The organism is Peptoclostridium litorale DSM 5388 (assembly GCF_900141635.1).
GTDB classification, from domain to species: domain Bacteria; phylum Bacillota; class Clostridia; order Peptostreptococcales; family Peptostreptococcaceae; genus Peptoclostridium; species Peptoclostridium litorale.
Genome location: NZ_FSRH01000011.1, coordinates 1 through 57,671 on the forward strand (window position 1 = coordinate 1; position 57,671 = coordinate 57,671).

Annotated in this window: 54 protein-coding genes and 1 tRNA gene (1 of these 55 running past the window's edge); 36 read left to right on the plus strand and 19 right to left on the minus strand. The window is 41.5% G+C overall.

The features are described from left to right. Positions 1–277 (minus strand): transposase (locus tag BUQ87_RS10465; RefSeq protein ID WP_143182450.1); only part of this gene is annotated, 277 nt, incomplete at its 3' end. A gap of 140 nt (positions 278–417) precedes the next feature. Here BUQ87_RS10465 and BUQ87_RS10470 point away from each other — a divergent pair. Further along, positions 418–798, plus strand: a complete 381-nt coding sequence (locus BUQ87_RS10470; RefSeq protein ID WP_074210098.1) for a tetratricopeptide repeat protein — start codon at positions 418–420, stop codon at positions 796–798. A 227-nt stretch (positions 799–1,025) separates the two neighbouring features. Beyond that, positions 1,026–1,283: a hypothetical protein gene (locus BUQ87_RS10475; RefSeq protein ID WP_052636096.1), complete on the plus strand. Its 258-nt coding sequence runs from the start codon at positions 1,026–1,028 to the stop codon at positions 1,281–1,283. 127 nt (positions 1,284–1,410) lie between these two features. On the opposite strand, the gene BUQ87_RS10480 is transcribed toward BUQ87_RS10475, so the two are convergent. The 9 genes from BUQ87_RS10480 to BUQ87_RS10520 form a co-directional block, all read right to left on the minus strand. Beyond that, positions 1,411–3,429, minus strand: a complete 2,019-nt coding sequence (locus BUQ87_RS10480) for a DUF6449 domain-containing protein (protein WP_038264426.1) — start codon at positions 3,427–3,429, stop codon at positions 1,411–1,413. Further along, a complete protein-coding gene (locus BUQ87_RS10485) occupies positions 3,404–4,303 on the minus strand; it encodes an ABC transporter ATP-binding protein (protein WP_038264423.1) in 900 nt (299 codons plus the stop codon). The genes BUQ87_RS10480 and BUQ87_RS10485 overlap by 26 nt, the downstream gene beginning before the upstream one ends. Beyond that, entirely contained in the window at positions 4,290–4,685 is a 396-nt protein-coding gene (locus tag BUQ87_RS10490; protein ID WP_038264420.1) for a GntR family transcriptional regulator, read from the minus strand. The genes BUQ87_RS10485 and BUQ87_RS10490 overlap by 14 nt, the downstream gene beginning before the upstream one ends. Before the next feature lie 192 nt (positions 4,686–4,877). Beyond that, positions 4,878–5,978 carry an ABC transporter ATP-binding protein gene (locus BUQ87_RS10495; protein ID WP_038264417.1) on the minus strand — a complete coding sequence of 367 codons (1,101 nt, stop codon included), beginning with the start codon at positions 5,976–5,978 and terminating at the stop codon, positions 4,878–4,880. Then, on the minus strand, positions 5,959–7,737 hold the full coding sequence (locus tag BUQ87_RS10500; RefSeq protein WP_052636095.1) for a glycoside hydrolase domain-containing protein: 1,779 nt from the start codon (positions 7,735–7,737) through the stop codon (positions 5,959–5,961). Before BUQ87_RS10500 ends, BUQ87_RS10495 begins: the two co-directional genes overlap by 20 nt. Positions 7,738–7,762: 25 nt before the next feature. After that, positions 7,763–8,905: a GNAT family N-acetyltransferase gene (locus tag BUQ87_RS10505; RefSeq protein ID WP_159434323.1), complete on the minus strand. Its 1,143-nt coding sequence runs from the start codon at positions 8,903–8,905 to the stop codon at positions 7,763–7,765. 8 nt (positions 8,906–8,913) lie between these two features. Beyond that, positions 8,914–9,723: a carbohydrate ABC transporter permease gene (locus BUQ87_RS10510; protein WP_038264414.1), complete on the minus strand. Its 810-nt coding sequence runs from the start codon at positions 9,721–9,723 to the stop codon at positions 8,914–8,916. A 33-nt stretch (positions 9,724–9,756) separates the two neighbouring features. Next, positions 9,757–10,686 carry a carbohydrate ABC transporter permease gene (locus BUQ87_RS10515; RefSeq protein WP_242943835.1) on the minus strand — a complete coding sequence of 310 codons (930 nt, stop codon included), beginning with the start codon at positions 10,684–10,686 and terminating at the stop codon, positions 9,757–9,759. Between the two features lie 111 nt (positions 10,687–10,797). Further along, positions 10,798–12,087 carry an ABC transporter substrate-binding protein gene (locus BUQ87_RS10520; RefSeq protein ID WP_038264411.1) on the minus strand — a complete coding sequence of 430 codons (1,290 nt, stop codon included), beginning with the start codon at positions 12,085–12,087 and terminating at the stop codon, positions 10,798–10,800. Positions 12,088–12,521: 434 nt separating this feature from the next. On the opposite strand from BUQ87_RS10520, the gene BUQ87_RS10525 reads away from it, so the two are divergent. Continuing rightward, the gene (locus tag BUQ87_RS10525; RefSeq protein WP_074210099.1) at positions 12,522–14,462 is read left to right on the plus strand and encodes an aldehyde ferredoxin oxidoreductase family protein; all 1,941 of its coding nucleotides are present in this window, start codon (positions 12,522–12,524) and stop codon (positions 14,460–14,462) included. 664 nt (positions 14,463–15,126) lie between these two features. Next, the gene (locus BUQ87_RS10530) at positions 15,127–16,158 is read left to right on the plus strand and encodes a branched-chain amino acid aminotransferase (protein WP_038264715.1); all 1,032 of its coding nucleotides are present in this window, start codon (positions 15,127–15,129) and stop codon (positions 16,156–16,158) included. 166 nt (positions 16,159–16,324) lie between these two features. On the opposite strand, the gene kamA is transcribed toward BUQ87_RS10530, so the two are convergent. Both kamA and ablB read right to left on the minus strand, forming a co-directional pair. Further along, positions 16,325–17,638 carry a lysine 2,3-aminomutase gene (kamA, locus tag BUQ87_RS10535; RefSeq protein WP_074210100.1) on the minus strand — a complete coding sequence of 438 codons (1,314 nt, stop codon included), beginning with the start codon at positions 17,636–17,638 and terminating at the stop codon, positions 16,325–16,327. Between the two features lie 84 nt (positions 17,639–17,722). Beyond that, positions 17,723–18,592 (minus strand): putative beta-lysine N-acetyltransferase, encoded by an 870-nt coding sequence (gene ablB, locus BUQ87_RS10540; protein WP_038264408.1) that lies wholly within the window; start codon positions 18,590–18,592, stop codon positions 17,723–17,725. Positions 18,593–18,927: 335 nt separating this feature from the next. Between ablB and BUQ87_RS10545 the strand changes: the two genes are divergently transcribed. From BUQ87_RS10545 to BUQ87_RS10570, 6 genes are all read left to right on the plus strand, one after another. Further along, positions 18,928–19,551 (plus strand): GntR family transcriptional regulator, encoded by a 624-nt coding sequence (locus tag BUQ87_RS10545; protein WP_038264405.1) that lies wholly within the window; start codon positions 18,928–18,930, stop codon positions 19,549–19,551. 399 nt (positions 19,552–19,950) lie between these two features. Beyond that, positions 19,951–21,072 carry an ABC transporter ATP-binding protein gene (locus tag BUQ87_RS10550; RefSeq protein WP_038264403.1) on the plus strand — a complete coding sequence of 374 codons (1,122 nt, stop codon included), beginning with the start codon at positions 19,951–19,953 and terminating at the stop codon, positions 21,070–21,072. A 54-nt stretch (positions 21,073–21,126) separates the two neighbouring features. Then, positions 21,127–21,777 carry an ABC transporter permease gene (locus BUQ87_RS10555; protein WP_052636093.1) on the plus strand — a complete coding sequence of 217 codons (651 nt, stop codon included), beginning with the start codon at positions 21,127–21,129 and terminating at the stop codon, positions 21,775–21,777. Positions 21,778–21,832: 55 nt separating this feature from the next. After that, entirely contained in the window at positions 21,833–22,744 is a 912-nt protein-coding gene (locus BUQ87_RS10560) for an ABC transporter substrate-binding protein (RefSeq protein ID WP_052636092.1), read from the plus strand. A gap of 264 nt (positions 22,745–23,008) precedes the next feature. Next, the gene (locus tag BUQ87_RS10565; RefSeq protein WP_038264400.1) at positions 23,009–23,254 is read left to right on the plus strand and encodes a hypothetical protein; all 246 of its coding nucleotides are present in this window, start codon (positions 23,009–23,011) and stop codon (positions 23,252–23,254) included. A gap of 39 nt (positions 23,255–23,293) precedes the next feature. After that, a complete protein-coding gene (locus BUQ87_RS10570; protein ID WP_038264397.1) occupies positions 23,294–23,656 on the plus strand; it encodes a flagellar protein FlaG in 363 nt (120 codons plus the stop codon). Between the two features lie 140 nt (positions 23,657–23,796). Here BUQ87_RS10570 and BUQ87_RS10575 read toward each other — a convergent pair whose 3' ends face one another. Continuing rightward, positions 23,797–25,806: a methyl-accepting chemotaxis protein gene (locus BUQ87_RS10575; RefSeq protein WP_038264395.1), complete on the minus strand. Its 2,010-nt coding sequence runs from the start codon at positions 25,804–25,806 to the stop codon at positions 23,797–23,799. A gap of 596 nt (positions 25,807–26,402) precedes the next feature. On the opposite strand from BUQ87_RS10575, the gene BUQ87_RS10580 reads away from it, so the two are divergent. The 3 genes from BUQ87_RS10580 (at position 26,403) to BUQ87_RS10590 (ending at position 28,449) form a co-directional block, all read left to right on the plus strand. After that, on the plus strand, positions 26,403–26,915 hold the full coding sequence (locus BUQ87_RS10580; protein ID WP_052636091.1) for an ECF transporter S component: 513 nt from the start codon (positions 26,403–26,405) through the stop codon (positions 26,913–26,915). After that, complete coding sequence (locus BUQ87_RS10585) at positions 26,905–27,627, plus strand: hypothetical protein (protein WP_038264392.1); 723 nt, start codon at positions 26,905–26,907, stop codon at positions 27,625–27,627. Before BUQ87_RS10580 ends, BUQ87_RS10585 begins: the two co-directional genes overlap by 11 nt. A gap of 213 nt (positions 27,628–27,840) precedes the next feature. Next, positions 27,841–28,449 (plus strand): YdcF family protein, encoded by a 609-nt coding sequence (locus BUQ87_RS10590; protein WP_074210101.1) that lies wholly within the window; start codon positions 27,841–27,843, stop codon positions 28,447–28,449. A gap of 31 nt (positions 28,450–28,480) precedes the next feature. Here BUQ87_RS10590 and BUQ87_RS10595 read toward each other — a convergent pair whose 3' ends face one another. Continuing rightward, positions 28,481–29,191, minus strand: coding sequence for an FAD-dependent oxidoreductase (locus BUQ87_RS10595; protein ID WP_038264389.1), 711 nt, complete (start codon positions 29,189–29,191; stop codon positions 28,481–28,483). A gap of 725 nt (positions 29,192–29,916) precedes the next feature. On the opposite strand from BUQ87_RS10595, the gene BUQ87_RS10605 reads away from it, so the two are divergent. Next, on the plus strand, positions 29,917–30,675 hold the full coding sequence (locus BUQ87_RS10605) for an alpha/beta fold hydrolase (RefSeq protein WP_038264383.1): 759 nt from the start codon (positions 29,917–29,919) through the stop codon (positions 30,673–30,675). A gap of 376 nt (positions 30,676–31,051) precedes the next feature. On the opposite strand, the gene BUQ87_RS10615 is transcribed toward BUQ87_RS10605, so the two are convergent. The 3 genes from BUQ87_RS10615 to BUQ87_RS10625 all read right to left on the minus strand — a co-directional run bounded on the left by BUQ87_RS10615 (position 31,052) and on the right by BUQ87_RS10625 (position 33,547). Further along, complete coding sequence (locus BUQ87_RS10615) at positions 31,052–31,264, minus strand: hypothetical protein (RefSeq protein WP_038264380.1); 213 nt, start codon at positions 31,262–31,264, stop codon at positions 31,052–31,054. Positions 31,265–31,519: 255 nt separating this feature from the next. Then, the gene (locus BUQ87_RS10620; RefSeq protein WP_038264378.1) at positions 31,520–32,611 is read right to left on the minus strand and encodes a D-alanine--D-alanine ligase family protein; all 1,092 of its coding nucleotides are present in this window, start codon (positions 32,609–32,611) and stop codon (positions 31,520–31,522) included. A gap of 546 nt (positions 32,612–33,157) precedes the next feature. Then, positions 33,158–33,547 carry a DUF302 domain-containing protein gene (locus BUQ87_RS10625; RefSeq protein ID WP_038264375.1) on the minus strand — a complete coding sequence of 130 codons (390 nt, stop codon included), beginning with the start codon at positions 33,545–33,547 and terminating at the stop codon, positions 33,158–33,160. A 163-nt stretch (positions 33,548–33,710) separates the two neighbouring features. On the opposite strand from BUQ87_RS10625, the gene BUQ87_RS10630 reads away from it, so the two are divergent. From BUQ87_RS10630 to iadA, 12 genes are all read left to right on the plus strand, one after another. Beyond that, the gene (locus BUQ87_RS10630) at positions 33,711–34,424 is read left to right on the plus strand and encodes a hypothetical protein (RefSeq protein WP_052636089.1); all 714 of its coding nucleotides are present in this window, start codon (positions 33,711–33,713) and stop codon (positions 34,422–34,424) included. 18 nt (positions 34,425–34,442) lie between these two features. Then, positions 34,443–34,673: an SHOCT domain-containing protein gene (locus BUQ87_RS10635; RefSeq protein WP_052636088.1), complete on the plus strand. Its 231-nt coding sequence runs from the start codon at positions 34,443–34,445 to the stop codon at positions 34,671–34,673. Between the two features lie 28 nt (positions 34,674–34,701). Continuing rightward, positions 34,702–35,334, plus strand: a complete 633-nt coding sequence (locus BUQ87_RS15425) for an HAD family hydrolase (protein ID WP_200774461.1) — start codon at positions 34,702–34,704, stop codon at positions 35,332–35,334. After that, positions 35,324–36,541: a heavy metal translocating P-type ATPase gene (locus tag BUQ87_RS10640; RefSeq protein ID WP_200774462.1), complete on the plus strand. Its 1,218-nt coding sequence runs from the start codon at positions 35,324–35,326 to the stop codon at positions 36,539–36,541. The genes BUQ87_RS15425 and BUQ87_RS10640 overlap by 11 nt, the downstream gene beginning before the upstream one ends. Positions 36,542–36,591: 50 nt before the next feature. Then, positions 36,592–37,026, plus strand: a complete 435-nt coding sequence (locus tag BUQ87_RS10645; RefSeq protein WP_038264372.1) for a DUF2703 domain-containing protein — start codon at positions 36,592–36,594, stop codon at positions 37,024–37,026. Between the two features lie 274 nt (positions 37,027–37,300). Continuing rightward, positions 37,301–37,376, plus strand: a tRNA-Met gene (locus tag BUQ87_RS10650). Between the two features lie 236 nt (positions 37,377–37,612). Then, a complete protein-coding gene (locus tag BUQ87_RS10655; protein WP_038264369.1) occupies positions 37,613–37,840 on the plus strand; it encodes a hypothetical protein in 228 nt (75 codons plus the stop codon). A gap of 60 nt (positions 37,841–37,900) precedes the next feature. Further along, entirely contained in the window at positions 37,901–38,221 is a 321-nt protein-coding gene (locus tag BUQ87_RS10660; RefSeq protein WP_038264366.1) for a YbjQ family protein, read from the plus strand. Between the two features lie 316 nt (positions 38,222–38,537). Next, entirely contained in the window at positions 38,538–40,388 is a 1,851-nt protein-coding gene (locus BUQ87_RS10665) for a TolB-like translocation protein (protein WP_038264363.1), read from the plus strand. A gap of 221 nt (positions 40,389–40,609) precedes the next feature. After that, entirely contained in the window at positions 40,610–40,810 is a 201-nt protein-coding gene (locus BUQ87_RS10670; protein ID WP_038264360.1) for a cold-shock protein, read from the plus strand. A gap of 73 nt (positions 40,811–40,883) precedes the next feature. Next, positions 40,884–41,105, plus strand: coding sequence for a hypothetical protein (locus BUQ87_RS10675; RefSeq protein WP_038264358.1), 222 nt, complete (start codon positions 40,884–40,886; stop codon positions 41,103–41,105). A gap of 17 nt (positions 41,106–41,122) precedes the next feature. Further along, entirely contained in the window at positions 41,123–42,283 is a 1,161-nt protein-coding gene (gene iadA, locus BUQ87_RS10680; protein WP_143182459.1) for a beta-aspartyl-peptidase, read from the plus strand. An 85-nt stretch (positions 42,284–42,368) separates the two neighbouring features. Here iadA and cuyB read toward each other — a convergent pair whose 3' ends face one another. Then, positions 42,369–43,067, minus strand: a complete 699-nt coding sequence (gene cuyB, locus BUQ87_RS10685) for a cysteate racemase (protein ID WP_038264355.1) — start codon at positions 43,065–43,067, stop codon at positions 42,369–42,371. Between the two features lie 364 nt (positions 43,068–43,431). Here cuyB and BUQ87_RS10690 point away from each other — a divergent pair, with 364 nt between their 5' ends. The 9 genes from BUQ87_RS10690 (at position 43,432) to BUQ87_RS10730 (ending at position 55,359) form a co-directional block, all read left to right on the plus strand. Then, a complete protein-coding gene (locus tag BUQ87_RS10690) occupies positions 43,432–45,474 on the plus strand; it encodes a sigma 54-interacting transcriptional regulator (protein WP_038264352.1) in 2,043 nt (680 codons plus the stop codon). 74 nt (positions 45,475–45,548) lie between these two features. Further along, on the plus strand, positions 45,549–46,838 hold the full coding sequence (locus BUQ87_RS10695) for a sensor histidine kinase (protein WP_038264349.1): 1,290 nt from the start codon (positions 45,549–45,551) through the stop codon (positions 46,836–46,838). Next, positions 46,828–47,727, plus strand: a complete 900-nt coding sequence (locus BUQ87_RS10700) for a response regulator (protein WP_038264347.1) — start codon at positions 46,828–46,830, stop codon at positions 47,725–47,727. The genes BUQ87_RS10695 and BUQ87_RS10700 overlap by 11 nt, the downstream gene beginning before the upstream one ends. A 125-nt stretch (positions 47,728–47,852) precedes the next feature. After that, positions 47,853–48,479 carry a TetR/AcrR family transcriptional regulator gene (locus tag BUQ87_RS10705; protein WP_077216532.1) on the plus strand — a complete coding sequence of 209 codons (627 nt, stop codon included), beginning with the start codon at positions 47,853–47,855 and terminating at the stop codon, positions 48,477–48,479. Between the two features lie 130 nt (positions 48,480–48,609). Continuing rightward, on the plus strand, positions 48,610–49,704 hold the full coding sequence (locus tag BUQ87_RS10710; protein ID WP_038264341.1) for an efflux RND transporter periplasmic adaptor subunit: 1,095 nt from the start codon (positions 48,610–48,612) through the stop codon (positions 49,702–49,704). 3 nt (positions 49,705–49,707) lie between these two features. Next, positions 49,708–52,776 carry an efflux RND transporter permease subunit gene (locus BUQ87_RS10715; RefSeq protein WP_038264339.1) on the plus strand — a complete coding sequence of 1,023 codons (3,069 nt, stop codon included), beginning with the start codon at positions 49,708–49,710 and terminating at the stop codon, positions 52,774–52,776. A 37-nt stretch (positions 52,777–52,813) separates the two neighbouring features. Further along, a complete protein-coding gene (locus BUQ87_RS10720; RefSeq protein WP_038264337.1) occupies positions 52,814–53,164 on the plus strand; it encodes a hypothetical protein in 351 nt (116 codons plus the stop codon). 434 nt (positions 53,165–53,598) lie between these two features. Further along, positions 53,599–54,840 carry a dicarboxylate/amino acid:cation symporter gene (locus BUQ87_RS10725; RefSeq protein ID WP_330391339.1) on the plus strand — a complete coding sequence of 414 codons (1,242 nt, stop codon included), beginning with the start codon at positions 53,599–53,601 and terminating at the stop codon, positions 54,838–54,840. A 324-nt stretch (positions 54,841–55,164) separates the two neighbouring features. Beyond that, positions 55,165–55,359: a hypothetical protein gene (locus BUQ87_RS10730; RefSeq protein WP_038264334.1), complete on the plus strand. Its 195-nt coding sequence runs from the start codon at positions 55,165–55,167 to the stop codon at positions 55,357–55,359. 425 nt (positions 55,360–55,784) lie between these two features. Here the strand turns inward: BUQ87_RS10730 and BUQ87_RS10735 are convergent, their stop codons facing one another. Then, entirely contained in the window at positions 55,785–56,531 is a 747-nt protein-coding gene (locus BUQ87_RS10735; RefSeq protein ID WP_038264332.1) for a MerR family transcriptional regulator, read from the minus strand. Between the two features lie 165 nt (positions 56,532–56,696). Here BUQ87_RS10735 and BUQ87_RS10740 point away from each other — a divergent pair, with 165 nt between their 5' ends. Continuing rightward, positions 56,697–57,671, plus strand: partial view of a YfcC family protein gene (locus BUQ87_RS10740; RefSeq protein WP_052636086.1) — the 5' portion only. Its footprint extends 453 nt past the window's final position; 975 of the gene's 1,428 nt are visible here — the first part of the coding sequence; it begins with the start codon at positions 56,697–56,699; the stop codon falls past the right edge of the window.

Here is a 57,671-nt window from a genome sequence, read left to right on the forward strand (position 1 = left end):
AAACATTATATTTCCCACTTAGTTCTAGTCTGGAATGTTTCCCGGTTATGAACGCTTCGACAATCTCCAATTTAAATTCTTTAGTATATGACGCATTACTGTTGGAGTATTCAAACGCTCTAGCGCCATGATACATATACAACAAGTACCATTTTTTAATAGTAATGCTGCTTGCACCAATACTCTTTGCAAGACTTTTGTAACTTCCTTCTCCAGCTTTATAAGCTTCGCATACTTTTATTTTCTCTTCTTTGCTGAATTTCGGTTTTCTCCCCATAAAAATACCTCCAAGTAGTTTGTCTAATTTTAATTAATTAGACTGTCTACTTTGGAGGTATCATATCATTTCGAGACTCCCTTTAAAATTTCCACTATATCAACATTATTTTTAAACACAGCCATGAAATAAGTAAAAGAATGGGCAAGAGTTTAAAAGCATGGGTAGGTATAGGATTATGTTTTGTGAAAAAAGGCAGGCTAGATATAGCTGAAATATATTTCAAGGAAGCTTTGAAAATGGAACCCGCTTGTGCAGCTGCAAATTTTGAAATCGGAAAGTACAGGTTTGACAACAAAAAATATAAATATTCCATGGGATATTTTAAAAAGGTTTTAGATGTTCAACCGACGCATGAAATGGCTAATTACTATGCAGCCTATGCTTTGGTAAAACTAAATGAATTTGAGGAAGCATGGAAATATATAAATAAATCAATTGAATTGGGAGAAAATGAAGATAAAAAGTCATTGTTGGATAAAATCAATAAAAGCTTAAAAGTCAAGGTTTCCAGACTATAAATATTGACTAGAATAATATCTGAAAATATTTTGAGAGGATTGGTGCTAATGACATATGTATCAAGCTCTAAAGAGACTAAAGAAATTGCCATAACAATATACAACGAGGATGTGGAACTGTAAAGGAAAAAAGAAAAATCCATATTGATAAAAAGGAAAACACAGTTCAATTTCAAGATGTTGCCCAGAAGATAGAAACGGATTCTCCTCTTGTCGAAGGACTTGATGTGGAAGAGTTCAACTACGATTATGACTTGGTCAGCAGGGAGAAGTTTTTGGAAAAGTACCTGGATAGAAGTGTGTATGTATATGACAAGGATGAAAAGAAAAAAACTGAATGCAGGTTGCTAAGCACACAGGGTGGTATAGTACTGGAGAATGCTGAAACAAAGAAAATTCTCATGAATCCAGCCGGCGAAATTATTTTGCCAGAGCTTCCCGGAGGGCTCATAGTCAAATATGAAAATAAGACCTCAAAAGACTGATGAGGTCTTATTTTCATATTTGACTAAGGTTTTTTTTGGATTTCGAACTATGTTATTGAGCTAAAGGAAACTACTTTGAATAAATAACCTGCCATGCATCAAAATATAGGTGCATGGCAGGTTATTTCTACTTTTCAAAATACGAGTTGACAAATTCAGGAGTGCTTTTGTCGTCAAAAGACTTATAAAAAGAACTGCCATCTTTTGTGTATACGCCAATTATATACTTGTCATTGCCGCTGCTGTGAAGGGAAGCATATGTGTTTATGCAGGTCTGTATTTTGTCTGGCTCGTTAATTTCAAGCCTCTTTATGGATTTATTCTCGTCTATTGAGTAGGAATCGCCTTTTCTCTCTTCGACTACAATATATTTTATATTGCTTGGGGTTAATATCGCTTTTTCAGTATAACCCTTCTTGTCAAGCCAGCTCCTGACGTTTTTGAATTCAGGAGTGATTGAAAAGCCGCGGTAGTAAACCTTTCTATCACCTGAACCCGATTTGGCTATGTCTACATAAGAGCTGCAGCCGAGTTTGTTTTCCAGCTGCTCGTATGTAGATTCTGTTATGTCTTTTTTGGCAAGGGCTACGAAAGTAGATATCTCTTCTGGAGAAATCAATGAAAGCCCCTTCAAACCGACGTCATTTGGAGATATTTCTATTTCCTTGATTTTTGAAATATCCATGGTGAATACGTCATAGTTCATCTTCTTGTACTCAAATGATTCGTATATTGACTTGAAGTATGCATAATATTTTTCTTTGGGTATGTCATAGCATCTTATAAGCTTAGAGCCGTTTTCAAGCTCGTATATGAAGTTCATGCTTTCGTAATCCTCGCCCTTTGGGGAAAACGGGTTTGAAATTTCACCGTCTGAAATCAACTCTCTATGGAGGGCTGATATCCTTTCTATATTGGCACTTTCAGTGAAGAAATATCTTGATTCTTCAGGGGTACCTTCTGAATCGAGGTAATAGTAGGTTCCCCTTGCAAAATAAACCCTCTTGATATTTGAAGTATCGGGAATCCTGGATTCAAATCCAGTGACGTCCATGTGGATAAGCCCTGTGATAACTGCCATGGCTCCTACAAATGCGGCAAAGCCCCTCATGTTTTGAGCATTGAAAATATAAAATGATTTTTTAATGAGCATGAGCGATATTAGATATCCCAAAAGCGCTATAGCCGTGTATCCAAATATTGTCCAAGGAAGACTTGATGTCCTCTCGTAGAAATAAATCCCTCCAAGAAGCATTGTGCAGAATGTGACTCCGTATATGAATATGGGCTCAAGCAGCCTGAATGATATTATCTGGGTGTACGACTCTATATTCCTTATCCTGTATATCAAAAGAGCTCCCAAATAGAATAATGCACAAAGAACAATATATATAATTATTTCGTTCATGCTGATCAAAAAGTGCGAGCTTGAGGACGACAAATCAGCGATTTTAGTAAGCGGCGAAAATTTTATTATACTGTCTGAAATATAGTAGTCGGCATTGAACCCGCTTACAAATATCATCATATTGAATGACAAAAGTGCGCTAAGCCCCACGGGTATGAACAGGAATATATAAGTAAGCACACCTTGAGTTATAGAGCTTCCTGTTATCATGCCGAAAAACACTGCTCCCATGAATATTATGATGTTCATGAGTATGTTTATGTTCATCCAGTTCAGCACTGCGTTTATGCTGTAGAACTCATAAATCCCCAATGTCTGTCTCATGGCTATGCACATTGTGCCAGTTATAAGCAGCGGAACCGTAAGAAAAAGAATTCCCAAAATAATTTTTGAATTAAAAAGGGTGGATCTTTTTACGGGCAGAGAGTGGTACATGTCCCCGCTGTCCTTGGACTGCATGTATCTGAACAGGAATATTGCGGTTATCACTGGAACTGCATACATAAGCAGCTTGTCACCGGATTCAAACCTGAAAAGGTCTATTATAGGATTGTGGTCTTTTACTGGGTCGAATGAGCTGCCTGGAGTCATGTCCCTGTAAAACCTGTCTATTTTCATGAGTATTTCCAAGGGAAGCATGAATATGAGGGCTGCAAGGTATGACACCCATATCCATGAAAATCTTTTGAGATCGTTAAATAAAATCCCGGAGTTAAAAAATGATGTTTTTGATTTCATAGCCTATGTCCCCCATTTCATATATGAATATTTCTTCAAGAGTCAAAGGAAGCATGTCCATTATGACAGGATTATACTCATTGAGTTTTTGGGTGACATTGCTTTTTTCACCTCTAGCTATTATAACGTCTATGCTGCCTCGTTTTTCGTGGAATAATATGTCGATTTCGTCTCCGAGGGAATCGCCGGGACTTTTTTGGAATGCGGCCTGAATCTTATGTATGTCGGATTTCAAATCGTCAAGGTCCCTTTCCATTATGATCTCACCCTTGTGGAGTATCCCCACGTGGTCGCATATGTCCTCGAGTTCTCTCAAGTTGTGGGAGGATATGATGATTGTCATTTCCCTTTGTGCCACGTCCTGCATTATGAGGTTTTTGACCTTCTGCCTCATTACGGGATCGAGTCCGTCAAGAGGTTCGTCGAGTATCATCACATCCGGAGAAAGTGAAAGAGAAAGCCAGAAGGCTACCTGCCTTTGCATTCCTTTTGAAAGGGAATTTATTTTTCTGGAGGGGTCGATTCCAAAGGCCTCCTGTATTTTTTCATATCTTTCCATGCTGAAATTTGAATATACCTGCTTGTAAAAGCGGGCTATGCTTTTTACTGTATGCTGCGGGAAAAAATAAAGGCTGTCGGGTATGAATATGACCCTTTCCTTCAAATCCTTGTTTTCGAATATCTCTTCTCCGTCTATTCGTACGATTCCGCTGCTTTGCTTGTATATTCCTGAGAGTATTTTTAAAAGAGTGGTCTTGCCTGCACCATTTGACCCTATCAGCCCGTATATGCTGCCGCGGTTTACATTGAGGCTTACATTCTGTAGCGCGCATATGTCGGGATAGGATTTTGTAATGTCATTAACGCTGATCACTGTCTTTGCCCCCTTTCAGATTCTCTTCTATTTCATCTACCATGCTGAGTATGTCTTTTTTTCCAATGCCCATGAAAATGAGCTCTGAAATGATTTTCTCAAGATCTTTTTTTAAAGAATTCATTTTTTCAGTGTTCACCTCGTTTGAAAATTCGTTTACAAAGCTGCCTTTTCCCGGTATTGAACAGATATAGCCCTGTCTTTCAAGTTCTCTGTACGCTTTTTGTATTGTATTGGGATTTATTGTAAGGTCCTTTGAAAGGCTTCTAACCGAGGGAAGTTTTTCATATGGCTTTAGGACTTCGTTTATTATGAGGTTCTTGAATTTTTCAACAAGCTGCTCATATATTGGAAGCCTGCTTCTAAGGTCGAGTTCAAACATCTATGCACCTCCCTGCACACCAACTGTACTATTATAATTAGTACGCTTATTACAGTTAAATTATAGTACGGATACGTGGTTTTGTAAATATATTTATAAAAGATAAATTTTAAAATACGATTGGATATTTGTTCTGACAATTAAAAACGCCCCGTCAATTTCTGTGACGGGGCGTTCGATATATCTCAATTATTACAGTATCTTATTTTCGGTTTCGGGGTCAAAAATGTGTATTTTTTCTATGTCGAAATGGATACCGTGCTCATCGCCTATCAAGACTTTCACATCGGGTTTTGTCCTGAACACTATGCTTCCAGCCTTTGAATTTGCGTATACATATGTCTCAGAACCCAGATGCTCCGTTACTTCCACTGTCGCATCCATTATGGGGTTTTCGCCGTCACTGCATATTCTCATGTCCTCGGGTCTTATTCCTATCAGCACTTCCTTGCTGCAGCAGCCGTTTGACTTTAAAATATCCTGATTTTTTTTGCATGGGCTGAAAGACCCGCCATCGAATTCTATTTGGAGACTCCCTTTTGCAGTGCCCGAAACCCTTCCGCTTATGAAGTTCATTTGAGGAGAGCCTATGAACTTTGCAACGAAAACATTTGAAGGGTTGTCGTATATCTCCTGAGGGGATGCCACCTGCTGGACAAGCCCGCTGTTCATTACAACTATCCTATCTCCCATAGTCATAGCTTCTGTCTGGTCGTGTGTTACATATATGAAAGTGGTGTTCAGCTTTTTATGGAGCTTGCTTATCTCGGCTCTCATTTGAACTCTCAGCTTGGCGTCGAGGTTTGAAAGGGGCTCGTCCATAAGGAAGACCTTTGGATCTCTTACTATGGCTCTTCCAAGAGCGACCCTTTGCCTTTGGCCTCCAGAAAGCTGCTTGGGCTTTCTCTGTAGAAGTTCTTCTATTTCAAGTATTCTGGCGGCGGCTTCCACCCTTTCCGTTATCTCGGATTTAGGAGTCTTTCTAAGTTTCAGCCCGAATGCCATGTTGTCGAATACGCTCATGTGAGGGTAGAGGGCGTAGTTTTGGAAAACCATGGCTATGTCCCTGTCCTTGGGCTCGACGTCGTTCACCACAGTGTCTCCTATTGAAAGCTCCCCTGCTGATATGTCCTCAAGTCCAGCTATCATCCTAAGAGTAGTCGACTTTCCGCATCCTGAAGGGCCTACCAGAACCAGAAACTCCTTGTCGTGTATTTCGAGACTCAGTTTTTTTACAGCTTCGAATCCATTGTCGTATTTCTTGTCTATGTCTTTAAGACTTAGTCTTGCCAAATTTATCACCCCTGCTTATTTTGTCGATCAAAGCGGCCTTTGCCTTCTTGTACTTTGAATAGTCAAGGCTGTAGTCCATTCCAACCTTGTATTTGTAGTTTTCGAGAGTCTCTATTCTCATGTCTGATTTTTTACCAAGCGCAAAGCTCAATATGGAATGTATCTCGTCCTTTGAAACCCCATGTTTTTCAGCTTCTTTGAAAAGTTCAAAGTCCTGAATTCCGAATTTGAGGTTTTCCCACCTTATTGACCTTACGGGTTTTTTATCTTTTCCCGGGTAGACAAAGAACATGTCTCCAGCCCTCCACCTTGGGAATTTGTAGCTGGGCTCGTTCCACGGGTCGCTTGGCCATATTGCGTAGTCCCATCTCAAAAAGCCATCCATTTCGAAATAGTATGTCAGCCACCCCATGAGCATGTTTTCCACAAGGGGGGAGCCTATAAAATTGTTTGGCCTGTCCGGAAAGCAGCATACAAACCATGTGAGCTTTCCGCCTTTTCCGTTTATATTATGTTTTACATCTTGGAGTTTGTCAAAGCTTTTTATAGTAAGTTCGGCGTTGAATGACACGGAGTCTATGTGCGAGAGGCTCTCCTGCAAAAACTTCTCGTCGTGAAGAGCGCTTTTTAAAAGCACTTTTTTCCTGCCTGAACATGAGTTTAAGAATTCGACGCCTTTTGAGAATATGTCGGAGTTGTTGGGCTCGTCGCTCATTACAAAGGTCTTATCCCAAAGGCCTCTTTGGATGAAGTATTCAAACAATAGTCTAATATATTGTGAAAGTTCGTCAATGTTTCTTATGAAAGAGAAAGAGCCCTTGGCTTCGTCGTACACTGAAACCCTTATCGGGTCGTTGTACTCAGGCACGGGGTTTCCGAATGAAAAGGCGTCCCAGTTGCCCATGAGTCCGAATATGTTTATCTCGCTGTCTATGCCGCATTTGGCGCAAAGCCCTATATACCTGTCGACAACGGAAAAGTCGCACTCAATACGGCCATCAATGCTCCTCTTTACGCCCACCATGTTGTATTCAAACAGGTTGGAGGCGTTCTTGGGGAACTTGTAGCAGGTCTGTCCAGCCCAAGGGTAGTCCGAAGCTATTACGGTTACGACCTTTTCTCCAATTGAGGAGAGCTCTTTTAAGTTGTTTTCGATTATGTCCCAGTGAGTTTCTGACCACAAAGGAGCATTGTAAAGCCTGGCCCAGTTGCTTGGATGCTGCCAAAGGTCGAGGTGAAAGCTTGAATTTTGAAGAGGCTGTAGGCGTATGTCCGCCACACTTACTTCTATGTCATTATCTATTTCAAGGGATTCGTCTTCGTAGCCACTTTGGCAGTACACCTTTATTCCAATTTGGAGCTTGTCACCTGAAAAGTCATGGGGAACCATTCCCTCTATCCACACCATTCTTGGGACTCCCGCCTCGAAATCTTGGCACGGGTCTGGGAGTATGGGATCCGCAGTGAGGCTTCCGCAATCGTCCTTTACATAGCCTATGAAAAATGCGCTTATATCTGCACCATAGTCCGATGTGACCTCTACTCTGGCCCTGCCATTAAGGCCCTGCCAGCCTATGTATGGGTGCTTTCCTATTGACACGGTGCAGTCTGTATCAAAGCCCAGCATCATCTGGAATGCGAATTTTTCGCCCTTTAAAACTTTTATGTCGATTGACTTTGAAGAACTTACTTCGTGGGGAATCCTCTTATAGAGAATGTGCTTGTATGCGCAGTCGAGCAGTGAATATTCCGTATTCAAATCATATCACTCCTTGTCGGTTGATTTACTGGTAGTTGAGGTTCGCAGTCCATATGAAAGGCAGCGGGAACACCGTATCCAAAATCCTTATGATATTAGGTGAGGTCCACTTTTCAATAGGGGTTGATTCTGTGCCTTCAAAGATCAGCCTTGTCAGGTTTTCAAGAGATCCTATTTCAAGGCATTCGCCGTCAAGCCTTATTGAGTAACTGCCAGGTGTGAAGTCGAAATCCATTTTTTCAATAACGGATATATTAACATATTGTGAAAAATACGGATAAAGGCTTCGTATAAGCCCTTCGGGATTGAGCACTTTTAAAGTCCCGTGGAGCGAGCAGCTTTTCCCATTGCAGTATGAATCCATGTTGTTTATGAAGTCTCTCTTGTGGACATAGTGTTTTATGAACGAAAGAGACAGCTCATTTGCCAGCTTTGAAAGCGCGCTGTATATGACATCGGGATTTCCGAAGCACTCTATGACCTGGCCGTATTTTTGCTCTGAATCTATAACTCGAAGCACTATGTATCCAATGAAGCGGCCGCCATGTATGAGGGCATACTTTTCATATGTGAAATTTCCCCAGGGGATTGTGGCTGAATCCAGCAGAGTTTCGAATTCATCCCTTGTCCTTGAATACCTTGTTGAAATCTGGTGGTAAGAGCTTATAATGTCTTCAATGTGGCAGTGCTCAAGAGGCGATATTTCAAACTCCGGCTCCATGTCAAAAGGCTTTATCTCGTACTCTGTGAAGTTTTCAAGCTCCAGGCAGCCCCTTCTTTTGTAGAGGCTCCTTGTGCCGGATATAAGCACTACGTCAATCCCATCCCTTATCATCTTTTCCTCTGCGTGGTCCAGAAGGCTTGAAGAAAGCCCTGCCCCCCTGAAATCTTCACTGGTGCACACGGCACCTATTGATGCGGCGGTTATAAGGGAGTTTTGGACATGTATAGTCTCGGGAATAAAATTGACGCATGACACCACTTCTCCTTTGTACTTTACCACTATCATATTATTCAGGTTCTCCCTGCTTATGAGAAGGGGAAACTCGCTTTGCATTGTAGGCTTGTGCCCTCTTGAAGTCCTGAAAACCTTGTTTATAAGGTCCACGGCATTTTTGAACTGATCTGTTGATGCGGGGCCGATATTAATGTTTTTATTTGTATCCATATGGTTTATCATCCTTTCATTCCAGACAGGGTTACCCCTTCAACGAACTGCTTTTGGAGAAGCAGATAGAATATGAACGAAGGCAGGAACGTAAGCGTGGCTCCGGCCATTATTATCCCGTAGTTTACAGTATACTGGGCCCCAAGCGTTGAAAGTCCCACTGTGAGAGTTCTCACGGAGTCGTTTGTGGTCATTATGAGAGGCCACAAAAATTCATTCCAAGCCCCTATGAATGTGAATATGGAAAGTGTTATTATAGCTGGCCTTATAAGGGGCAGAATTATCTGCACGAATATCCTAAGGTCGCTGCATCCGTCTATTCTTGCTGAGTCCAAAAGGTCGTTTGGAATGTTCAGTATGGCCTGCCTCATAAGGAATATTCCAAATGCCGTTGGTATGGGGAGTATCAGTCCCTGGTAAGAGTTTATCCAGCCGAGAGTCCTCATTATTATGTAAAGAGGTATCATTGTAACCTGAGAGGGGATTATAAGAGTCATTACCATGTAGAAAAATAGCTTTTCATTTCCTGGAAACTCCTTCTTTGCGAACGCAAACCCTGCAAGGCTTGAAAACGTAACGCTAAGCATCACACCGCCCATTGAAATCACGAGGCTGTTGAAAAAATAGTGCATGAAGTTTTTTTCCCTGAATATCTGTATGTAGTTCGCTAGGGTTATGTCTGAAAGAGACAGGCTGAAATTGTAGGCAGTGTATGTAACCTTCAAAGAGGTTATTATCATGTATATGAATGGGACTACCATGCAGCACCCTATTATTAATAGGAGCGTGTCGCCGAGTATTCTTTTCATGCTTTTCATATGAAATCTCCTTTGCTTTTGTATCCGTTTGATTTAGAATGAGGACTGGTCTTTTCTAAGGAACTTCCTCTGCAGTATTGATATAAGCGCTATTATGAAAAACAGCACGTTTGCTACCGCCATGGCATATCCAGTGTTGAACTGCTTGAATGAAACGTTGTATATGTGAAGCACAAGCGTCATAGTCGCCATTCCCGGCCCCCCTCCAGTAAGTGTGTATACGAGGTCGAATATCTGGAATGACCATATGCAGCCCAAAAACACAACCAATATGGTCGAAGGCTTTAAAAGCGGAAGGGTTATATGCCAAAATTCGTGCCATTTGCTTGCGCCATCCACGTTTGCTGCTTCATAGTAGCTTCTTGGTATGTCCATTATCCCTGCTATGTATATCACCATGAAGTAGCCCACGTTCTTCCAAACAGCTATCATCATCATAGTGGGAAGCGCAAGATTTGTGCTTCCGAGCCAGCTTGGAGGAGTCATCCCGGCAAGTGTGAACAGGTAGTTCAGCGGAGAAAAATCCCCGTTTAGAAGAATCCTCCAGACTATCCCTATAAGCACCATTGAAGATATGACGGGTATGAACATCACGCCTTTTAAAATCTCCGCAATTTTGCTTTTTTTCCTTCCCGTAAGCCAAACTGCCATCATAAGGGAGAGAAACGTCTGGACTGGGACAACCACTGCGGTGAAAAGCAGGGTGTTTTTAAGGGAAGCCAGGAACATCCTGTCCTTTAAAAGGGATGTATAGTTTGAAAACCCGATGTATTTTGGGGAGGTCATTATATTGTATTTTGTAAAGCTTAATACAATAGACATTATTATGGGGATCACATAAAAAGATGTGAGAAGCAATCCTATGGGGAGTATGTATCCGTATGCGCCAAATTTCTTAAGCCATGCGCTCTTTTTGCAGGCGGGCTCTTTGGCGCATTTATTTTTGGATTTTGCAATTTCCAATTAAATTCTCCTTTCGAAATATGTCTTTTGAGAATACCAAAACAAAGCATCAAAAATAGGGTACCCTATTTTTGATGCTTTGACTGATTAAAAATTTTATGTGATCTTATATTACTGGTCTTGAGCCAGAAGGTCGTTTGAATATCTCGCAGCCTCGTCAAGAGCCTCTTTTGGAGTTGCCTCTCCAGCCATCATAGTCTGAAGCTGCTTCCAAAGGTATTCGTAAACCTCGACTCCGTGAGGTGCAACTACAAGAGGTCTGTATATTCCCTTGTCGTTTTCTATCATTTCCTTAAGTCTTGGATCTCCTTGGTAAGGCTCATCTTTTGATATAGGAGCCCTTGGGTGGTACTGGTGGAACGCTGTCATAGATTCCGCGCTCAGCATGTGCTGCATAAGTGAGAATGAAAGTTCCTTATCTTCAGCTGCTGACATAAGAGTAAGCTGGTCAACTGAAGCGAATGTTCCCATGTCCTTGTTTTCAAGCGAAGTTATGAATCCGTAGTTAAGGTCAGGGAATGAAGTATCAAGTATTTCAGCGGCTGCAGAAGAAAGCCATATTGTAAATGCCGCTTTTCCAGGACCGAATGTAGTCTGAAGCATTTCCTTGTTAGTCTTAGCCATTGCGTCGTCTGGAAGAACCTTGTCAGTGAACTTAAGATCGTAAAGGAACTGAGCAGCCTCTACTCCAGCCTCGTCGTTGAATCTTACAGTCTTAAGGTCGTCGCTGTAAAGCTCTCCGCCAGATTGCCACAGGAATCCGTACCAGTTCCAGTTAAGGTCTCCAAAGAATTTGGCTCCCCATCCCTGAGCGAATCCCCACTGGTCTATCTGTCCGTCTCCGTCAGTGTCCTGAGTTGCTTTTTTAGCTATTCTTCTGAAGTCTTCCCAAGTCTTAGGAGGCTCTTCTCCTATGCTCTCGAGTATGTCCTTGTTGTAGTAAAGAACAGCTGGGTTGGCAGCCTCTATTCCAAGTCCGTAAAGTCCGCCCATCATCTTGCCATCTTCTATGTATATGTAGTTGTCCATGTCTTCCTGAGTAAGGTAAGAAGTGAGGTCTTCAACAGCTCCCATTTCTATAAACTGAGGGAACATTTCAGCGTACATGTATCCAACGTCTGGACCTTCTCCTGCAGCTATTGCAGAAGCGTACTTCTCAGGATAGTTCTCCCAAGGTATTATTTCAAGTGTTACTTCGCAGTTGTTCTTTTCCTCGAATTCCTTAAGTATAGGTTCCCATACAGGAGCGTCATTTTCCCCTATAGGTGGAAGCCAAAGTGTTATTTGCTTCTTTTCAGACGATGAGTCAGCCTGCTCTTTTGATCCGCCACAGCCTGCAAGTGCAGTAACAGACATTATTACTACAAGCATGAGTGCGAATATCTTTTTAAATTTCTTCATTATAAACCTCCCAAATTGATAAATCGACAAATACTGTCAATTTTCCGAATCTTTTGAAATTAAAAGCCCGGACTTAACAATCCTACTAATCCGATTGGATTTGAAAGCCATCAATTCCAAATGCAAATGTACGCAATCAAAACAACAACACTGTTAAATCTGTTTCAATTCTGCGCCCCTTTAAAATAATACTAAAAAAGAAACATATTGTCTAATAGATAAAAACAATAATAGAAAGTAAAGCTATAAACTTTATCTATTACAGAAAAATAAAAACGTAAAACTCTTGAAGATCCTCGCCATAGTAATATCTCTGTTGATTTGTCAACAGTCTAGAGCCGGGGAAATCCCAGGCTTTTTTATTTTTTCTTTTATATAAAGTATATCGGTTTTAGGGTATAACTATCAAAAACAATACAGGGAGGAATATAGACATGGACCGACAAAAAAGTGTGAGCGGAGAAGCGGTGAAAGCTAATAAGGAAAGAGCGAGCGGTGTTTTCCCATACCCAGCGTCTATACTCGATATAGACCTTGGAAATATGAAAATAGAAAAGAAGACTATAAAAAACGATGTATACAGGCTCTATCCGGGGGGGTCCGCTCTTGGGGCTTATATTTTAAACAGGGATCTGCAGCCTGGCACAGATCCTCTTTCGCCGGATAACATAATGGCATTTTGCGTGTCTCCGCTTGTTGGGCTTCCTGTAGCCGGGGCAAACAGGATGAGCATAACCGCGAAGAGCCCGCTTACGGGTGCAATAGGTGACAGCCAGGCGGGGGGATTTTTCCCAATGCAGATAAAGGCCAACGGCTGGGATGCCGTAGTCATAAGGGGAAGGGCGAGCTTTCCTGTCTACATCCATATAGACGGGGACAAGGCCGAGATAAGGGATGCGTCAAAAATTTGGGGCATGGTGACGGGGGAGGCCCAAAAGGCAATAAAGGCTGAACTTGGAGAAGAAATTGAAATAGCCCAGATAGGTCCTGCGGGAGAAAACCTCGTGAGATTTGCCTGCGTGCTCAACATGTCAAATAGGGCAAACGGCAGAAGTGGAATGGGAGCCGTAATGGGGTCCAAGAATTTAAAGGCCATTGCGATTCGAAAAAAGAGGGCTTTAAAGCCTCATGACGAGAATGGCTTTCATAAATTTGCCAAAAAGATCTCAAGCGACATGGAAAACAGCAAGATGTACATGGCACTAAGGCAGGACGGGACCGACAGGGGGCTTTCATGGATAAACAGGCAGGGATATCTTCCGACCAGGAACTGGACGAGCGGATATATGGGCGAAGAGGCTGAAAACATAACCGGCAGGGAGCTTACAAAAAAGCTCCTTATAAGAAGGGACACCTGCTTTGCCTGTCCTGTAAGGTGCAAGAGGGTTGTGGAGGTGCCTGGAAAGGTGGATCCGATATACGGAGGGCCTGAATACGAATCAGTAGCGGCACTTGGGGCTTACTGCGGCGTCACGGACATGGAGGATATAGCCCGCGCGAACCAGCTTTGTAACATGTACGGCATGGATACAATATCCTGCGGAGCTACAATAGCATTTGCAATGGAATGCTATGAAAAGGGGATAATAGGAAGAGATGAGACGGGTGGAATGGAATTGGAATTTGGAGATTCGAACGTGCTCTTGCAGCTCATAGACATGATTGCAAATAGGGAAGGTTTTGGAGACCTGCTTGCAAAGGGAAGTAAAAGTATGTCAGAGGAGATTGGAAAAGGGAGCAAGCAGTTTCTTACAACTGTGAAGGGTCAGGAGATGCCCGCGCACATGCCCCAGTGGAAGGCCGCACTCGGACTCATATATGCCGTTAATCCATTTGGGGCGGATCACCAGTCCAGCAGCCACGACCACTCGCTTTGCGCGGATGAAGACAGCAGCATAAGGACAAACCTTGCCAAGATAGGTGTTCACAAGGGATATTGTGATTTCACATCTCTTGAATACGAAAAAGTGAGATTCGCATTCAACACCCAGTGCTTTGTGTCTGCGGTCGATGCGCTTTGCCTGTGCCAGTTCATAGCAGGGTGTTCGCATCAGATACTGGGACCGTCTGAAATAGCAGAGCTTTGCAGGCTGGGCATAGGCTGGGATACTTCCGTGTACGAGCTCATGCTGATAGGTGAAAGAAGGATAAACACAATGAGGCACTTCAACTCTAAAGAGGGATTTTCAAGAGCTGACGACAAGCTTCCGGGCAAGATATACAAGGGGCTTTCGGGCGGGCCAAGCGAGGGTGCAAAACTTGACGAGCATGAAATTGAAAGGGCAAAGGATTTTTACTATGAGCTTGCAGGCTGGGACATTGAGACCGGGAATCCTACAAAAGCTTCGCTCAGAAGGCTTTCTATAGAAAAATAAAAAAGAACATCAAAAAGGACTTTCACTTTTATTAAGGTGTGCTGAATGTTACATTTACCTTAAAAGCTTAAGTCCTCTTTGATGTTGCTAGACAAACTCCTCATCATCGGGGAATCTGCCTCCTTTCTTGATAAACTTCATTTTACTGAAATTTATCTTTCAACTAAATACTTTTCTTTCTTCTAATAGTCAAGCCGCTAGGATTTAACTGGTTCTTGGGCTTTTCTTTTATATTATCCCTTTTGATATAAATTCCTAAGCTTACTGACATTCTACAAATTGACAACTATTGAGATTGTTGTAAACAATCTCTAAATGTAGACTGTATCAGCAGTTTTTAAGAAATGTTGCTGTATCATTTAGGGGATAATGATAAAAGCTTCAGCCTTTTAAATCCATTGACTGTTATCTTGAAAGATAGTACTTAATTGTTATTATATATATACCCGCAGCATGTCAATTAAAACGTATTTTAAAATATTTATTTAATATCTTTTTGATATTTTTCGAAATATTACAATTTATTCCAAAAAACGCGAAATACAACTGGAATCTTTCGAAAATTCCAAAAATAACTGGAATTATACAAATGACCTGATATTATGGCGTGTAAATTAGGTATAAATAATCGTGTAGGAGTACGTATTTGAAAGGGGAGGATATTGTGAGCGCAAAAGAAAAAGTGAATATTGATTGGGAAAATTTAAGGTTTGACTATATCAAGACTGATTTCAGGTACATCTCTCGCTGGAAGGACGGCAAATGGGATGAAGGGGAGCTTTCAGAGGACAACATGCTTTCCATAAGCGAGGCTTCAACTGCCCTGCACTATGGACAGCAGTGTTTTGAGGGATTAAAGGCATACAGGACAAAAGATGGAGACATACAGCTTTTCAGGCCTGACGAGAATTCAAAGAGAATGGCCGTAAGCTGTAGGAGGCTCCTAATGCCCGAGGTGCCCGAGGACAAATTTATAGAGGCCTGCAAGAGGGTTGTAAAGGCAAATGAGCAATATGTTCCGCCATATGGAACAGGGGCGACTCTTTACCTTAGGCCTTTTGTGATAGGAGTAGGCCACAATGTGGGAGTAAAGCCTGCTCCAGAATATATATTCTGCATATTCTGCGTTCCCGTAGGCCCTTATTTCAAGGGAGGACTTGCACCTGTAAACTTCAATGTGGCTGAATATGACAGGGCGGCACCATATGGAACGGGCGGAGTAAAGGTTGGAGGAAACTACGCTGCAAGCCTTCTCCCTCATGAGAAGGCTGTAAAGGCTGGATTTGCCGACTGCATATACCTTGACCCTCTTACTCACACAAAGATTGAAGAGGTGGGTGCTGCAAACTTTTTCGGAATCACTAAGGACAACAAGTTCATAACTCCACAGTCGGAGTCCATACTTCCTAGCATAACCAAATATTCGCTTATGCACATAGCCAAGGAGTACCTTGGAATGGAAGTCGAGGAGAGGGATGTGCTGGTAGACAAGCTCGACGAGTTTGCGGAGGCCGGCGCATGTGGAACCGCCGCCGTCATTACCCCCATAGGAGGCATAGAATACAAGGGCAAAATGCACGTGTTTTTCAGCGAGACTGAAGTAGGGCCTGTTACACACAAGCTGTACGACACTCTTTGCGGAATACAAATAGGGGATATAGAGGCTCCAAAGGGTTGGATTGTCAAAGTAGGCTAGAGATTTTCAAGCGAACAAAAATATAGAGACATTCAAAAAACAAAAGTTGCAATGCGGTGTATACCGCATTGCAACTTTTGTTTTTCTGCTGGAACAGCCATATTACAAGCTGTTCCAGCAGCTTTCTAAGCGTTGACATGTTAAAACGTCAATTCATATCATACTATTAGTTTTTATTTCTTATGTTCCTTTTGAGTCCTGAAGGTTCAAGAGCTATCTTTTCTCCGTTTACGAGCCTTGAAAGGCCTATGGAACTTACTGGATTTTCGCCGGAACAAACGTCACATCCGCAGTCGGATGAGTAGTTTTCAGGTTCTGTATATGTGGTTATGACTCCTTCGAAGTTTCTCAGTATAACCTTGTTCTCAGCTCTTGACACGACATAATTCGGCATTACCGGAATCTTTCCGCCTCCGCCAGGCGCGTCAACTACGAATGTAGGAACTGCAAAGCCCGAAGTATGTCCCCTAAGAGCCTCTATTATCTCTATTCCCTTTGAAACGCTGGTTCTGAAATGCTCTATGCCCATTGAAAGGTCGCACTGGTATATATAGTAAGGCCTTACCCTTATTTTCACGAGCTCGTGCATGAGTTTTTTCATAACATGTATGCAGTCATTTACCCCTTTTAGGAGCACTGTCTGATTTCCAAGAGGTATACCTGCATTTGCAAGCATTTCACATGCCTTTTTTGACTGTGGGGTTATTTCGCTCGGGTGGTTGAAATGAGTATTTAGCCATATTGGATGGTATTTTTTTAGCATATCAACGAGACTTTGGGTTATCCTTTGAGGCATTACAACAGGCACCCTGCTGCCTATCCTTATTATTTCAACGTGGGGAATTCTCCTTAATTTTCTTATTATGTGCTCAAGCTTGTCGTCTGATATCAAAAGGGCGTCTCCTCCCGAAAGGAGTACGTCTCTTATTTTAGGAGTGTTTGATATATACTCTATGGCTTTTTCTATCTGATCCATGGGAAGAGAGCAGTCGTTTTGTCCTGCAAACCTTCTTCTGGTACAGTGCCTGCAGTACATTGAGCACTTGTCTGTTACAAGCAGAAGCGCCCTGTCCGGATACCTGTGCGTAAGGCCTGGGACTGGCGAGTCCTTGTCTTCGTGCAAAGGGTCTTCAAGGTCGGAATCAGAAGATATGAGCTCAAGCGAGGTTGGAATTGCCTGCTTTCTTATGGGATCGCCCGGTTTTTCGGGATCCATAAGTGACATGTAATATGGCGTTATTGCCATCCTGAGGGAGCCAAGGCACTTTCTTATTCCGTTTTCTTCCTCCTCGGTGAGACTTATGTGGGCCTTAAGGTCTTCTACAGTCTCTATTCTGTTTTTCATCTGCCATATCCAGCTGTTCCAATCCTTTGGAGAAACATCTTTAAAAAAACTATTATATCTGGCCGTGCCGGAATTTTTGTTTGAATGGTCATTTGAACATGATTTAGAATTGTTGTCTATTGAATCGCTAATCATAAAAACCTCCTGTGGGTCGTATTTACACTGTGAGAGTTTCAAGCCGCATTTTCTGCGGATAATATTCCTATTTCAGCGGGAGCGTTAAAGCTGCTTGTACCAAACATTCATATCTTCTATATTCCCGCCTATCTGGGTGTTTTTTACCAGCCTTCCGGCAAAAGCATATCCGCACTTTGAAAAAGTTATGTTCATTCCAAATGAATTTGCCCTGGCTATAGTATATGCGGTTTTAATGCCATTTTTCTTCATTTGGTTTTCCATTTGATAAAGCAGTGAAAGCGAAAGGCTTTTTCCCCTGCACTTTGGCAAGACTGCAAAATCAGTCATTTCGACATTGAGATTGTCAACATCCATTTCGCAGGATGAAACGGCTGCAAGCTCATCGCCTTTCCAAAGACAAAAATAGACTATGTTTTCGGCCATTGTGGATTTGATGTATTCGGGGTCGAATACGGGAAAAGGATATGAGTCGAATACGGCAGAGTATAAATCGGCCATTTGAAAAGCGTCTTCTGGAAGGGCTAATCTAAAAGAAAAATCTGTGCAGCTACTTGCCATAAATGAGGCGGCTTTGGAGTTTCTCTTTGAAATGGCAGTGCTTAAAACTCTGGAGTTGAGCTTTCTGTCAATTTCAAGGCCCCTTTTTGGATCAAAATACTTAGACATGAAGACACATTCTTCGAGTCCCCTGAAAAAACCTGGTATAATAGCTTCAGATACATAGCCTTTTTCCAAAAAGCTAGGGCACTCAGACCTTTGCACCTTTGCAAATATTTTAGAATAGTTTTGAACCTGAGACAGATTATCGAGCTCGTCTATAATATATGGAACATCAGATTTTTCAAGGTGCATAAGATATATCCTGTCATTTGACACTCCATGCTGAACTTTCGAATTCTTTATTTTAACAATTTTATCTTGTTTATCTTGGGTATTTTGGATGTAATCCATAATTACCTCCTTTTGTATTTTGGATACCGACACTAACAACTTAATTATAACACAAAAGTTGCCAGTTGTAAAATTTGGCATTGTTCCAGGCGTGTATTTTAACCGAATGGGAAATGATTTTTTGACTTGAGTAGCTGGCTAGTTTGAATGAATTGATACTGATAAAAAAATAAAGTTTATTTTTCTCAGTATTTTGCTATAATAGAATTTGTCAATGGACAATATGGAAATTTTTAATGTCAAAAGACGAGGAAGCTATGACTTTAAGTTTGGGGACTGTGTTTTTGTTTTTAAAAATTCTCATGACATATTAATCAAAGAGAGGTATATATAAATTGACGACACCAAAAAACAACACCCCGAGATATATCAAAATAGCAATAGACATTGCTCACAGGATATATGAAGGTGAATTCAAGGTAGGGGACAAGCTAAGAGGAAGATCCACTTTAGCGAGCGAATACAACGTATCACCGGAGACAATAAGAAGGGCTGCATCGCTTCTTCAGGATATGGGAGTTGTGAATGTAAGCCAAAAAAGCGGCATATTTGTCATATCTGCTGAAAGGGCTCATGACTTCATAGGAAAATTTTCTGAAAAGAACAACATAAAAAAAGTAAGGGCGAGGCTCAAAAGCCTCAGGGTTCAAAAGGAAGAAATAGACAAGAAAATCGAAGAGAGTATAGATACATTGCTTGAATACACTATGCAGCTTAAGAGGATAGACCTTGGATGCAATTATGAGTTGTCTGTTCCGGCAGATAGCAGGCTTATAGGAATGACAATAAATGAACTTCAGTTTTGGCACAATACAGGAGCTACTATAACTGCGGTAAAAAGAGATGGAGAGTTTTTTATATCACCGGGTCCATATTTTCAATTTGAAAAAGAAGACATGATATACTTCATATGCATAGAGGATAATCTTGTAAGGGTAAAGGATTTTGTGAACAGATAAGAATATACGGAATAATATGTTAAAATGGGAAACCCGCTTTTTAATTTTCAAAATTAAAAAGCGGGTTTTCTTATTAAAGATAATATGTGATGCTGAAAAGACTTTTTATAAAAGAGAAATGAGCAATAATAGTTAATTTCAACAAGAAGCTGAATTTAAAAAATTTTACAACTAAATTGAAATGTGATATACTAATTCAGGTTGAAACAGACAACCCGAAAAAAATATAAAGGTTGCTTGTTTCGGGCTTGAATAGACTTATGTCCACAAGCCCTTGTGAAATCAAAGATAAAAGGAGCTTGCTTTTAATTCGATAAATCAAACATGCGAATGGAAAAAGTGATAGCGGCTATTTTGGTTGTCTATAAAGAAATATAAAAAGTGAGGGGATAGTAACATATGATTAAGTTTGAAAATGTTTCGAAGGTCTATGAGGACGGATTCCAGGCCCTGAAAGACATAAACCTTGAAATCAAGGAGGGGGAGCTACTTGTGCTTATAGGCCCTTCAGGCTGTGGGAAGACCACGACAATGAAGATGATAAACAGGCTCATAGACTATACGAGCGGGAACATATATATAAAGGGAGAGGCGATAAAAAAGCAGGATCCGGTAACTCTCAGAAGGGATATAGGATATGTAATACAGCAGATAGGGCTTTTCCCGCACATGACAATAGCGCAAAACGTGGCGCTTGTGCCAAAGCTCAAAAAGGAAGACCCGGTAGGATACATGAAAAAGGTAGACGAACTTTTGGAAATGGTGGGGCTTGAGCCTGAGATTTACAAGGACAGGTATCCCAAGGAGCTTTCGGGAGGTCAGCAGCAAAGGGTTGGAGTAATAAGGGCGCTTGCGTCAGACCCGTCAATAATACTTATGGACGAGCCTTTCAGCGCGCTGGACCCTATAAGCAGAGAGCAGCTCCAGGAGGAACTTGTAAGGCTTCAGGAAGAGATAAAAAAGACAATAGTGTTCGTAACACACGACATGGACGAGGCGCTAAAGATAGCCGATAGGATATGCATAATGAAAAGCGGGGAGATAGTCCAAATAGACACACCTGAGAGGATACTGAGGCACCCTGCAAATGAATTCGTAAAAAACTTCATAGGCGAGGACAGGCTTGAAAATGCCAAATCAATGGACTTTCCGCCGGTAGAAGAGATACTTTCAAAGGCTGTGACGGTAAAGCCTGCAAAGGGGCTGGCAGAGTCCGTCAAAATACTCCACAAAAACAGGGTGGACAGCCTGATAGTGGTGGACAAGGACAATATATTCCTTGGGATAGCAAGCGCCTGGGACATATATAAGCACTACAAGAACGAAGAGCTCACAGTAAAAGACATAATGAAGACTCATCACAAGACGATGAAAATGGACAACAGCCTTGAAGATGCTCTCGTGCTTGTAAACGAGGCTGAAATGGGATATCTTACAGTCGTTGACGATGCGGACAGGGTGAGGGGGGTAATCACTAACGCCGACCTTGTGGAGCTTCTCGTGGAAGAGTTTGCGGACTAGTACAAACTTAAAATACAGCAAGAGTTTAACATATTGAATTGAAAGGAGATTTATATGAACGAAAACATACTAAGTGCTTTTGTGAACACTCTAATCCAAAGGAAGGAGATGGTGATAGACAGTCTTGTGGGCCACATGTGGCTTACAATGGTGGCGCTGCTATTCGCCGTTTTAATAGCCGTTCCGCTTGGGATATTCCTTACAAGGCACAGAAAATTTGCAGACCTTGTAATAGGCATAACATCGGTGTTCCAAACCATTCCAAGCCTTGCGCTGCTGGGCTTTATGATACCTCTGTTTGGAATAGGGGCAAAGCCTGCGATAATAGCGCTTACAATATACGGGCTTCTTCCGATACTCAGAAACACATACACTGGGATAATGGGAGTAGACCCTGGAGCGAGGGAGGCCGGAAGGGGGATGGGAATGACATCTGCCCAGATACTTTTCATGGTCGAAATACCACTTTCGCTAACTATAATAATGGCCGGAATAAGGACAGCGACAGTACTTATCATAGGGGTTACGACGCTTGCATCGCTTGTGGGAGCAGGAGGGCTTGGGGACCTTATATTCAGGGGTATATCATCTGTAAACCCCGGGCTGATACTTGCCGGTGCGGTTCCCGCGGCGCTTCTCGCGATACTGTTTGACATAATGCTTAAAATGTTTGAAAGGCAGGTCACTCCAAAGGGACTAAGGTAAACAAGTTAGAGGTAAACAATATAAAAATAAAAAGATAGAAAAGGAGAATGTTTATATGAAAATTAAGAGCATATTCAAAAAGGCTGCGTTAGCAGCATGTACAATGCTTGTAGCGACGTCGCTTGCAGCCTGCGGAGGAGAGGACTCTTCAGAAAAAATAATAGTCGGAGGTAAGGACTTCACGGAGCAAGACATACTCGTACACCTTGTATCAGAAGTTATAGAGGCCAAGACGGACATAGAGGTTGAAAGAAAGCCTTACCTTGGTGGATCAAGTGTTGTGGCAACTTCAATCCAAACTGGGGACATAGACGTAATGGTTGAATACACGGGAACAGGGCTGATAAGCGTTCTTGGTAAAGAATCCATGAATGATCCTCAGGAGGTATATGAAGCGGTAAAGAGCGAATATGACGAGCAGTTCGGAGTTAAATGGCTAAAGCCTCTTGGATTCAACAACACATTTGCAATAACAATGAGAAGAGAAATGGCTGAGGAGATGGGAATAAAGACTCTTTCAGACCTTGGAAAGCATGCAAAGGACTTCACATTCGCGTCAACTCAGGAATTTCTTGAAAGAAACGATGGTTACGAAGCAATAAAGCCTGTATATGGAATAGAGTTCAAAGATGCCAAGGGAATGGACCCGGGGCTTTGCTATACGGCCCTTAAAGAAGGCCAGGTTGACGTTAGCATATCATTTGCGACGGACGGAAGGATACCTGCATTTGACTTTGTGGTTCTTGAAGATGACAAGAACTTCTTCCCTCCATACGATGCGTCAGTGCTTGTGAGAAACGACGCTCTTGAAAAGCATCCAGAGCTTGAAGAGGCACTAAACTCTCTTGCAGGAAAGATAAACGATGAAGAGATGGCAAAGATGAACGCCCAGGTCGACATAGACCAAAAGGCCGCAGAGACGGTTGCTAAAGACTGGCTTGTTGAAAATGGAATAATAGAAGGTTAGCCCTGAAATATAAAGCAATGTAAAACAAGCAGTGTGCAATATAAAAGAGAGCCTCCGGCTCTCTTTTATATTGCACATATGCCCTTTCATAATACTACATATGCACACTATTGCGAGCAAGGGCTTAGATATGGGGAAATTTTCGACCATGGGGTTGAAAATTTTAATGTTTTTATAAGACAAAAAATAGTGCCAAAGTACCTTGTGATGTTATAATATAAAATAGTTCGACAGCAGAGCTTGAGAAGTTAAGGGGTTGAGAGTATGAGCAATGCAGATGATAGAATAGAAGATAATAATATGAGCACAAAGTCTGTAAAAGCAGCCATGGAAAGAGCTGCAACGGAATTTGAGGGCATATTGAAACTTATACCGGAAGATGAAAGGCGATATTCCATATTGAGGGCTCGAGGTAGAATCGAAAAGCTGTACAAAGAAACTCTGGAGGAACTTCAGAGTTTAAAGAACGTACTTGAAGAATTACAAATCGAAAAGTCCAAATACATATGATGAAGCCTTAAATTAGTACCTGTGGAGGAGATAAGTAGCATGAGACTAGGTGGGGCGGCAGTAAGCAGTAGCATGACTTCGAAAAAAAATGAAATTTATTATTCCAGAAACATTTCACCTGAAAAAACGGATGTGTTTAATCAAGCAAAAAGAAATAAAAATCAGGCGGCATATCCAGGTGAAAAAAAGCTTATAGAAGCTGTAGAAAAGGAAAATCCAGATATTATGGGCATTAGCACAAATCTTGAATTTTCAGTACATAAGAAGACAAAGCAGATAATGGTCAAGATAGTAGACTCGAATACAAAAGAGGTTTTAAAGGAGCTGCCGTCTGAAAAGATACTGGACATGGCGGCGCACATGATGGAGAAAGCTGGGATATTCATAGACAAAAAAGCTTGATGAGCGCTTTTGGACAAAGTGAGCAAAATTCAAAGGAATTGAATTTGCAGACAGAGATTTTTACAAAAAAATTGAGAAAAAGGGAAGCATCAATTATGCGGGGGATAATTGATGCTTTTGCTTTTCATGCATTCATGTGCTTATTTTATTTTGAACTTATCAACTGTATTTTGAAGGTCTACAGACAGACTCTCTAAATTCTGAGAGTGGGATGAAAGCTCTTCCATGGATGCCAGCTGCTCTTCTGTAGCTGCAGAGACCTCCTGAGTGGCTGCGGAAGACTGCTGTGCTGCCAAGGCTATGTTTTCTACAATAAGAACCATTTCATCTTTTGCATTTAGCATTTCATTGTTGTCATCTTGTATGGCGGTAATATTGCCCCCTAAAAGATCTATGGAGTTTGATATATCCTTGAATATGGAATTTGTCTCCTCGACCGCTTTATTTTGCTCCTGCACAACCTCATTTGCCTTTTCTATGGCGGATACGGCTGACCTTGTCTTGTTTTGGATTGCCCCTATTATCTCTTTTATCGTTCCGGCCGACATTGCCGATTCTTCAGCAAGTTTTCTTACCTCATCAGCTACCACGGCAAATCCCTTTCCGTGTTCTCCCGCCCTGGCCGCCTCGATGTTTGCATTGAGGGCAAGCAGGTTTGTCTGGCTGGATATCGCCATTATTGCTTCGAGTATTGTTCCTATGCCCTCTGCGCTTTCAGCTACTTCGGCTACTATGGATGCTACTTCCTGCGACATCTCATTGCTCTGGATACTTTTTTCATTGAGTTTTTTAACTATGTCAAAGCCATTTTCTGCAAGTGCATTAGTCCTTCTGGAAACGGATTTCATGTTTTCTGAGTCGCGAGTAACCTTTTCGATTATGGATGCTATATCATTCATTTTGCATGTACCATTTTGAGTGTCAGTTGCCTGGGACTCAGCGCCTTTTGAAACCTCGTCAATTGTCTTTGAGACTTCCCCAGCGGCTTCTGCCGACTGAACTGATATTTGTGAAAGAGTGACTGCCGATTCGTTTACAGTGTGAGCCGAAACACTTATGTCTTTTAGCAATTTATTCAAATCCGTCTGCAGACGGTCAATTGCCTTTGCAAGCTGTCCGAACTCGTCATTTCTCTCCATATATGACTTGGGCACTTGACTTGTGAAGTCTCCAGTGGCTAAGGTCTCCAAATGTCTAACCCCTGTGCCGAGTGGAGTGGATATCATTCTGGCTATGAAAAGAGCTAGTATTACTGCTACTATGGAACCTATTAAAATACTTATGATTACAGATTTTTTTATGACATTCGTATCCTCGAGCAGCTCTTCTTTTTCCATAAAGGCGAACAGCTTCCAGCCCGTTTTTTCAGCCGTTACAAATGTGAGAAACTTATCTTGGCCATTGTATATGTACTCTGTAAATCCACTTTCATTTGACTTTAATTCTTCCCAGACTCCCAGCTTTTCAGCCAGAGCTGTCCCAATCAGAGAAGACTCCTTATGCGCCAAAGTGAGTCCATTGGAATCAAGGACTGTTATGGCCCCACGTCGGCCTATGGTAGTTTTTGATATTTGAGATGAAAGCGTTGAAAGGTCGACGTCTATGGCAGCAACTCCGGCAATGTTGCCGCCGCCGTCAACTACGGCCTTTGCCAGCGAAATTATCAGCTTGCCAGTAAACTCATCAGTATAGGGATCTGTCCATATGACTTGTCCCTTGCTTGATACGGCATCTTTATACCAAGGCCTTTGCCTGGGGTCATAATCCTGCGAAAAGTCCTGGGCGGGATGAATGTGTATTGCGCCATCCTTGTCCCCAAAATATGTAGACAAGATTTCGCTGTTGCTGCTTTTGACGCTCTTTAAAACTTCATTTCCCGAAAACGCATCAAAGTTTTTTATATTTTCGTTATCGGTTATTGAAACAAGCTGTACTTCCATTTTACTTAAAAACTGGTCAACATATTTTTCGGTTTCGGATATAGCCTGCTGGGCTGTCGTGGAGAGCTTGTTTTCCAAAAGATTAAATGATATCTTGTTTGAAAAATATCCAAATACGCCTAGCTGAAGCACCATTGAAATTAGTATCATTGCGATGATTTTGTTTTTTATGCTGTGCATACCTCTGTTGTTTTTAATTTTTCTTGTCATAATTCCTCCCAGGTATTTAGTTGTAAATATTCTGATGTTAAAAACTGCCAAATTGCATTGCTGCATTAGGTATTTGAAATTTACTTTGCACTAAATGCCATGCCTCCTCTCTTTGCAGTTTAATATTTTGCTGTGAAAAAATAAGGGATCCCCCATTATAGGTACAAGTGCAATTAGGGGAAACAAAGCGTGCTCTGTAGCGATACAAATATACCGTATACAAAGACAAATATAGCATTAAAATATTATACTTGTCAAAAATTAGTTTTCAATTTTATTTAGCCCGTGAAGTTGTTAAAGTTATCGCCGAATAAAAGGAAATACTGTAGTTGCGATTTTTATTGATACTCTTCAGATTTCAACCAATTTTCGGCTTCGGCAATACTGCTGAAATAAGATGAGACTATCCGGTTGTCCATGCACCTGCATATCTCTGATTTTACAAGCGATTTGGGGAATACGACCGTTGTAAAGGAGCTCCAACTGTGCTTTACTGTATAAATGTTATTGTTGGCTTATTTATTTTTGAATTGAAATGAGCCGCATAAAAGAATATACTTATTGAGTGACAATTTAGGACAAGAAAGGTGGTAAAAATGAACAGCAAGACTAAAAGACTCGTGATTATGGGGATGTTCATAGCCCTGAGCTTTGTGGGGGCGTACATTAAAATACCAAGCCCTATCCAGAGCATAGCGCTGGATTCAATGCCGGCGTATCTTGGAGGACTGGTTTTGGGAGGATTGCCGGGAGGAGTTATAGCGTTCATAGGACATATGCTGACTTCGGCAAATACGGGATTTCCCCTGTCGCTACCGGTACATTTGATAATAGGAGTTATGATGTTCATATCGGTATACGCATACAGCATTACATACAAGTGGACTAATATATTTGTGGCGTCGGCTGTTGGAATCATATTAAACGGGGCTGGAGCACCTATTGCGCTTACTCTGCTTCCACAGTTCGGAGGGGGATTCTTTGCAGGAATAGCTCCGTTTTTGCTGCTTGCAAGCGCAATCAACATAATTTTTGCAGCGGCAGTGTTCAAGTCGCTTGAAAAAACATCGCTTGCAGGAAAAAGAGGGTTTGGCGGCTATGGAAAATAAGCACAGGGATGTCGATTTTTTAGGGATTGGCTGCGGCAAGCTCGTAGTTGTGGCCTGCGATTCATGCGGGGCCATAGGACTCAAGGAAAACGACATTGTAAAGGTTCCATGCCACATCACGGGGAAATACACTGCGAGGGTGTGTATTATGGAAGTTCTTTCGACAGGGGCGGATATTGCGGGGATTACTGTAAGCATATGCAATGAGCCTGATCCCACAGGAGATGAAATTATAAAGGGAATAAGAGACGAACTGGGCGAAATAGGGGCTGAGATTCCAGTTACAGTAAGCACTGAAAAAAACATGGAGACTTCAATGACCGCACTGGGAGTAACCGCGATTGGAGCCATTTGTGAGGAAGATGTGCTTATGCACAGGGTGAAAAGCGGAGATTATGTATATGCAATAGGTGTTCCCAGCGTGGGTGAAGAAGTATTGGCAAATGAAAAGTCTATAGCAAATGCAAGTCTTGTGCTAAGGCTTTTAAAGCTAGAAAATGTAAGGGAGATAATACCTGTTGGATCGTCTGGAATAAAAGGTGAGCTTGCGGGTCTGTCCAAGGCTGAAGGCCTGGAGATAGAGTATGTAAAAAACCTGCATATAGAAATTGAAAAATCGGCAGGGCCTTGCACAGCGGTGATTGTAATAAGCTACGGAACCATAAGTGATGAAATTGGATGCCCAGTCAATCTGGTAGGAAAGATAATTTGATAGAGCTGTCTCGGCAAGGATGTTAATATTCCTGCTGAGAATGGCTCTTTTTCATTTCTTAAAATTATATTAAAAACTCTCAAAAGCCAACAATTGCAGCTGATATCGTTATAATATATTAATCAGGCGGGACTGAGAAGATATGCCAATATCCGGTGACAAATGGAAACAGGCGCTGGATATAAGCATAGAATATGGTTTTGGGGTGAAAATATGAATAAATCGATTGTTTGGAGAAAAATCAAGACGGTGCTGGCATATACGTTTTTAGCGTGGCTGATATCCTTTTTTATAATGGAAGGGGCGATATACCTCGGCGGTAAGGAAGATGAGCCTGAAAATCCGGACTATATAATAGTGCTGGGTGCCGGCCTCAGGGGAAAGACTCCCTCGCTCACACTCTTGGACAGGCTGAGGAAATGCCTGGAGTATGCCAATGAAAATGAAACGGCGGTAATAATAGTTACTGGGGGACAGGGAAAAGGAGAGGACATAACAGAGGCCAGTGCAATGAAAAAATACCTTGTTGACAGGGGAATAGACGAAAGTCGCATAGTGAAAGAGGAAAAATCAACAAGCACTGTTGAAAACATAAAGTTTGCAAAAAAAATAATGGAAGACATGGATGGAAAGAGCGTACACAGCGCAGTAATAATATCAAACAGGTTCCACCTTTTAAGGGCTAAGGCTATAGCGAAAGAGTTTAAAATTCTTCCATATGGACTGCCGTCGGTGACAAGGGCCTACCTGGCGCCAAAATACTATGTAAGGGAGTATTTCGCAATGCTCAAACTCGCTATTAACATGAGTCAGGGGCTGTGAAAAGCCCTCATACAGCCCCTGTAAAAATGACTTAATATCCAAAGAACGGATCATTTACAATATTTGATCGCGATATGCCAAGTGACTTGAGCTGCTTTCTCACTGCCATTATCATGGCTGGGCTTCCAGATAGGAAGTACATGGCGCTGTTTCCGTGGTTTTGAACAAAAGATTCAATTTCAAAATTGAAACTGATCCTGTCGGTTACAAAAGCTGAATTGAAATTGGGGATGTCATTTTGGGCATCCTCAATTTCTTTTTTGTATGCAAAACTGCCTCTGCTGTCGGAAAAAATCAATTTGGCGGATGGAAAAGCCCTGCATTCAAGCTGAATATTTTTTATAAGAGCCCTCACAGGTGTTATGCCTATTCCTCCAGCTATCATTGCTGTAGGCCTTTCATAATCCCTTATGTAAAACCATCCGAAAGGTCCGCTCATGTTCATGGGCTCCCCGGGCTTTAATTCTATTAGTGCCTGCTTGAAGCTGCTGGGGCTATCGCCTACTCGAGTGGAAATCATTATCTTGCCCTCGCTTTTTACTGAAGCTATGCTGAATGCGCGAAAGCTCTTGCCGTGAATTTTCTTGTCGGGGAAAGTGAATATGGCGTGCTGTCCGGGAATCCAATACACATGGTTGTAAAAACCAAACTCAAAAGTGTATATGTCCCCGACTTCCAGCCTCGATTCCCTAAGATATATGTCGCTCTTTTTAAACAGTCCCTTAAAATCTTTCGACCTCAAATTAAACCCTCCTTTGAGTAGAAGTAGCCCGTAAACCCATTACATATGCATTGGCTGTGAAAATATTCTGATACTCTATTTATTCACTATAATTTGGATTGTATTCACCCTAATGGATAAAAAAAGCTGCCTGAAGAATGTGCACCAAAAATATATAGATTCTATTAGAAATTTACTGAAAACTATTGACAAAAAGCTATAAAAGTAATATTATTAAAGTGTAACCATTACAAAATGGTAATAATCACAGAAGTGAATACGCCACTCCTTTTCATGATTAATATATTGAAAAGATTTATACAAAACCCCGAATTTAAAAGGTTTAACAGCCAACCTCAAAAGACAAAGGGACTGCAGATGCTGCAGTCCCTTTGTCTTTTGAGGTTGCATATTTTGTGTAATGGAAAATATTCAATTTCAGGGCTTGATAATGCCAAGATATGGAGAGTCCTTATTTTTATACAAAAAGAGGCAAAAGGCACGGCTTTCAATTTGGGCCATGCGATAACTGTTTTGTAAGCTTTATTTGCAAAAAACACTGTACAGTAGCTGCAATTATTATGATTCCAGTTATAGAAAGAGGGTATTTAAGAATTAAATATTAATAGAAATAGGCGATTTTTACATGGGACAGTTTTGAGGTTTAAAGTCTGTGATATTTACAAGTCCACAGCACATATAAGGCTTTTTGAATGCCTGTGAATCAAAAGGAGGATATTTGAATTATGGGAAATTTGAACATGGATAAAAGGACAATCAATGACAATTTCAAGGACAACGGGACTATAGTTATAATTCACTCGGCTTTTCTAAACAGCAAAATACTACAGGATTTTGCATGTGAACTTTCCAAACTGTATGAAAAGCAGATTTTCATTCTAGACCTGCCGGGGCACATTGAGGGAATGGGTGAAGGGGAATACAGCGCAGCCGGCTATGCGCAGAAGGTAAAAGAATACCTAAATGAGCATAAGGCTTCGGGTGAAATTTCAAAAGATGACATACATATCATAGGATGGTCCATGGGAGGGTCAATAGGCCTGCAGCTGGCGCTAGATAAATACCAAGGAGTGACAATGCTGACAATGCTAAGCTCTTCATCCAATTGGACATTCCCGGATATACCAAAAGAGGTTTTTCTTGAAACGCTCACTAGTGTTATAAGTGCGGAGATAGGCGAGAAGAATAGAGCAAGGCTTATGGATTCAATTTCTGGCATGCTGGCGCCTATTGACACTTGCATGTGCGACCTTAAGACTCTTCAGACATTTGACGTTTTAGATTCACTGGAAAGTTTGGAAATGCCGGTGCAGCTTATAGCGGGAAGCGTTGACACCATATCCCCTTTGGCGGATCAAATGGTCATGTTTGAAAAAATACCTGACATATCCATTATGATCATAAGCAATATGGGGCATTTTCTGCCGCTTGAAAGGCCAAAAGATGTTGCATACATGGTGAAGGCCTGGACTTCTGAAAGATAGAAGTTGAATAGTTGAACCTGCATGGGCAAAGCTGGATAAAATTGTATATAAAAGACCAATGTAAATTAGAAGTGTCGTATCCTCTTTGTTTTCGGCTATGTCTTCGATATCTTTGCTCTTAATCTCTACATCTGTGTGCGTACAGTAAAATATAATGTAATATTTGTGCTTTGGTAAGCATTAAAATCAATATCTGAAATCGGCACATGGTAGCAGTCGACATCCAACCGTTTGACTAAATAAAGTGAAATAAGTTTGGTTACGACCCAAAAATTCCGCTTTAACTGATTTTTATTAATATAAAACAAAAGCCAACGCATCAAATATGCGTTGGCGGATTGTAAAAAGTAGGCTTTCCAGCGGAAATCCGGCATGACTAACCCGCAAAAAACATAGTTATGCCGAATCCAGAAAGAAATATTCCTATAGCTATGTAGAATATGGAAGTTATCCTGTCTCCGAATATTCTTCTCATTGACTTTGCTTTTCTGGCTCCCCAGAAAAAGCGAGGCTTTTTGACTGCTCCTAGTATTGCAAAAATACCTATTGCTATGAAAAAGAGTCCTTTTGCTATTCCTTCTAAATACAAGATATATTACCTCCTTGATTTTTCAACAGCAATAGAAATTATAACATGGCTTTATATGGAGAACAATACTTAATGGATTAACTATTTGCGTGTGCGAGTTTGAAACAGTGTCAATCGCCTGCCCGGTTGCTTGCAATATTTGCACTACAAGGTTCAATATCAATAAAAAAGGACGGGCATAGCAGCCCGTCCTTTTTTATTGATATTCATTTGAATTAAATCCCTGTTTTTAAAGCGGTGAACACATATGCCTAACTAGCAGCATGCATATGCACTTGATTTTGCGTGGTTTTCCATTGCAACGCTTATAAGCTTGTCTATAAGGTCCGTGTATGCGATTCCCGTAGCCTCCCAAAGCTTTGGATACATGCTCGACTTTGTGAAGCCTGGCATTGTGTTTATTTCATTCAGATATATGTTTCCGGTTTCATTTTCTATGAAAAAGTCTATTCTGGATATTCCGTTGCCGTCAATGGCCTTGAATGCCTTTTTGGCAAGGTCGCTGATAATGCTTATTTGATCAGGGTTTACATTCGCAGGGATTATTGTCTCCGATTCCTTTGCTAGGTATTTTGCATCATAGCTGTAAAAGTCTGCGCACGATATTGCCTCGCCCGGGGCTGAAACTTTTATGTCTCCGTCTTCAAGAACTGCGACTTCTATTTCACGAACGTCAAGTCCCTTTTCTATTACTATTTTCTTGTCGAATGAGAATGCGATTTCCATTCCTTCGATGAGCTCATCTCTTGTGTCTGCTTTGGATATTCCAACGCTTGAACCGAGATTGGCAGGCTTTATGAACAGAGGATATGTCAGATTGGATTCTATTCTTTCAACAATGGCGTCTTTGTTTCTTTCGAATTCATTTTTTGTAGTGCACTCGTAGTCCACCTGAGGGATTCCTTCAAACACCATGATCTTTTTGAACATGGCCTTGTCCATTGCCAGGCTCGATGCTAGGACTTTGCAGCCCACATATGGTATTTCTGCCATTTCAAGAAGTCCCTGAATAGATCCGTCTTCTCCGTAAGGTCCGTGAAGCACCGGCAGGCACACATCGATTTCCAGAAGGCTTCCGTCGCTTAGCTCTATTCCCGTCCGTCTTCCGCTTGAAGGTATTATGTTGATTTTAGCTCCCTTGATTTCATAGTCAAGCCAGTCTCCGCTTTCCATGCTTTCAGGAGAACAGTTGCAGTATGCCCATCTTCCCTCTTTTGTAATTCCTATCAGATATATGTTATACTTCTCCTTGTCCATAGCCCTGTATACAGATGCCGCAGACTTGAGCGACACGTCATGTTCCCCAGATTTACTTCCGAATATTAAACCGACATTGATCTTACCCATATTATCACCCTTTTTAATTTATTTTATTTGCATTGCCGAATATAATACATGTACCCTGTATCACCACAAGCGAGGCCTGGGATTGTACAAAATTTTAGATTTCAAAAAGCCACTATTCAGCAGTACTTCATAATTTATACCCAATTTGTTACCGGCTTAACATATAAAAGTCAAATGGTTATTATGGATGCATTGGAAAGACTATGTTTCTAGCGACTGTCAGGGATTTGTTGAATGTAGCGGCATGATTCTGGGTGTTAAAACAGGCTTATTATTTGAATGAAAAAAGGCGAATTGTTTAATTTTATGGCTCTGTTTAAAACTAAAAAATAAGAAGATTGTATATTATTATGACTACAGATTATGCTCATTTTCTTTTGTGGCGATTTTTAATAATAAAAACGATAAGAGATGCTGCTGACAAAATCATAAATATAATTGCCAACCAATCAGGTATTGATACTACAAAACGATTTGTTAATATTGTTCCTGAACTAATTCCCAATGATAATATTAAATAAAATTAATTTTGGACACTGGACTAACTTATTTAGAAGCATCTTGTATAGCTTTTTTCAAATCGGATTCTATACTCATAGCTATGTCTTGTAGACTTTTGTCTCCAAGCAGTTCAATAAGTTTTTCCGGGCGTACCATGCCTATGTACACGCTGTCATCTTTCTCATATACAACGACTTTACACGGCAAAAAATAAGCGACTTCTATATTCTTTCCAAGAACCTCAACTGCGTTTGCAGGGTTGCACACTTCCAATATTTGAACATCTCGTCCGAACTCAAACCCTTTCTCCGCAAGCTTGTCTTTAAAATTAACCTCCCATAAAACCCCGAATTTACATTTTTCCAAATGTTCCTTTATCGATTTGATTGCCTCGTAAAATGACTTTTCTGTCCTGACTTCATAATTCATCTCCATATGACATACCCCCATTGCATCTTCAGTGTAAATTGAATTTGGATTAATCATAAGTGTTATACCCTAACAGGATGCATATAATAACATTTAATTAGCATGGCAATTTAAATCGTTTTGCTTCAGGGTATATATCCATTAAAAATAGAGAAAGAGGGTGAATGTTTTGAAAGACAAGAAAAGACTTTGGGTCAGTGTCATAGTTATATCAACATTTTTATTGATGGCTTTTTCTTTTTACTCATATTCAAATTTTCTCAGAGGTCCGCTTAGAAAAGGGATGTGGCCTGCCTGGTATTCAAGTTATCAAAGCGACTCGGGCATCCTTATGAGCATTGAAGAAATCAAAAGGGAAGTAGATCGGTATATAGCAGATTTCGAAGAGGAACTTGAAATCGCAGACATATTCGTATATGAAGACAGCGACTACTATGTTTCTATTGAAGAAGCAGCCACTGGGAAAGGTGCTTTTGAGCTTCTTGTCAATCAGTATAGTGGCGTTATATATCCTGAACATGGTCCCAACATGATGTGGAATGAAAAGTATGGTATGCATGGAAGAGGGCATATTATGGGGAGACACATGCGAAGCCGTTCATTTTTCAATGAATACTCGGGATACTATAGAAATGAGGACGCTACAAAACAGATAAGCCTTGAGCTTGCGGTTGAATTAGCAACTGAGTATGTAAAAAAATATGTCGATGAAGATATGGTAGCTACAGAAGAAGGCCATGAATTTTATGGATACTATACATTACACATAAAAAAAGAAGAACAGACAGTAGGGATGCTAAGTGTAAATTACTATACTGGGGATGTGTGGTTCCATGACTGGCATGGAAAACTCATTGAAGTAATTTCACACCATGAGGATTAAAAAAAGGGAGGGCTTCATATGATGCACCATGACTATTATAGATTTATGGGAGGATGGGGATTTTTTATGATGCTAATACCGCTATTGCTTATAGGACTCATCATATATGCAGTATATCAATTAGGGGCCAGCAAAAAAAGTGATGATGTGGCCGCCAAAACCCCTGAGGATATACTCGACGAAAGATTTGCCAGAGGGGAAATAAGCGAAGAAGAATACAAGAGAATGAAAGAGGCTCTGAAAAAATGATAATCGGCAGTGTTGAGGAGGTGTAGAAATGCAGCATAACCATAGCATGCACGAGCATGGCAGCAATAAGCATTCACATCACGAAGAACATGACCACATAGCTCACCATGAAATGATGATTGAGGACTTCAAAAAAAGATTCTATATATCAATAGTCGTGACAGTTCCAATATTAATACTGTCACCAATAATACAAGAGTGGTTTGGCTTTAAAGTTGAATTTTACGGTAGCAACTATATTCTTTTTCTACTCGCATCTTTTTTATTTTTCTATGGAGGCTGGCCATTCCTTTCGGGGCTGTTTAATGAGCTAAAGGATAAATCCCCGGGAATGATGACTTTGATTGCAATGGCCATAACTGTAGCCTATGTATACAGCAGTGCGGTGGTTTTCGGGCTTGAAGGAAAGTTATTCTTTTGGGAACTGGCGACTTTGATTGATGTTATGCTGCTGGGCCACTGGATTGAAATGAAATCTGTAGTAAGCGCTTCAAATGCACTTAAAAAGCTATCAGAATTGATGCCTGATGAAGCACATCTGATAAAGGGGACTGTTGTTGTAGATATCAGTGTTAGCGAGCTTTCTGAAGGAGATGTTGTGCTGATTAAACCTGGTAAGGGAGGCTCAAAAATCAAAATCAAAAACACAATTGCTAGCTGACAGGGCGGCCTTTTGGCTTACAGTAATAGCTCTTTCGGTAGGCTTTTTAACTTTCGCAGCATGGCTTTTCGTTGGTCAGAGTATTACATTCGCTATAGAGAGAATGGCTACTGTTATGGTAATTACATGTCCTCATGCTCTTGGACTTGCCATTCCGCTTGTAGTAGCCATGTCGACTTCACTTTCCGCAAAAAACGGGCTGCTTATTAAAAATAGGTCTGCTTTTGAAAATGCCAGGAAGATAAGCGTGGTCGTATTCGACAAGACAGGCACACTTACAGAGGGAAAGTTCGGCGTCAGCTCTGTCAAGAGCACTGATGGAAACCATGATGAAAAGGAAATAATAAAATTTGCGTCGGCTCTGGAAAAAAGCTCTGAGCACCCTATTGCCAGGGGGATTTTAGAAAAGGCTCAGGAGCTGGGTATTTCTGTTCCAGATGTTTCGGATTTTGAGGCAATCAAGGGAAAAGGAGTACAGGGCATTGTCGATGGGCAAAATGTTAAAGTCGTAAGCCCCGGATATCTGAAAGAAATGGGCATGGACATTCCTGACCATGCAAAGGATGAACAGCTTACGGTTGTATTTATATTAAAAGACGAAAATATCATAGGCACAATAAGTCTTGCAGACAAGATAAGGGAGGATTCATATGAAGCGATTCAAAAGCTAAGGGAACTAGGGATCAAATGCTGGATGCTTACGGGGGACAATAATCAGATAGCCAAAAAGGTAAATGATGAGCTGAAGCTAGATGGATATTTCGCCGAAGTTCTTCCTCATGAAAAACTTGAAAAGGTGAAAGAGCTCCAATCCAAAAATGAATATGTGGCCATGACTGGAGACGGCGTAAACGATGCGCCTGCCCTTGCCCAAGCTGATGTAGGGATTGCCATAGGATCGGGAACAGACATTGCGGCGGAAACGGCAGATATAATTCTAGTGGAGAGCAATCCAAAAGATGTCACTTCACTTATACTGTTTGGAAGGGCCACATACAAAAAAATGATACAAAACCTGGTATGGGCTACTGGATATAATCTGTTTGCCATACCGCTTGCAGCTGGTGTTTTTTATAAATGGGGAATTATAATTTCACCGGCAGTTTACTTATTAATACTATGGAAAACCGCAATATTCTTATATTTCACAGCAATACCATATTATGTGTTTGTCGAATTACTTACCGTTTATTGTTATATGTGGTAGTATGGTAGCGTAATAGTAATATACAATAAATTAAAGAGGGGGCATTATGAGTGAAAATCCTTAAAATTGAATGGAAACACCTTGATGTCGCTGGGGAAACTTGCGACCGTTGTTATGACACAGGTGAGAATCTGGTTCAAGAAATAAAGAGATTGAACAGAGCTTTAAATCCAAAAGGCATTGAAGTTATACTGATTGAGACTAAGCTTGATGATTCTCAAACTTCACAATCAAACAGTATTCTATTTAATGGAGTTCCTATTGAAGAAATTCTGAATATAGAAGTATCCGAGAATCATTGTGATTCCTGCTCGACTTTGTTAGGAACTAAGACATACTGCCGAACAGTAACATATGACGGTAATGAATATGAGGATATTCCTGCAAAAGCCATCCGCCATGCAGCATATAAAATATTAGGCATTGAAGAGATAAAAACAGAAGAGAAGTCAGGATGTAGCTGTAATTGTAATAATTGTTGCTAACACAAAAATAATACATTCTATCACTAGCGCAAAACTAATCAATACAAAGGGGGGGAGAATATGAGGTTAAGCATTGTATTAACTCCATTCAGAGTTAAATTGGGATAAAATTGCATGGAGTTAATACAGGCCCAGTTTAACTTTGCCATTTTAATAATTGTCTACATTAAAATGATATTAAGAGGACATACATTTATCTGGGGAATTGTAATTTGTCGGCATATGTGTTATAATGAGTTAAGTAGAAGATGCGTTGCAGATAAATTTATAATGACGCGGGGTGGAGCAGCTGGCAGCTCGTCGGGCTCATAACCCGAAGGTCGCAGGTTCGAGTCCTGCCCCCGCAACCAAAATTGTTTAAAAAACCCCTTGGAATATCGTTTCCAAGGGGTTTTTTGATACTTGCATATTTGAGAAAAAGCATTTTTCGAAAAACGTATAATATTTAAATTTACCTTAAAAATCATCCATATTTGACAAAATAAATCTCTGAGGGTATATACTCTATATAAACAGTTAGTACTCTATGTATTAATTTTATACGCTCATGTAGTGTGGACTTTCATGAATGAGGGAGGTGTTTTGTTTGATGATAAAGATATTCAGCTGGACGATAGCCATATGCGTGGGAATGCTCTTTGTCGGATCGGCTGTAATGAGCATGGGATTTGTTGAGGCAATCATTTATTTTAATATAAGCAATATAATATGGTATGTGGGAATAATGTCCACACTCGGATTGCTGGCTGCGATAATTATCGATAGGATAAGCACCAAAAAGGAAGAGGAAAAGAGCGGATTTAAAAAATATTAAGATTTTGAGAAAGCTCAAAATATAACATAGATTTTAAAGCTGAAAAAACGGAGGAATATTATGATACTTGTAAATACTGATTATGTTCCAGGGAAAAAGATAGTTAAGACAATTGGAATAGCAAAGGGAAGCACAATAAGGGCAAAACACATAGGCAAGGACATAACTTCGGCATTCAGGCACATTGTGGGCGGGGAGATGAAGGAGTACTCGCAGATGCTCGAGGAGGCAAGGCAGATAGCCACAATGAACATGGTGAAAGAGGCGGAGTCGCTCGGAGCGAATGCCGTAATAAACATAAGATTTTCAACTTCGGCGATAATGCAGGGAGCCGCTGAAATTCTGATATACGGAACGGCTGTAGTGCTTGAGGACGAATAGTATTTGAATGGATATTGCAAAAAATCGGCAGAGAGATAATTTCTTGAAGCCGATTTTTTTATTTGCAGTAAAATAATAAACAATGCTGAAATTAAAAATTTAATATAAATTTAATATTGATATAAGGTATATATAAGATAGAAAAGTTAATATATATGATAGTATGAAATTTAGCATGAAATTTTTGTCAACGGGAACAAAGGGTATGCGAATAAAGTCTTATATTATGTTTTAATGAAATAAAGCTGTCCATATTTGGGTAATCTCTATATATGGATGACAAGGCAACATTTTTTGACGGACAGGGGTGAAACAGATGAAAAAGTTTACTATCAAAAATTACATGTTAGCCGCAGTGCTGGGAGCATTAGTGCTTATATTGATTAGAAATATTGATGCGAGCCAGGGAATAGTGGGGCAAAACCAAGATGGTCAGCCCGATGAGAGTGCAAGCAATGAGATTCTGGCACAAGTGGGATTTGGAAGCCATTTCAGCAGCTCTAAATTCACACCAAGCAGGCAAAGATTCGTAATTGCACAGTCAAGTGACAAAAACAGAATTTTTTACATAAAGCCATCTGATGAAAAAGGCATTAACGTAGGAACCAATATTAAAGGCGATGTAAAGTACAATGTGGACATATTTTTTGAGGACAAAAAGAGCAAAAAAACCGCAGTGGTTGAAAAAGGCAGACCAATGGTGAGCCTTGCCAAATTCAGCCCGGATGAAAGATATATCGCATTTTCAGGGGGCAGAAAGCTCACTGTTTTGGACATTGAAAGCGGGGAGCTGCTTTTTAAAAAGGAGACGGCTGAGGATTTTGTAAACTATTTCGGATGGGGATTTGAAGGAAACAGAATATATACGGAGTTCAAGAGAAACACAAATGGAAATATATATGATATAGAAGGCTCAAAGCTCATAATGAGTTATGAGGCGCAAGATAAAGTCTATCCAAAGGATATAATAGACGGTGAATATTTTTACTGCACAAGTAGTGGAAGCCTTATAGAAAGCGATGTGATTGATGCAGAAAGAAGCAGCAAGACGCTTATATCCTCAAAAGACGGCGCTAAGACAGTTGAGATTGCAGACGGCAGGTTCAGAGGGAGTCATAAAAAGGCTTCCATACATGTCGGGGATAATGAATTCGGACTGATTTACACTGCGGATGCAAACGGCGATGTGAAGAGGCTTTCGGAAAAGTATATATATGATGTGAAATTTGTATACGGAGGCAAGATAGCATATATAGTTCAGCATGGACATGGAACTGAGAACAAGTTCACGCTGGTTGTAGAAGATCCATCAAATGGAGATTTAGTGGAGAATAAAACTGAAATTGAAGTATCGGGAAGTTCATTTGCGACAACTCCCGACGGCAGATACGGTTTTATAGGCGGGCCGCTTGGAGAAATAGTGGATTTTAACTTAGAGTCTGTCTTGGGCAAGGAAAGGGAGCCGGGTCAGGGCAAATCGGAGGCTGAAAAGAAAGCCATATATGAAACCCTGATAGGCGGGCTTGACATATTATACAAGTATGAAATGACCGGAATTAAAGACATGGAAAGCATAGACAGGTACTATGTAGACACTGAAAATCCAACCCAGTGGGCAAATTTCGACGTAAAGACCATAATGAAAGAGAGGGAAAAGGCGGATTTTGTAAAGGGATGCGACTATGTAATGTCAATAAGGGTCGACTATGTTGAATTCGACAGCAGCGGGCAAGAACCACTGGCAAGTGTAAGACTCAGAGCATTTGGGCAGAATTCATATGGTCAAAGCTTTGGGGACGACCACTCCGTTGAACTTGTCAAAAAAGGACAGGCATGGTATATAACAGGATTTAGCACATTTCCCCAAAAGAGCGAAAGAGAAAGGGCTATGCAGGCGGCCTTGAAGTATATGAACATGGCTTCTGAAGGAAGCCTTGGAGGAATTGACTTTAAGGGGCTTGACGTAAGCCTTGGGCAGATACAGTTTTGGCGATGTGCAAGGGCGGAATTTGCGGCAGACATAGAATATGCGGACTGCTGCAAGGTGTATTTGAAGGTCAATGGAGCCAAGGGCAGGAGCGTATACAGGATGACAATGGAAAAGGCGCTTGACGGCTCATGGAGGTTCAAGGAAATAACAAACGAAAACCTCAGCGGGCTAATGTAATTCAGTAGAGGCAAAGGCTTTGGCTCTTGGTATGTTTTGGATATAGGGTGGATATTTTTGTTGCATATTAATGGTATAAGTAGTATATTATAGTTAGACTTCGATTCGAATAAAAATTAATTTTTATGTAGTTTTGTGTATATTGTACATATTGAAGAACCAATATGTGTGTCGTTTTAGGAGAATTGAAGGAAATATTAATTTTTTGGAGGACTTTAGAAATGACAAAAGGAACAGTTAAATGGTTTAACGCAGAAAAAGGATACGGATTCGTAACATCAGAAGCAGGAAGCGATGTATTCGTTCACTACTCAGCAATAGAAGTTGACGGATTCAAAACTCTTCAAGAGGGACAAGAAGTTAACTTTGAAATAGTTGACGGACCAAAAGGACCTCAAGCATCTAACGTAACAGTAGCTTAGGAGTAAAGCCGCGGCCCCATGAATGAATTCATGGGGCTTTTTATATAGAAATATATTTATGCAAGGGGAACTCATGAAAAGACTAAAATTCATAATTGTTTATACGACAAGTCTGCTAATGGGCAATGGTTTTATATACACCATTGACTTGATTGGAAAATTTCAAGGCAAAACACCATGGGCAATTAAAAATTATATTATATTCAATATAGGGGTTATACTTATAGGGATTGTGGCAGGAGCATTATCTGAAAACAAAAGGGTCAATAATTTTCTCGATAAGCTGATTTCATAATGCAAAGGGGGGCTAGCGTGATTAAAATAATAAAGAATGCAAATATATATTCGCCTGAAAATGTTGGAGCTGCCGACGTGCTTGTGGCGGGCGGAAAGATCGCCGCAGTGGGAAAAAATATAGAGGCCTCTTTTGAAGGGGCGAACATTGAGGTCATAGACGCAAGTGGAAAACTCATGATTCCGGGACTAATAGACAGGCATGTGCACATAACAGGCGGGGGCGGGGAGGCAGGATTTGCAAGCAGGACTCCGGAGATAAGGTTTTCTGACATTTCAGCATCGGGGATCACGACGGTGGTGGGCCTTTTGGGTACGGACGGAAGCGCAAGGAATGTAGAGCAGCTCTATGCAAAGGCCTGCGCCCTTGAACACGAGGGCATAAGCACATACATACTCACGGGATCATATGGCTGCCCGAGCATTACAATCACGGGCTGCGTTAAAAAGGACATGATGTTCATAGACAAGGTTGTTGGCGTGAAAATCGCGGTTTCAGACCACAGGTCGCCCCATGTCACAAAGGAGGAGCTGACAAGGCTTGCAGCAGACGCCAGGGTTGCGGGGATGCTTTCGGGAAAGCGGGGATTCGTGCACATGCACATGGGAGACGGCAAGGCAGGGCTTGACATGGTAAGCGGGATAATAAGGGACGGGGATGTTCCGATAGCACAGTTTTCTCCCACGCATGTAAATAGAAGTTCAAGGCTTTTTGAGTCGGCGCTTGAATTCGCCAAAATGGGAGGGGTTATAGACATCACCTCATCAATGGACGGAGGCGGCGATACTATAAGGGCTAGCGAGGCCGCAAGGCTGGCACTTGAGAGCGGAGTTAGCCCTGAAAACATTACAATGAGCAGCGACTCGAACGGGAGCATCCCAGAATATGATGATAAGGGAAGGCTGAAAAGCATAGGCGTTGCAGGCATTGACAGCATGAGGACAGAACTTTGCGACATGGTGAAGAATCACTCGATACCTGTTGAGACCGCGCTTAAATTCGTGACATCGAATCCGGCAAGGGCGATTGGAGCAGGGCATAAAAAGGGCAAAATAGCAAACGGGTATGATGCGGATATTGTAATAGTGGATGAAGATTTCAACGTTGAAATGGTAATGGCGAAGGGGGAAAAGCTTGTTGAAAGCGGAAAATGCGTGAAAAAGGGATTTTTCGAATAGCATATAATAGAAGGTATTCAAGGGGTAGCAAGTATTGGAAAATGCTCGCGGCCCCTTTTTAGTATATTTTGATAAATCAGAGGAATTATGACGACTTGTTTTCAAAGGCGAATTCAACGGCTTTTTTGGCCACGATGCTGAGAGGGTCAACAAAATTTCCCTCAAGGCCGTATTCGTCCATTGCGTATGAAAGTTCCGTGCATCCGAGTATGAAAACCTCCACGCCCTGCTCTTTTAGCCCTTCCATTGCATTGTAGATCATGCGGGCGCTTATATCTTTGCCTTCTTTTATGCCGTATATGAAGTCCATAACAAGCCTTTGAGAAGACTTGTCGGGCTTTAAAAGATTCACTCCGCTTGACGCGAAACACTTGTCGTAAACTCCCGACTGGCATGTCCCGTCCGTGGCCAAAAGACCCACCTTTGAGCCATCTCCAAGCTCATCAAGTATGAACTGGGCTGTCGATTCAACCATGTTTAAAAAAGGTATGCGTATGTTCCCGACTATCCTGTCGTAGAAGTAGTGTGCTGTGTTGCAGGGCATTATTATGAATTCCGCTCCCATGCTTTCAAGACGCTTTGCAGACTCTACAAGATGAGGGGTTGGGTCTTCGCCTTGCCCGAGTATGTGTAAAGTCCTGTCAGGTATTTGTGAGTTGTTGTCTATTATCTGGTGTATGTGCTCCTGGTCGCATGTCGCATTGGTCATCATTACAACCTTTTTGAAAAGGTCAACAGTTGCAAGAGGGCCCATGCCTCCAAGTATTCCAAGTTTTTTGCTCATATATGTCTCCTCCTTGCATATCATTTAAAATTGATTCTTTGACAATGAAACTATAGCAATAACAATGCCAAAAACACATCAAAAGCATATGGAAGATATCGTTTATTCGAGATATACGTCTGATTGCCTGCAAATAGAAGAATTCAATAATATGTACATATCGAATAGAATTTCAAAATTGAGCCTGCCGGCCAGAGCAGATTAGAAAATTCTTTGGCTTTAATGGTTTTGGAGGTGTAAATGGTGTTATAATGGCTATATATAGCCATTATAACTAATATAGATTTAGAGTAACGAAAAGCATGTGCAGGGCGGGAATCAGTCAGGCATTCATACATCACATGCCTGTAAAGGAGGCGTAAAGTTGAAAAAAAGGGTGGCGCTCATAGCGGGAACGGAATCCACGAGGATATATCTCGAGAAGCAGCTTTATGAATACATATCTGCAGTTGCGGATATAGAAAGCTACTCGATGGAAAGGGGACTTTCAGGATTTGAGCAGGCCGACCTGCTGGTGCTTTCAAGCAATATGATGCACGAGCAGCTTGAGGAAAGTGAAATAATAGGCAATGCTCGCGAGGTGGTCGTTGCGAGAAGAACCATAAACTATGACTTTGTGGACAAGATAGTGCTGATCCCAAAGGGCACCGATGTAATATTTGTAAACGACTCGAAAAGGACCACTTTGGAGAGCATTCAGACTCTCAAAAGGCTTGGCATAGACCACATAAACTACATCGAGCACTATCCGGGAATAAGCTCTTTGCCAAGCGGAATAGACGTTTGCATAACCGTGGGCGAGATGGACAAGGTCCCGCCTGGAATGAAAAATGTATACGACATAGGCACCAGGATAATAGACTTTCCGACCATCGCTGAGATACTGAGCAAGCTCGAAGCCCTGGATGAGAGGGCCGAAAAGTTTTCAGACAAGTACCTCATAAAGCTCATAAACGTAGCAAAGAGGCTTGCAAAGTCAACTCAGGAGATAGCAAAGCTTTATGAAGGCCTCAATGTTGTAATAGACGGGTTCAACGACGGCATACTTGTTTACGACCAAAACGGTTGCATAAGCGTACTCAATGAGAACCTGAAAAAGATGCTCAAAATATCGGGAGGCGGCATCATAGGAAGGCAGCTCAAATGCGTGGTGCGCGGCAAGGATCTGATAGAATTTTTGATGAGCGATGAAATAGAAAAGACACAGATTCTCGACGTGGATGGATTCGAGGTGATGGTCAAAAAAGTCCTTATAGAAAAAAACAATTCTTTCATAGCCATATTCAGAGGGGCGAGGCAGGCAATCGAGGAAAATGAAAGGATAAAGAGGGAGCTTGTGAACAAGGGATATTATGCAAAATACACATTTGACGACATAGTGGGAAGCTCTGTACAGATAAAAAAGACTAAGGAGATATGCAAAAGACTTGCAAAGAGCGACCTTACAATACTCGTAGAGGGCGAAAGCGGTACGGGAAAGGAGCTGTTTGCAAGCGCCGTGCACAACGCTTCAGGAAGGAGAAAGGGGCCTTTTCTTGCGGTGAATTTCAGCGCCCTTCCGGACGAACTTATAGAAAGCGAGCTCTTCGGGTACGAGGAGGGTTCGTTTACGGGGGCTGCGAAGGGAGGCAAGGCCGGTCTTTTCGAGCAGGCTGACGGAGGAACCATATTTCTTGACGAGATAGGGGACGTCTCGCTCAAGATGCAGGCTAGGCTTCTAAGGGTGCTTCAGGAAAAGGAAGTCATGAGAATAGGGGCTAGGCAGATAAAACCTGTCGATGTAAGGGTGATTGCAGCCACCAATAAAAACCTTGATGAAATGATGAAAATGAAAATTTTCAGGGAGGACCTCTATTACAGACTTAAAATAGGCTATGTCCAGATACCCCCCCTTAGAAACAGGAAAGATGACATAAGGGAGCTTGTTGAGCACTTCATAAACATAGAGACTTCCGAAAAAATCACAATGAGCGAGTCAGTGATTGAAAGCCTTGTTGGATATGACTGGCATGGAAACGTGAGGGAGCTTAAAAACAGCATGTCATACATGATGGCCGTAAGAAGCGGCGGCGTGATAACATTTGACGACATGCCCGAAAACCTCATTTGCAATGAAAAACCGCAGAATATAAAGCTTCAATTTCAAAACGGGGGTATCGGCATGCAGGGCCTTGGTGTGGAGGAGGTTGAAATTCTAAAGGAAATACTGATTTTAAGGCGAAGAGGTGAAATTGCAGGAAGGGACAAGATAAGCAAAAACCTTGAAGGTAGGCGCATAAGCCTTACGAGCTGCCAGGTCAGGCACAGGCTGCAAAGGCTTGAGGACATGGGACTTGTCATAAAGAGCAGGGGAAAAAGAGGCACAGTTCTCACAGTCAAGGGGGAAGAGGCCATAAGCGGTTTATAGGGCGCAAAGGCGATATGTTGTGGACAGTGCATATTTGAGTGAATTATAATTAGATTATGAGGGGAGATGTACGATTGAACTGGAACAGGGAAAAGATTGAAAAGATAATAATAGTTTCAATGCTTACAGTTTTCATGGGGCAGATATACCTATCGCCCGGGACAAGCTGGTTCAGGCTTTCAATGGCCGTGGTCACGCTTTCCATGCTCCTGCTCTACTTCAGGCAGGTTCCCGTGACTGTGGTGAGCGTCATAGTTGCCGTTGCCATACCGCTTTTCAGGGCTTTTGTACAGTACATTTCATACCGGGAGGCGCCGTTTCCGGAAATTTTCATGAACTATATGCCGGTGGCCATATTCTATTTGCTTTTCGGACTGCTGTTCGAGCTGCTGCAGGTGCGGGAAAAGGCGGACAATCCTCTGCTTTTCATGATCTCGCTTTGGTTTTGCGACAGCGTATCGAATGTATTTGAAATTTCATACAGGAGCCTTGTGTCTTCATTTGACTTCGACATGGCAATATACAAGATAATAGTCATGGGATTCATGAGATCGGTGATTACGTACTCCTTCTATACGGCGTCCATATACTATAAAAACAGGTACGACAGGAAGCAGAAGGAGGAGAGGTACAGGGAGATGCTGCTTTTCATATCGAGCCTGAAGTCCGAGCTTTTTTTCCTGAGAAAGTCAATGGTAGACATAGAGGACACAATGCAAAGAAGCTACGGGCTTTACAGGGAGCTTGAAGACACCAGCCACAAGGACAGGGCCCTCACTGTCGCAAAGAACATACACGAGATAAAAAAGGACTACTACAGGGTTGTGGACGGCATGGAAAAGGTGCTCTCGGAAGAAAACAAGAGCTCTCAGATGAGGATTTCCGAGATATTCGACATAATGAAGAACAACACCCAAAAGCTTGTGGCATTAAAGGGCAAGGATATAGATGTGGAGTTCGAGTATTTTGAGGACTTTGGAACTAACGAGTTCTATCCCATAATATCTGTCATAAACAATCTCATATCGAATGCCATAGATGCCATAGACTCGAAGGGGACAATCCGGGTGAGCGAGTGCTCTGATTCGAAAAACTTCATATTCAGGGTGGAAGACGACGGATGCGGCATAGACGAAGACAATATGGATGTTTTGTTTGAGCCTGGATTTTCCACGAAATATGATCCGGCAACGGGAAAGATGTCAACCGGCATAGGGCTTTCGCACGTTCGGGAAATCGTGAAAAAACATCTCGGGGGACAGGTTAGCTTCGTAAGGAGAGAAGGCAGTGAAAGCACGTTGTTTGAAGTGAGGCTGCCAAGAAGGGTGGCCGATACAAAGGAGGGATTTCAGCTTGAGTACTAGCTTTTACATTGTGGACGACGACAAGGTCATACAAAAGATATTAAAGAGCATAATAAAGGACAAAGAGCTTGGGAATTTAATTGGGTATTCGAGTGACGGCATTGAAGCTATTGAAAAAATCAAAGTACTTAACCCGGACATTGTGCTTGTGGACCTTCTGATGCCGGGAATGGACGGGGCCAGCATGGTGTCTCGTCTGAAAGAGGAGGGCTGCGATAGCATATTCATAATGATATCGCAGGTTGATTCGAAGGAGATGATATCGAAGGCATACAGGGACGGAGTAGAGTTTTATATAAACAAGCCAATAAACGTAATCGAAGTTATTTCGGTTATAAAGAGCGTCCAGGAAAAACTCAACATGTCAAAGGTCATAAAGTCATTTGAAAACGCATTCAAGGGTATTGAAATGCTGAAGGGAGAATCCCCGAAACCCGCCCCAAAGGCTTCGGATGAAAGGGACAGTGTAAAAAAGGTGCTTGCCCAAATTGGAATACTTGGGGAGGCGGGATGCACTGACATAGTCAACATAGTCGTATGGCTTATGGACATGGGATATTCCCAGGAAGCAATGCAGTACAAATACAAGCTTTCAGACGCATATTCGCATTTGAAGTCAAAATATGAAGGCGAAGGAAACACTGATGTAAACAAGGGGGCGATAGAGCAGAGGATAAGAAGGGCTGTAAAAAGCGCGCTTTCCAACATGGCCCATTTGGGAATAGAGGACTACTATAATGACATATTCGTGAAATATTCCGCGACCCTGTTTGACTTTGGCGAAGTCAGAAGGGAGATGGACTTTATAAGGGAAAAGTCAGCACATAGCGGGAAGGTCAATGTGAAAAAGTTCATAGAGGGAGTGCTCATGGCAGTGATGGAGGGCTAAATGACCGGCGGATTCCGCTGGTTTTTGTTTACCTTAAAATTATTAAATTTCAATTACTTGAAACTTAATAAAAACTTAATTGACTTTGATATCAAAAAAAGATAATATAGTAACTGTCAGAATAAATGAAAAAGATTTCACTTAAGCTTGTAAAAAGGAAGTGTCGCATGGCTAGACAGGTTGATCCAAATAAAATTGAAAAGGTCAAAGAGGCGGCTATAGAAATGATGATCCAGTACGGATACAAGGGGACCTCGATAGCGAGTATTGCCAAAAAGGCCGGCGTGTCTGTGGGATATCTTTACAGGCATTACAGCGGCAAGGAGGAACTCATTGAAGAGCTTATAGAATCCTATCTCGAGGAGACGAAGAGGGACTTTGAGGATACAATAGCTAAAAGCGAGAGCTTTTATGACCTCATATACAGTTTTGTAAAAGGTCTTTTTGAACTTGCGAAGACGGATATTTTAAAGCTCAAGTTCATAATAACTCTTATTTTCGAATATGATTTTTCGACTATGAATGAAAAGAAAAAACAGGAGCAGTGCGCCATGATAGAAAAGATGATGGAAAAAAAGCTGGACACTGAAAACCTGAATGAAAACACTACTGTTGAAGACATTATGATAGTTATATTCACAATTCCACTTAGCTTTTTGGCTGACAAGATAATGCAGGAAAATTACAAGGAGCTTTTGACAGAGAAGCTTGCAAGGAGGATAGCCCATATGTGCTTCAGGGCGCTCACGTAAAAAAATTTGATAATTAATGAAAAAATATTCATTCATTATTTTTTTGACCATTAATGAAAAAATATTCATTCATTATTTTTTTGACCATTAATGAAAAAACATTCATTTATAATATTGAGGAGGAAGCATTATGAAAAAAAGACTTACACTACTTATGATGTGCGTTGTTATGATAGCCATGTCGGCGTGCGCAAAGGCTCAGGAGCCAGATATTCAGGAAAAGACGAGGGCTGTGCAGGTTGAAGCGGTCAAGAACACAAAAAATCCAGTGGCTCTGAGCTACGTGGGAACTGTGGATTCAAAGGACATAGTGGACTACAGCTTCAAATCCGGGGGGAAGATAGCAAGGATGTATGTTGAGGAAGGCGACAGGGTGAGTAAGGGAGAGCTTCTTGCTCAGCTTGATACTCAGGATATAAATTTCCAGCTTTCGGCAGCTGCTGCTAATATGAATTCGGTCCAGGAAAACATAAAAAAGGCCAAGGACCAGCTCGAATACAGCGAGCAGCAGCTTGAAAAGATGGACAGCCTTCAAAAGTCGGGAGGCATATCGAAAGACCAGCTCGACCAGGTAAGGCTTCAAAGGGACATTGCGAGGGCATCTTACAACCAGGCCAACTCGCAGTATGAAAGCGCAAGGGCGGACTATTCATACAAGCAGACTTTGCTCGAGGAGTCATCTATATATGCAAAGCAGGACGGCATAGTGGCGGATATAGCATTTGAAGAAGGGGAGAGGGTTGGCGCTTCCGCGAGCATAGTTACTCTAAGGAGCATGAACCAGATTGTAAACATAGGACTGGCCCAGGGAGACCTCAATGACGTCAAAGTGGGACTTGCTGCAATGGTGGACGTGGACGGAAAGAAGGCCAGCGGGATAGTGGAGTCGATAGACGAGGTTCCGGATATGGCGACAAGGACATACAAGGCCCAAATAAGAGTAAGCGATGGGAAGTACAGGCTCGGAATGATAGCGAAGGTTTCAATTGACGTAGGAGAAAAGCAGGGTGTATGGGTTCCTATGCATTCGATATTCTCAGACGGCGAAAATTACGTATACATAGTGGACAATGACAGGGCTTTCAAAAGGACAGTGCAGATGATGGAAAACCACGAAGACAGGGTTATGGTCAGCGGAGTCGACTCGGGAGAGCTCTTGGCGGTAAGCGGAATGAAGAACCTCAACGACGGTTCTAAAGTAAACATTGTGGAACAGGGGGAATAAAACTTGAACAAGCTAATAAAGCAGCTCATAAAGGAAAGAAGGGTAACCCTGTTTTTAGCGGCGATAATAGCGTTTGTGGGAATGTATTCGTATTACGTGCTTCCGAGGCAGGAAAGCCCGGACGTGTCATTTCCGGCAGCTATGATAATAACGCCGTATCCGGGGGCATCGCCAAAGGACGTAAACGACCTTGTGACATCCAAAATAGAAGAAGAGCTTTCGGAGCTTGATGGAATAGACAATATAGAAGGCATATCCAACCAGGGGCTTTCGATAACAGTTCCCATGTTTACAGTGGGGACGGATTACGACAAGGCCATGCAGGATGTGAGAAACGCTGTTTCTGATGCGCAAGCAGAGCTTCCAGGCGGGGCTTTTGTGGCGGAGATAAACACGGATCTTGTTGAAACGGCAGGGATGATAATAAGTCTTTCGGGCGAGAACTACTCTTACGAGCAGCTTGCTTCATTCGGGGAGCTTTTCAAGAATGAGCTTGCCGGGATACGGGGCATAAGCAAGTTTGAGATAGAAGGGGAGGTTGAAAAGCAGGTAAAGGTCGATATAGACTTTGCAAAGCTCAACCAGATAGGGCTTTCCACAAGCAATGTCTCAGACATCATACAGGCCCAAAACATAGAGATACCCTCGGGAAGCATTAAATATGAATCCGGGGAGATCACAGTCAAAACTCCGGGAATATACACCAGCGTGGACGACATAAAAGAGATAATAATAGGGGTCTCGGGGGAATCGGGAGTCGTGACCAGGCTTTCGGACGTTGCAAATGTCAAAATGGACCTTGAGGACGATTCTGAAAAATACAAGCAAAACGGCCTTAACTCTGTCCTTCTCACGGGATATTTTGAAAAGGGGAACAACGTAGTAATAATAGGAAAGGACGTGAGGGCCGCCCTTGACAGGGTGAAGGCGCAGCTTCCCGAGGATATTGTTGTCGAAGAGGTCATATACCAGCCGGACGACGTCAGCAAATCGGTAAACGACTTCATGATAAACCTGCTTGAAGGGATAATGCTTGTAATAGTCGTAGTGTTTTTGGGAATGGGAATGAGAAACGCAGTGGTGGTGTCTGCTGCCATACCGCTTTCAATACTTATGACTTTCGGGGTAATGTACCTTCAAAAGATATACATACACCAGATGTCGCTTACGGCTCTTATAGTAGCGTTGGGAATACTTGTCGACAACGCAATAGTCATAAGCGACACCATACAGGTTCGAATGGACGATGGGGAGGCAAAGCTGGATGCGGCTTATAATGCGACTGTAATGTCTTCAATACCGATATTCACGGCCACTCTTACCACGATAGCGGCATTTTCGCCACTAATGGGGATGCCCGGAGCTGCGGGGGAATTTTTGGGTGCCATTCCGAAAGTTCTCATAATATCAATTATTGCGGCCTACATAGTGTCGATGTTCATAACTCCTGCAATGGCGGCTGTTGTGTTTAAAAAGAACAAAAGGGAGAAGGCCGAGAAGGAAAACAGGATAAGGCTGTTTTTCAAGAATGCGCTTGAAAAGGCGCTAAGCTTCAAAAAGACCACGGTTATTTCGACTTTCATAATACTCATACTGGTGGTTCAAATATTAATGCCGAGCCTTCCATCCGAATTCTTCCCATATGTAGACAAGGACCTCTTCTACATAGACATGACTAGCGAGAATGCGGGAAGCATAGAGGCGACTGAAAAACTTACTGACGAAGTTGTAAAGCTCCTTTCAAACGAGCCTGAGATAACCAGCTATACCGTAGCAGTTGGAAACGGGGTTCCGAAATACTATATTTCAGCTCCGCTTGCAACGCCTTCGAGCGATTTTGGACAGCTGGTCTGCAAGTTCGACCTCGGAAAGAAAGGCGGCAGAAGGTTCAAAAGCAATGTCGAATTTACAGATCACATACAAAACCTTCTGGATGAGAACATATCCGCGGGGAAATGCTCTGTAAACCTTCTGGCGAATGCCGAGCCGGGAGCCAAGATAGTCCTTAGGGTGTCTGGTGACAACCCGGACAGGCTCAGGGAAGTTTCGAACATGCTCAAAGACGAAATCACAAAAATGCAGGGGACAAAAAATGTGCGCCACAACATGAAAGACAGCACATACGAGCTCAGCGTAAATGTGGACGAAGAAAAGGCAAGCAGCCTTGGAATAAACAAATACGACATACAAAGCCAGATAAACGTGGCGCTTTACGGAAAGGTATCGTCTGTGTTCAGGAAGGACGGAAACGAGTACGGCATAAAGGTGCAAAGCAATATAGACAGCGTGGATCAGCTTGAAAACCTTGAGATAGCGTCCTCGATCACAGGGAGCAAGATTCCCCTGAAGCAGTTTGCAAAAGTCGAGTACAGCAAGAAGGAAGACACGATATACACATACAACAAAAAGCAGTCGGTGACTATTGAAGCCGAGGAGCTTCCGGGATTCAACGCTGCTGAAATAGAAGACAGTATAGAAAAAGAGATACTGCCGAATGTCGATACATCGGGTACAAATGTTGAATTCGACGGTGAGAGGGAGAGCATAGCTGAAAACTTCGGAGTAGTAGGTGTATTGGCCATGTTTGCCATATTCGCCATATATGTGATACTGGTAGTCCAGTTCAACTCTTTTGTGCAGCCGGTGGTGATACTTGCAACGGTGCCGCTTTCGCTTATAGGTTCTATTGTGGGACTGTTCATATTCAACAAGCCTCTTTCGCTCACGGCGTTCCTGGGTATAATAGCCCTTATAGGACTTGTAGTTAAAAATGGGATACTCCTTATAGAGTATATAAACGAGGCTAGAAAGCAGGGCCACTCGATAGACGAATCGTGCGTGGACGCGGTTGAAAAGAGGTTTAACGCCATAATACTAAGCGCAACGACTACCGTGATAGGGCTTGCGCCGCTTGCCATCTCGGGAAGCAGCCTGTTTGCGCCTATGTCAATATCACTCATGTTCGGGCTCATAGTTTCGACTTTCCTTACCATGATAGTAATACCTGTAATATATTCTCTTATAGAGACTTGGCTTGAAAATAGAAAATCAAACACAAACAAAAAACTATAGTTGAATAAAAGAAGAGGCATGAAGGGGAGGGATTTTTGTGGGAATGAGAACTGAAATAGAAAAGTCCATTGGGATACAGGAGCAGATCCAAAAGAACAAAAATGAAAGGCTCAGTGACTATTTTGACAAGAACAGGGAGGACCAGTATATAGCGTATGTGAAAGAGCACATAATGCACACGATTGTGACGGCTGACAAGCTCAGGGAAAACAGCTTCACTGTAATACCGTACCCTCACATAGGGCTTTATTTCGACATAGGGACAGAGGACATAACGAGGGTCATAGACAAGACGAAAAAATACTTTGTTGAAAACGACATCGAAGTAGACATAGTAGACAATTTCCCGAATCCAAAAGTTGTCCAGTACAAGGTTAAGATCAAATAGACTATGGTGCAGTGAATATTGCAAAACAGACATATAACAGATGTGTATATATAGTGAAAGAAAAATCCGTCCTCCTGGGCGGATTTTTTGTATTCAACTGAACTGTTGAGGATTTGGATTTTACAAAGCTGCTCTTTCAAAGCAGGTGTGCGTGTACAAAAAAAGAAATATGAATAATTTTTGGTATATACATTCAAACAATCACAAACACAGGAGCCGAAAGCGGAATATTGCGACGATTCAAAACCTTCGAAGTATGTTTTGGAACTATTGAGTAGTAATATGTAGGGAATGCGTTAACATTAACTTAGCACTTGAAATTAATGGAGAAATTTAATCCGAAAAGAGTGGGGGAAGGGCGCATGGTTTAATATTTTGAATTTTCAAAAAACGTCCATCTCGAGTGTGTGAATCAATTAAGGGGAGGAATGAAAATGAAAGAAAAGAAAAAAATGAGTCTCACCACGAAGATACTTTTGGGACTTGTAGCCGGCGTTGCGGCTGGACTTGCACTTGGAGGAAGTCCTGATATAGCCACAACATTTATACACCCGATAGGAAAGCTGTTCATCAACATGATAAAGATGATAATAGTTCCGCTGGTATTCTCTTCGCTTATAGTTGGAGCGGCGAGTATCGGAGATGTAAAGACGCTTGGAAGGATAGGCGGAAAGACAATGGGCTATTATATGGTTACTACAGCATTTGCAGTTACAATAGGTCTTGTTTGTGGAAAGGTGCTTAACCCTGGGGCGGGACTCAGCATACCTGTAGAGGCGGCGGCAGCGGCGAGTGAGGCACCATCGCTTATAGACACGCTTCTTAACATAATACCTAAAAACCCTCTGCAGGGGCTTGTGGAAGGGAATATGCTTCAGATAATAGCGTTTGCGCTGTTCCTTGGAATAGGTGTTACATCTATCCCGGAAGAAAAAGGAAAGCCTTTTGTGGACTTCTTTGACAGCCTTGCTGAAATAATGTACAAGATTACAGCTTTCATAATGGAACTTGCGCCTTATGGAGTTTTCGGACTTATAACACCCGTAGTTGCAACTAACGGACCTGCGGTTCTTATACCACTTATAAAGGTGGTAATAGCGGTATATGTAGGATGTCTTGTACATGCCTTGCTAGTATACTCGACGGCGGTTACGCTTACGGCCAAAATCAGCCCTATGAAGTTCTTCAAGGGAGTAATGCCAGCGGCTCTTACGGCATTCAGTACTACGAGCAGCTCGGGAACTCTTCCGGTTACAATAAAGTCGGTTAAGGACAATCTTGGGGTTCCAGACAAGATAGCGAGCTTTGTGCTTCCGCTTGGAGCAACCATAAACATGGACGGAACGGCTCTTTACCAGGGAGTATGCGCTTTGTTCGTGGCACAGGTGTACGGAATAGACCTTACGATGGGGCAGATGAGTACCATAGTTCTTACTGCGACTCTTGGTTCAATAGGAACAGCCGGGGTTCCTGGAGCAGGGCTTATAATGCTTTCGCTAGTGCTTCAGTCGGTAGGGCTTCCGCTTGAAGGCGTGGCGCTTATAGCTGGAATAGACAGGGTTCTTGACATGGCAAGAACAAGTGTAAACGTAATAGGAGACGCTTCTGCGACAGTGGTAGTGGCTGCAACTGAAAATGTACTTGATTCGGAATCTTCTGCCGAATGTGCATCGTAAAAGGCGATTGAAAATAATACTATCAAAATGAAATATAAACGATACTAAACGTGGCGAAACAGATTGGAACCCCTCGAAGAAATTAAAATCTTCGAGGGGTTTTTTAGTGTGTGCTTGCTATATTTTTATGCCAGAGTATGTGCAGTGTGATTTCATGAGGCACGAAAATGAATCGACATATATGGTAAAATATAATTGGATTGTAATTTATGAACATTATTTGGAGCCTTATATATTCTATAGTTTGTACGAATATAATAAAAAAATATAGCAGGCAAATAAAGGCTGGTTTAATTTTATAAGGGTAGCGAGGAGGAGAGCACCATGCAAAAAATAATGAAAAAAGCATATGACAGTATATTAATTGCAATTATATGTGGCAGTTTATATTTTTTAGCAAATATATTTGAAGAAAGCATGAACAGAATTGCTGCAAAATGCGTACAAATCGTAGTTCTTCTATATTTTATATTTAAGGGAGTATACCGTGCAATAGAATACAAGAAGAGCAATATATAGGATAGAGAAGGATTACAGATAAGATAAGTTTGATGCAAATTTGCACAACCACCCGTATACATATAAGATACAACTGTGCGCACATGATGAATTAATTTTATAAAGTTTAAATAGGATATTTAACAATTAAATTAAATAAATAGCAAAAAAAAATAATTTTAAAAACCAAAATATGCTTTTTAAATTATAAAATATATGTACTCATACGGGGCGTGGTGATATACTGAAACAGTTGTGACAGACAAGCGCTGTCACTTTAACTAAACCACGATGTTGACCACACACTCAACTCAAAAATTTATTGGGGCATATAGGATTAGGATTCCTGTGTGCCCTGATTTTTTTTTTGAAAAAGAAAATGTGCACACTTATAGGGACACAAAACGGCAGCGGGGTAAATATTTCCAAGGGATTCAAGCTGATTGTCAGTCCAGTAGCTCCACATAGGCCTTTAAAAAATCCACCTGCTTATTTTTGTAATTTGCGGTCAGTAGAAATTGGGCTAGAATTATGCCGGTTCTATGTTTTTTGTTTATAAGGTCTATTTTTTCTTTCATGTTATTGACGTAATCTTGGCTTGCGATTTCCTTTACGAGAAAAACTGCAAATTTTTGGCTATGGGTATTTTCCCATAATACATTGTCATCAATATAATCACTTTCAACTACAATGCCCCTTATTTCGGCAGACAAGTCAGAACTGTTTTGGAACTTGACATAGCAGGATGTGTCGTCTATATAGCGCGAGACTTTATCCTTTTCTGTATATTCAAATCTTACTACCTTTTCTATGGCTATATCTTCATACACATAGTCTATACCGTTGAGATTTTGTATTTCTTCTATATGAAGCTGCTTGAGTTTGACCTTGTTTAGCATTTGCTGATATTCAAGAATTTTTTGATTTATATCGCTATTTAAACTTTTGAGTATTTTCTCTGTGTTTTCAAGTTTCAGTGTTTCAAACTTTTTTAGTTTTTTAACTGGTATGCCAAGACTGCGGTAAAATGTAATGTCTGCAAGTTTAATAAGGTCTGTCATGTTATATTCACGATAGTTGTTGCATTCGTTTTTATGCACGGTGTAAATCTCTTCATTTTCCCAGTATCTTAGTGTAGGAGCAGAAACCCCTAGAATTTTTGCAATTTCACGAATATTAAATATATTTGACATGAGAATCCTCCAACTTTCGATTTTTTACGACAATTATAGCATGAAAAGCGTTGACATTCAAGTTGCTTTAACATTTATAATTATAAAGAGCAATTCAATAAACTGTTGAAAAGCAAAGATCTTTGCAGCTTGATTGCACTTGAGATTTAAAAACAGGAGGGTCTTATGGAAAAAAGGAAAATTAAAGAGAATATTGAACAGAAAAAGAAGAAGTGGTTTGAATTTAAGATGCCACATACGTATGTAATACTGTCCATGATTTTGATTGTGATGACAGCACTCACATATATCATTCCATCGGGGCAATATCAAAGAGTCGAGGATGTGGTAACGGGTAAAATGATTGTTGTTCCAGGGAGCTTTGAATTCATTTCAGGAAAAAGCCCGGGATTTTTCGGAATATTCCTAGCACTGCAAAGGGGATACATAGATGCGTCTGACATAATGTTCCTTATAATATTCGCATACGGATTTGTATATACATTGATAAAAAACGGAACAATGGATGCAGCTTTGGGATCTCTTATAAAGCTTATGGGAAACAAAATTCACTGGCTCATACCAATTTGTATGACTGCGGTAGGTTTTTTAGGTTCTACAATGGGTATTTACGAGGAAGTCTACGGGCTCATCCCGGTGTTTATAGGTATCGCAATAGCGCTGGGGTATGATGTTGTCGTCGGCGGGGCCATAGTTTACGTCGGTGTTGCGACGGGCTTTGCTTCTGCAACATTAAACCCGTTTTCAGTAGGTATAGCACAAGGCATAGCAGGTGTGCCGATGTTCTCTGGAGTAGCCTTCAGAGTGATTATATTTATATTTTTCCAGCTTACGGCCATAATTTATGTGATGAGATATGCACACAGGGTTAAAAACAATCCCCAAAAATCAGTGATGTACGGCGTTGAAACGGAGATTGCAAATAGAAAGAGCACAGAAGAGCTTGAAAACACATCTATGACAATAAGGCAGAAGCTTTGCCTTGGAATATTTTTTATCACGATAGGGACATTGCTTTATGGCACTACACAGCTTGGATGGTATATTAATGAAATTGCTGCAATGTTTCTCATGATGATGATATTTGCCGGATTTACAGGCGGATACACGCCTACAGAAATCTGCAAGACATTCATAGAG

Bases quoted from the DNA above. Each gene is read 5' to 3' on its own strand.
- BUQ87_RS10470 (WP_074210098.1), top strand. From the start codon at position 418: ATGGGCAAGAGTTTAAAAGCATGGGTAGGTATAGGATTATGTTTTGTG.
- BUQ87_RS10480 (WP_038264426.1), bottom strand. From the start codon at position 3,429: ATGAAATCAAAAACATCATTTTTTAACTCCGGGATTTTATTTAACGAT.
- BUQ87_RS10490 (WP_038264420.1), bottom strand. From the start codon at position 4,685: ATGTTTGAACTCGACCTTAGAAGCAGGCTTCCAATATATGAGCAGCTT.
- BUQ87_RS10505 (WP_159434323.1), bottom strand. From the start codon at position 8,905: ATGGATACAAATAAAAACATTAATATCGGCCCCGCATCAACAGATCAG.
- BUQ87_RS10510 (WP_038264414.1), bottom strand. From the start codon at position 9,723: ATGAAAAGCATGAAAAGAATACTCGGCGACACGCTCCTATTAATAATA.
- BUQ87_RS10520 (WP_038264411.1), bottom strand. From the start codon at position 12,087: ATGAAGAAATTTAAAAAGATATTCGCACTCATGCTTGTAGTAATAATG.
- BUQ87_RS10525 (WP_074210099.1), top strand. From the start codon at position 12,522: ATGGACCGACAAAAAAGTGTGAGCGGAGAAGCGGTGAAAGCTAATAAG.
- kamA (WP_074210100.1), bottom strand. From the start codon at position 17,638: ATGATTAGCGATTCAATAGACAACAATTCTAAATCATGTTCAAATGAC.
- ablB (WP_038264408.1), bottom strand. From the start codon at position 18,592: ATGGATTACATCCAAAATACCCAAGATAAACAAGATAAAATTGTTAAA.
- BUQ87_RS10550 (WP_038264403.1), top strand. From the start codon at position 19,951: ATGATTAAGTTTGAAAATGTTTCGAAGGTCTATGAGGACGGATTCCAG.
- BUQ87_RS10555 (WP_052636093.1), top strand. From the start codon at position 21,127: ATGAACGAAAACATACTAAGTGCTTTTGTGAACACTCTAATCCAAAGG.
- BUQ87_RS10560 (WP_052636092.1), top strand. From the start codon at position 21,833: ATGAAAATTAAGAGCATATTCAAAAAGGCTGCGTTAGCAGCATGTACA.
- BUQ87_RS10565 (WP_038264400.1), top strand. From the start codon at position 23,009: ATGAGCAATGCAGATGATAGAATAGAAGATAATAATATGAGCACAAAG.
- BUQ87_RS10570 (WP_038264397.1), top strand. From the start codon at position 23,294: ATGAGACTAGGTGGGGCGGCAGTAAGCAGTAGCATGACTTCGAAAAAA.
- BUQ87_RS10575 (WP_038264395.1), bottom strand. From the start codon at position 25,806: ATGACAAGAAAAATTAAAAACAACAGAGGTATGCACAGCATAAAAAAC.
- BUQ87_RS10580 (WP_052636091.1), top strand. From the start codon at position 26,403: ATGAACAGCAAGACTAAAAGACTCGTGATTATGGGGATGTTCATAGCC.
- BUQ87_RS10585 (WP_038264392.1), top strand. From the start codon at position 26,905: ATGGAAAATAAGCACAGGGATGTCGATTTTTTAGGGATTGGCTGCGGC.
- BUQ87_RS10590 (WP_074210101.1), top strand. From the start codon at position 27,841: ATGAATAAATCGATTGTTTGGAGAAAAATCAAGACGGTGCTGGCATAT.
- BUQ87_RS10605 (WP_038264383.1), top strand. From the start codon at position 29,917: ATGGGAAATTTGAACATGGATAAAAGGACAATCAATGACAATTTCAAG.
- BUQ87_RS10620 (WP_038264378.1), bottom strand. From the start codon at position 32,611: ATGGGTAAGATCAATGTCGGTTTAATATTCGGAAGTAAATCTGGGGAA.
- BUQ87_RS10625 (WP_038264375.1), bottom strand. From the start codon at position 33,547: ATGGAGATGAATTATGAAGTCAGGACAGAAAAGTCATTTTACGAGGCA.
- BUQ87_RS10635 (WP_052636088.1), top strand. From the start codon at position 34,443: ATGATGCACCATGACTATTATAGATTTATGGGAGGATGGGGATTTTTT.
- BUQ87_RS15425 (WP_200774461.1), top strand. From the start codon at position 34,702: ATGCAGCATAACCATAGCATGCACGAGCATGGCAGCAATAAGCATTCA.
- BUQ87_RS10660 (WP_038264366.1), top strand. From the start codon at position 37,901: ATGATACTTGTAAATACTGATTATGTTCCAGGGAAAAAGATAGTTAAG.
- BUQ87_RS10665 (WP_038264363.1), top strand. From the start codon at position 38,538: ATGAAAAAGTTTACTATCAAAAATTACATGTTAGCCGCAGTGCTGGGA.
- BUQ87_RS10670 (WP_038264360.1), top strand. From the start codon at position 40,610: ATGACAAAAGGAACAGTTAAATGGTTTAACGCAGAAAAAGGATACGGA.
- BUQ87_RS10675 (WP_038264358.1), top strand. From the start codon at position 40,884: ATGAAAAGACTAAAATTCATAATTGTTTATACGACAAGTCTGCTAATG.
- cuyB (WP_038264355.1), bottom strand. From the start codon at position 43,067: ATGAGCAAAAAACTTGGAATACTTGGAGGCATGGGCCCTCTTGCAACT.
- BUQ87_RS10705 (WP_077216532.1), top strand. From the start codon at position 47,853: ATGAAAAAGATTTCACTTAAGCTTGTAAAAAGGAAGTGTCGCATGGCT.
- BUQ87_RS10710 (WP_038264341.1), top strand. From the start codon at position 48,610: ATGAAAAAAAGACTTACACTACTTATGATGTGCGTTGTTATGATAGCC.
- BUQ87_RS10725 (WP_330391339.1), top strand. From the start codon at position 53,599: ATGAAAGAAAAGAAAAAAATGAGTCTCACCACGAAGATACTTTTGGGA.
- BUQ87_RS10730 (WP_038264334.1), top strand. From the start codon at position 55,165: ATGCAAAAAATAATGAAAAAAGCATATGACAGTATATTAATTGCAATT.
- BUQ87_RS10735 (WP_038264332.1), bottom strand. From the start codon at position 56,531: ATGTCAAATATATTTAATATTCGTGAAATTGCAAAAATTCTAGGGGTT.